General features: G+C 65.0%; 71 protein-coding genes (2 of these 71 only partly in view). 38 read left to right on the top strand and 33 right to left on the bottom strand.

Going from position 1 to position 51,447, the window contains the following annotated elements:
• Both ACFPFG_RS05895 and ACFPFG_RS05890 read left to right on the top strand, forming a co-directional pair.
• Positions 1–672: the 3' portion of a Rieske 2Fe-2S domain-containing protein gene (locus tag ACFPFG_RS05895; protein WP_380105572.1), read on the top strand. It extends 360 nt beyond the left edge of the window; 672 of the gene's 1,032 nt are visible here — the last part of the coding sequence; its start codon lies off the left edge, out of view; the stop codon is at positions 670–672.
• Between the two features lie 199 nt (positions 673–871).
• Positions 872–1,777 carry a SphA family protein gene (locus ACFPFG_RS05890; RefSeq protein WP_232245876.1) on the top strand — a complete coding sequence of 302 codons (906 nt, stop codon included), beginning with the start codon at positions 872–874 and terminating at the stop codon, positions 1,775–1,777.
• A gap of 576 nt (positions 1,778–2,353) precedes the next feature.
• Here ACFPFG_RS05890 and ACFPFG_RS05885 read toward each other — a convergent pair.
• The 28 genes from ACFPFG_RS05885 to ACFPFG_RS05750 form a co-directional block, all read right to left on the bottom strand.
• Positions 2,354–3,517, bottom strand: a complete 1,164-nt coding sequence (locus ACFPFG_RS05885) for a tyrosine-type recombinase/integrase (RefSeq protein ID WP_312374852.1) — start codon at positions 3,515–3,517, stop codon at positions 2,354–2,356.
• Positions 3,518–3,749: 232 nt separating this feature from the next.
• Entirely contained in the window at positions 3,750–3,923 is a 174-nt protein-coding gene (locus ACFPFG_RS05880) for a hypothetical protein (RefSeq protein WP_380105570.1), read from the bottom strand.
• Between the two features lie 91 nt (positions 3,924–4,014).
• Complete coding sequence (locus tag ACFPFG_RS05875; protein ID WP_380105568.1) at positions 4,015–4,677, bottom strand: hypothetical protein; 663 nt, start codon at positions 4,675–4,677, stop codon at positions 4,015–4,017.
• Complete coding sequence (locus ACFPFG_RS05870; RefSeq protein ID WP_380105566.1) at positions 4,674–4,898, bottom strand: hypothetical protein; 225 nt, start codon at positions 4,896–4,898, stop codon at positions 4,674–4,676. The genes ACFPFG_RS05875 and ACFPFG_RS05870 overlap by 4 nt, the downstream gene beginning before the upstream one ends.
• Entirely contained in the window at positions 4,895–5,143 is a 249-nt protein-coding gene (locus tag ACFPFG_RS05865) for a hypothetical protein (RefSeq protein ID WP_380105564.1), read from the bottom strand. Before ACFPFG_RS05865 ends, ACFPFG_RS05870 begins: the two co-directional genes overlap by 4 nt.
• Positions 5,144–5,377 (bottom strand): hypothetical protein, encoded by a 234-nt coding sequence (locus ACFPFG_RS05860; RefSeq protein WP_380105562.1) that lies wholly within the window; start codon positions 5,375–5,377, stop codon positions 5,144–5,146.
• Positions 5,378–5,415: 38 nt separating this feature from the next.
• Positions 5,416–5,829 carry a hypothetical protein gene (locus ACFPFG_RS05855; protein WP_380105560.1) on the bottom strand — a complete coding sequence of 138 codons (414 nt, stop codon included), beginning with the start codon at positions 5,827–5,829 and terminating at the stop codon, positions 5,416–5,418.
• A gap of 2 nt (positions 5,830–5,831) precedes the next feature.
• Positions 5,832–6,059, bottom strand: a complete 228-nt coding sequence (locus ACFPFG_RS05850) for a hypothetical protein (protein ID WP_380105558.1) — start codon at positions 6,057–6,059, stop codon at positions 5,832–5,834.
• The gene (locus ACFPFG_RS05845) at positions 6,056–7,717 is read right to left on the bottom strand and encodes a hypothetical protein (RefSeq protein WP_380105556.1); all 1,662 of its coding nucleotides are present in this window, start codon (positions 7,715–7,717) and stop codon (positions 6,056–6,058) included. The genes ACFPFG_RS05850 and ACFPFG_RS05845 overlap by 4 nt, the downstream gene beginning before the upstream one ends.
• Positions 7,714–8,316 (bottom strand): hypothetical protein, encoded by a 603-nt coding sequence (locus ACFPFG_RS05840; protein WP_380105554.1) that lies wholly within the window; start codon positions 8,314–8,316, stop codon positions 7,714–7,716. Before ACFPFG_RS05840 ends, ACFPFG_RS05845 begins: the two co-directional genes overlap by 4 nt.
• 160 nt (positions 8,317–8,476) lie before the next feature.
• Complete coding sequence (locus tag ACFPFG_RS05835) at positions 8,477–9,706, bottom strand: DNA-methyltransferase (RefSeq protein ID WP_312374877.1); 1,230 nt, start codon at positions 9,704–9,706, stop codon at positions 8,477–8,479.
• 109 nt (positions 9,707–9,815) lie between these two features.
• Complete coding sequence (locus ACFPFG_RS05830; RefSeq protein WP_312374878.1) at positions 9,816–10,100, bottom strand: H-NS histone family protein; 285 nt, start codon at positions 10,098–10,100, stop codon at positions 9,816–9,818.
• 52 nt (positions 10,101–10,152) lie between these two features.
• Positions 10,153–10,851 carry a hypothetical protein gene (locus tag ACFPFG_RS05825; protein ID WP_312374880.1) on the bottom strand — a complete coding sequence of 233 codons (699 nt, stop codon included), beginning with the start codon at positions 10,849–10,851 and terminating at the stop codon, positions 10,153–10,155.
• Between the two features lie 33 nt (positions 10,852–10,884).
• Positions 10,885–11,517, bottom strand: coding sequence for a 3'-5' exonuclease (locus ACFPFG_RS05820; RefSeq protein ID WP_380105551.1), 633 nt, complete (start codon positions 11,515–11,517; stop codon positions 10,885–10,887).
• A gap of 116 nt (positions 11,518–11,633) precedes the next feature.
• The gene (locus tag ACFPFG_RS05815; RefSeq protein WP_380105550.1) at positions 11,634–11,858 is read right to left on the bottom strand and encodes a hypothetical protein; all 225 of its coding nucleotides are present in this window, start codon (positions 11,856–11,858) and stop codon (positions 11,634–11,636) included.
• A complete protein-coding gene (locus ACFPFG_RS05810; protein ID WP_380105548.1) occupies positions 11,855–12,343 on the bottom strand; it encodes a single-stranded DNA-binding protein in 489 nt (162 codons plus the stop codon). Before ACFPFG_RS05810 ends, ACFPFG_RS05815 begins: the two co-directional genes overlap by 4 nt.
• 8 nt (positions 12,344–12,351) lie before the next feature.
• Entirely contained in the window at positions 12,352–12,972 is a 621-nt protein-coding gene (locus ACFPFG_RS05805) for a lambda exonuclease family protein (RefSeq protein WP_380105546.1), read from the bottom strand.
• The gene (locus ACFPFG_RS05800; RefSeq protein ID WP_380105544.1) at positions 12,969–13,718 is read right to left on the bottom strand and encodes an ERF family protein; all 750 of its coding nucleotides are present in this window, start codon (positions 13,716–13,718) and stop codon (positions 12,969–12,971) included. The genes ACFPFG_RS05805 and ACFPFG_RS05800 overlap by 4 nt, the downstream gene beginning before the upstream one ends.
• A 30-nt stretch (positions 13,719–13,748) precedes the next feature.
• Positions 13,749–14,816, bottom strand: a complete 1,068-nt coding sequence (locus ACFPFG_RS05795) for a coiled-coil domain-containing protein (protein ID WP_380105542.1) — start codon at positions 14,814–14,816, stop codon at positions 13,749–13,751.
• A gap of 100 nt (positions 14,817–14,916) precedes the next feature.
• Positions 14,917–15,078 carry a hypothetical protein gene (locus tag ACFPFG_RS05790; protein ID WP_380105540.1) on the bottom strand — a complete coding sequence of 54 codons (162 nt, stop codon included), beginning with the start codon at positions 15,076–15,078 and terminating at the stop codon, positions 14,917–14,919.
• Entirely contained in the window at positions 15,075–15,380 is a 306-nt protein-coding gene (locus tag ACFPFG_RS05785) for a hypothetical protein (protein WP_380105538.1), read from the bottom strand. Before ACFPFG_RS05785 ends, ACFPFG_RS05790 begins: the two co-directional genes overlap by 4 nt.
• A gap of 67 nt (positions 15,381–15,447) precedes the next feature.
• On the bottom strand, positions 15,448–16,509 hold the full coding sequence (locus ACFPFG_RS05780; protein WP_380105536.1) for a hypothetical protein: 1,062 nt from the start codon (positions 16,507–16,509) through the stop codon (positions 15,448–15,450).
• 14 nt (positions 16,510–16,523) lie between these two features.
• On the bottom strand, positions 16,524–16,721 hold the full coding sequence (locus ACFPFG_RS05775; protein WP_380105534.1) for a hypothetical protein: 198 nt from the start codon (positions 16,719–16,721) through the stop codon (positions 16,524–16,526).
• The gene (locus tag ACFPFG_RS05770) at positions 16,711–17,094 is read right to left on the bottom strand and encodes a hypothetical protein (protein ID WP_380105532.1); all 384 of its coding nucleotides are present in this window, start codon (positions 17,092–17,094) and stop codon (positions 16,711–16,713) included. The genes ACFPFG_RS05775 and ACFPFG_RS05770 overlap by 11 nt, the downstream gene beginning before the upstream one ends.
• Entirely contained in the window at positions 17,091–17,396 is a 306-nt protein-coding gene (locus ACFPFG_RS05765) for a hypothetical protein (protein WP_380105530.1), read from the bottom strand. The genes ACFPFG_RS05770 and ACFPFG_RS05765 overlap by 4 nt, the downstream gene beginning before the upstream one ends.
• A gap of 425 nt (positions 17,397–17,821) precedes the next feature.
• The gene (locus tag ACFPFG_RS05760; protein WP_380105529.1) at positions 17,822–18,106 is read right to left on the bottom strand and encodes an Arc family DNA-binding protein; all 285 of its coding nucleotides are present in this window, start codon (positions 18,104–18,106) and stop codon (positions 17,822–17,824) included.
• Between the two features lie 5 nt (positions 18,107–18,111).
• Positions 18,112–18,462, bottom strand: a complete 351-nt coding sequence (locus ACFPFG_RS05755; RefSeq protein WP_312374915.1) for a hypothetical protein — start codon at positions 18,460–18,462, stop codon at positions 18,112–18,114.
• Between the two features lie 99 nt (positions 18,463–18,561).
• The gene (locus ACFPFG_RS05750) at positions 18,562–18,708 is read right to left on the bottom strand and encodes a hypothetical protein (protein ID WP_170962013.1); all 147 of its coding nucleotides are present in this window, start codon (positions 18,706–18,708) and stop codon (positions 18,562–18,564) included.
• A 525-nt stretch (positions 18,709–19,233) separates the two neighbouring features.
• Here ACFPFG_RS05750 and ACFPFG_RS05745 point away from each other — a divergent pair.
• Positions 19,234–19,737, top strand: coding sequence for a hypothetical protein (locus tag ACFPFG_RS05745; protein WP_380105526.1), 504 nt, complete (start codon positions 19,234–19,236; stop codon positions 19,735–19,737).
• A gap of 408 nt (positions 19,738–20,145) precedes the next feature.
• On the opposite strand, the gene ACFPFG_RS05740 is transcribed toward ACFPFG_RS05745, so the two are convergent.
• On the bottom strand, positions 20,146–20,496 hold the full coding sequence (locus ACFPFG_RS05740; RefSeq protein WP_374623839.1) for a hypothetical protein: 351 nt from the start codon (positions 20,494–20,496) through the stop codon (positions 20,146–20,148).
• Positions 20,497–20,639: 143 nt separating this feature from the next.
• Positions 20,640–21,236 carry a helix-turn-helix domain-containing protein gene (locus ACFPFG_RS05735; RefSeq protein WP_380105524.1) on the bottom strand — a complete coding sequence of 199 codons (597 nt, stop codon included), beginning with the start codon at positions 21,234–21,236 and terminating at the stop codon, positions 20,640–20,642.
• Positions 21,237–21,289: 53 nt separating this feature from the next.
• Between ACFPFG_RS05735 and ACFPFG_RS05730 the strand changes: the two genes are divergently transcribed.
• The 29 genes from ACFPFG_RS05730 (at position 21,290) to ACFPFG_RS05590 (ending at position 39,387) form a co-directional block, all read left to right on the top strand.
• Positions 21,290–21,463, top strand: a complete 174-nt coding sequence (locus tag ACFPFG_RS05730) for a hypothetical protein (protein WP_380104904.1) — start codon at positions 21,290–21,292, stop codon at positions 21,461–21,463.
• A complete protein-coding gene (locus tag ACFPFG_RS05725; protein WP_380104902.1) occupies positions 21,456–21,773 on the top strand; it encodes a hypothetical protein in 318 nt (105 codons plus the stop codon). The genes ACFPFG_RS05730 and ACFPFG_RS05725 overlap by 8 nt, the downstream gene beginning before the upstream one ends.
• Before the next feature lie 128 nt (positions 21,774–21,901).
• Entirely contained in the window at positions 21,902–22,186 is a 285-nt protein-coding gene (locus tag ACFPFG_RS05720; RefSeq protein WP_380105522.1) for a hypothetical protein, read from the top strand.
• Positions 22,179–22,328 carry a hypothetical protein gene (locus ACFPFG_RS05715; RefSeq protein ID WP_380105521.1) on the top strand — a complete coding sequence of 50 codons (150 nt, stop codon included), beginning with the start codon at positions 22,179–22,181 and terminating at the stop codon, positions 22,326–22,328. Before ACFPFG_RS05720 ends, ACFPFG_RS05715 begins: the two co-directional genes overlap by 8 nt.
• A complete protein-coding gene (locus ACFPFG_RS05710; protein WP_312374952.1) occupies positions 22,325–23,197 on the top strand; it encodes a hypothetical protein in 873 nt (290 codons plus the stop codon). The genes ACFPFG_RS05715 and ACFPFG_RS05710 overlap by 4 nt, the downstream gene beginning before the upstream one ends.
• The gene (locus tag ACFPFG_RS05705) at positions 23,184–23,852 is read left to right on the top strand and encodes a DUF6475 domain-containing protein (protein ID WP_312374955.1); all 669 of its coding nucleotides are present in this window, start codon (positions 23,184–23,186) and stop codon (positions 23,850–23,852) included. The genes ACFPFG_RS05710 and ACFPFG_RS05705 overlap by 14 nt, the downstream gene beginning before the upstream one ends.
• Positions 23,849–24,052 (top strand): hypothetical protein, encoded by a 204-nt coding sequence (locus ACFPFG_RS05700; protein WP_380105518.1) that lies wholly within the window; start codon positions 23,849–23,851, stop codon positions 24,050–24,052. The genes ACFPFG_RS05705 and ACFPFG_RS05700 overlap by 4 nt, the downstream gene beginning before the upstream one ends.
• Positions 24,053–24,066: 14 nt before the next feature.
• The gene (locus ACFPFG_RS05695; protein ID WP_380105517.1) at positions 24,067–24,438 is read left to right on the top strand and encodes a hypothetical protein; all 372 of its coding nucleotides are present in this window, start codon (positions 24,067–24,069) and stop codon (positions 24,436–24,438) included.
• Complete coding sequence (locus tag ACFPFG_RS05690; RefSeq protein WP_380105515.1) at positions 24,429–24,635, top strand: hypothetical protein; 207 nt, start codon at positions 24,429–24,431, stop codon at positions 24,633–24,635. The genes ACFPFG_RS05695 and ACFPFG_RS05690 overlap by 10 nt, the downstream gene beginning before the upstream one ends.
• Positions 24,632–24,859 (top strand): LexA family protein, encoded by a 228-nt coding sequence (locus ACFPFG_RS05685; protein WP_088164602.1) that lies wholly within the window; start codon positions 24,632–24,634, stop codon positions 24,857–24,859. The genes ACFPFG_RS05690 and ACFPFG_RS05685 overlap by 4 nt, the downstream gene beginning before the upstream one ends.
• An 11-nt stretch (positions 24,860–24,870) precedes the next feature.
• Positions 24,871–25,470 carry a hypothetical protein gene (locus tag ACFPFG_RS05680; RefSeq protein WP_380105512.1) on the top strand — a complete coding sequence of 200 codons (600 nt, stop codon included), beginning with the start codon at positions 24,871–24,873 and terminating at the stop codon, positions 25,468–25,470.
• On the top strand, positions 25,467–25,952 hold the full coding sequence (locus ACFPFG_RS05675; protein ID WP_380105511.1) for a RusA family crossover junction endodeoxyribonuclease: 486 nt from the start codon (positions 25,467–25,469) through the stop codon (positions 25,950–25,952). The genes ACFPFG_RS05680 and ACFPFG_RS05675 overlap by 4 nt, the downstream gene beginning before the upstream one ends.
• Positions 25,949–26,608: a hypothetical protein gene (locus tag ACFPFG_RS05670; RefSeq protein ID WP_380105509.1), complete on the top strand. Its 660-nt coding sequence runs from the start codon at positions 25,949–25,951 to the stop codon at positions 26,606–26,608. Before ACFPFG_RS05675 ends, ACFPFG_RS05670 begins: the two co-directional genes overlap by 4 nt.
• Positions 26,605–26,796 carry a hypothetical protein gene (locus ACFPFG_RS05665; protein ID WP_380105507.1) on the top strand — a complete coding sequence of 64 codons (192 nt, stop codon included), beginning with the start codon at positions 26,605–26,607 and terminating at the stop codon, positions 26,794–26,796. The genes ACFPFG_RS05670 and ACFPFG_RS05665 overlap by 4 nt, the downstream gene beginning before the upstream one ends.
• Positions 26,793–27,266, top strand: a complete 474-nt coding sequence (locus ACFPFG_RS05660; RefSeq protein WP_380105505.1) for a hypothetical protein — start codon at positions 26,793–26,795, stop codon at positions 27,264–27,266. Before ACFPFG_RS05665 ends, ACFPFG_RS05660 begins: the two co-directional genes overlap by 4 nt.
• Positions 27,263–27,727 (top strand): hypothetical protein, encoded by a 465-nt coding sequence (locus tag ACFPFG_RS05655; protein ID WP_380105503.1) that lies wholly within the window; start codon positions 27,263–27,265, stop codon positions 27,725–27,727. Before ACFPFG_RS05660 ends, ACFPFG_RS05655 begins: the two co-directional genes overlap by 4 nt.
• Before the next feature lie 74 nt (positions 27,728–27,801).
• Positions 27,802–28,329: a hypothetical protein gene (locus tag ACFPFG_RS05650; protein ID WP_380105501.1), complete on the top strand. Its 528-nt coding sequence runs from the start codon at positions 27,802–27,804 to the stop codon at positions 28,327–28,329.
• A gap of 70 nt (positions 28,330–28,399) precedes the next feature.
• On the top strand, positions 28,400–28,666 hold the full coding sequence (locus tag ACFPFG_RS05645; RefSeq protein ID WP_380105499.1) for a hypothetical protein: 267 nt from the start codon (positions 28,400–28,402) through the stop codon (positions 28,664–28,666).
• 68 nt (positions 28,667–28,734) lie between these two features.
• The gene (locus ACFPFG_RS05640; RefSeq protein WP_380105498.1) at positions 28,735–29,436 is read left to right on the top strand and encodes a hypothetical protein; all 702 of its coding nucleotides are present in this window, start codon (positions 28,735–28,737) and stop codon (positions 29,434–29,436) included.
• Positions 29,433–30,878 carry a terminase large subunit domain-containing protein gene (locus ACFPFG_RS05635; protein WP_380105496.1) on the top strand — a complete coding sequence of 482 codons (1,446 nt, stop codon included), beginning with the start codon at positions 29,433–29,435 and terminating at the stop codon, positions 30,876–30,878. The genes ACFPFG_RS05640 and ACFPFG_RS05635 overlap by 4 nt, the downstream gene beginning before the upstream one ends.
• A gap of 1 nt (position 30,879) precedes the next feature.
• Positions 30,880–33,087, top strand: a complete 2,208-nt coding sequence (locus ACFPFG_RS05630) for a portal protein (RefSeq protein ID WP_380105494.1) — start codon at positions 30,880–30,882, stop codon at positions 33,085–33,087.
• 50 nt (positions 33,088–33,137) lie between these two features.
• A complete protein-coding gene (locus tag ACFPFG_RS05625; RefSeq protein ID WP_380105492.1) occupies positions 33,138–33,359 on the top strand; it encodes a hypothetical protein in 222 nt (73 codons plus the stop codon).
• 31 nt (positions 33,360–33,390) lie between these two features.
• The gene (locus tag ACFPFG_RS05620; protein WP_380105490.1) at positions 33,391–34,350 is read left to right on the top strand and encodes a hypothetical protein; all 960 of its coding nucleotides are present in this window, start codon (positions 33,391–33,393) and stop codon (positions 34,348–34,350) included.
• A gap of 26 nt (positions 34,351–34,376) precedes the next feature.
• On the top strand, positions 34,377–35,414 hold the full coding sequence (locus ACFPFG_RS05615) for a N4-gp56 family major capsid protein (RefSeq protein ID WP_250440054.1): 1,038 nt from the start codon (positions 34,377–34,379) through the stop codon (positions 35,412–35,414).
• 61 nt (positions 35,415–35,475) lie between these two features.
• The gene (locus tag ACFPFG_RS05610; RefSeq protein WP_380105488.1) at positions 35,476–35,835 is read left to right on the top strand and encodes a hypothetical protein; all 360 of its coding nucleotides are present in this window, start codon (positions 35,476–35,478) and stop codon (positions 35,833–35,835) included.
• Positions 35,836–35,901: 66 nt separating this feature from the next.
• Complete coding sequence (locus ACFPFG_RS05605; RefSeq protein WP_374623765.1) at positions 35,902–36,357, top strand: hypothetical protein; 456 nt, start codon at positions 35,902–35,904, stop codon at positions 36,355–36,357.
• A 14-nt stretch (positions 36,358–36,371) separates the two neighbouring features.
• Positions 36,372–37,049: a phage adaptor protein gene (locus ACFPFG_RS05600; RefSeq protein ID WP_380105486.1), complete on the top strand. Its 678-nt coding sequence runs from the start codon at positions 36,372–36,374 to the stop codon at positions 37,047–37,049.
• A 548-nt stretch (positions 37,050–37,597) separates the two neighbouring features.
• Positions 37,598–38,920 (top strand): hypothetical protein, encoded by a 1,323-nt coding sequence (locus ACFPFG_RS05595; protein WP_380105485.1) that lies wholly within the window; start codon positions 37,598–37,600, stop codon positions 38,918–38,920.
• A 164-nt stretch (positions 38,921–39,084) separates the two neighbouring features.
• The gene (locus ACFPFG_RS05590) at positions 39,085–39,387 is read left to right on the top strand and encodes a hypothetical protein (protein ID WP_380105483.1); all 303 of its coding nucleotides are present in this window, start codon (positions 39,085–39,087) and stop codon (positions 39,385–39,387) included.
• A gap of 47 nt (positions 39,388–39,434) precedes the next feature.
• On the opposite strand, the gene ACFPFG_RS05585 is transcribed toward ACFPFG_RS05590, so the two are convergent.
• Both ACFPFG_RS05585 and ACFPFG_RS05580 read right to left on the bottom strand, forming a co-directional pair.
• Positions 39,435–40,019 (bottom strand): hypothetical protein, encoded by a 585-nt coding sequence (locus tag ACFPFG_RS05585; RefSeq protein ID WP_380105481.1) that lies wholly within the window; start codon positions 40,017–40,019, stop codon positions 39,435–39,437.
• A gap of 104 nt (positions 40,020–40,123) precedes the next feature.
• A complete protein-coding gene (locus ACFPFG_RS05580; RefSeq protein ID WP_380105479.1) occupies positions 40,124–40,771 on the bottom strand; it encodes a DUF4124 domain-containing protein in 648 nt (215 codons plus the stop codon).
• Between the two features lie 100 nt (positions 40,772–40,871).
• Here ACFPFG_RS05580 and ACFPFG_RS05575 point away from each other — a divergent pair, with 100 nt between their 5' ends.
• Complete coding sequence (locus ACFPFG_RS05575) at positions 40,872–47,405, top strand: LPD38 domain-containing protein (protein ID WP_380105477.1); 6,534 nt, start codon at positions 40,872–40,874, stop codon at positions 47,403–47,405.
• Here the strand turns inward: ACFPFG_RS05575 and ACFPFG_RS05570 are convergent.
• A complete protein-coding gene (locus ACFPFG_RS05570; protein WP_170962017.1) occupies positions 47,395–47,565 on the bottom strand; it encodes a hypothetical protein in 171 nt (56 codons plus the stop codon). The genes ACFPFG_RS05575 and ACFPFG_RS05570 overlap by 11 nt on opposite strands.
• A gap of 103 nt (positions 47,566–47,668) precedes the next feature.
• Between ACFPFG_RS05570 and ACFPFG_RS05565 the strand changes: the two genes are divergently transcribed.
• The 5 genes in view from ACFPFG_RS05565 to ACFPFG_RS05545 are tightly spaced (at most 11 nt apart) and all read left to right on the top strand, a layout consistent with a single transcriptional unit that may run on beyond the window.
• Entirely contained in the window at positions 47,669–48,343 is a 675-nt protein-coding gene (locus ACFPFG_RS05565; protein WP_380105475.1) for a hypothetical protein, read from the top strand.
• The gene (locus ACFPFG_RS05560) at positions 48,340–49,572 is read left to right on the top strand and encodes a hypothetical protein (RefSeq protein ID WP_380105473.1); all 1,233 of its coding nucleotides are present in this window, start codon (positions 48,340–48,342) and stop codon (positions 49,570–49,572) included. Before ACFPFG_RS05565 ends, ACFPFG_RS05560 begins: the two co-directional genes overlap by 4 nt.
• Positions 49,569–50,078: a hypothetical protein gene (locus ACFPFG_RS05555; RefSeq protein ID WP_380105471.1), complete on the top strand. Its 510-nt coding sequence runs from the start codon at positions 49,569–49,571 to the stop codon at positions 50,076–50,078. Before ACFPFG_RS05560 ends, ACFPFG_RS05555 begins: the two co-directional genes overlap by 4 nt.
• A gap of 11 nt (positions 50,079–50,089) precedes the next feature.
• Positions 50,090–50,530, top strand: a complete 441-nt coding sequence (locus ACFPFG_RS05550; RefSeq protein WP_380105469.1) for a hypothetical protein — start codon at positions 50,090–50,092, stop codon at positions 50,528–50,530.
• 7 nt (positions 50,531–50,537) lie between these two features.
• Positions 50,538–51,447: the beginning of a hypothetical protein gene (locus ACFPFG_RS05545; RefSeq protein ID WP_380105467.1), read on the top strand. 1,016 nt of this gene lie beyond the right edge of the window; 910 of the gene's 1,926 nt are visible here — the first part of the coding sequence; the start codon lies at positions 50,538–50,540; the stop codon falls past the right edge of the window.

Here is a 51,447-nt window from a genome sequence, read left to right as displayed (position 1 = left end):
ATTCCTGATTTTTCTCGACTGACGGAAGATGACGCCGACTGGCTCAGCGGCTATCTTTATGTCCGTGGCAACTACCAATTGGCGGTGGACAATCTATTGGACCTGAGTCATATCGAATTCCTGCATCCCATGCTGGCGTCGCCCATCGCGCGGGCCCACAGCCAGCTTGAGCAAGAGGGCGATACCGTCCATTTCACCAGCACACTTCCGGACGACAAGCCATTGGCGCTTGCTTTGACAATGAACCCCCGGCTGGCGCCTCATGGCAAGACCGTCATGAGAGAACGCTGGGAAGTGCCTTCGCTGGTCTTCCTGTCTGTTGAGTATTACAGCGCAACGGGTGATTGGTACATACCAAGTGGGCATTTTTTGACGCCGGAAACAGCGACAACCACTCACTATTTCCTGCGTTCAGGCCAGACAGTAGACAAATACAACGCGCAAATGACCGAGGCCTTCAAGAGCGGATCACTTCATATCTTCGCAACAGAGGACATCCCCATGATAGAGGCGCAGCAAAAAAATATCGGTGCCATCGACCTCATGGATCATCACCCTGCCATTCTCCGCACGGATGCCGCAGCGGTTCGTGCTCGCCGCGTGCTGTCACGCAGAATAAAGGAGGAGAATTCTCCAGTGTATACGGCCGTGGAGGCCCAGCAGGGGCAGTGAAGATCTGAATCTTCTTCCGGGTATAGCGAAATCCGAGGACCGTCCTGTCCATTTAGCCGATGTTTATGTTGGCGAGATGATTCTGCGCCATTTCAAGATAAATATTTCCTGAACGTCTTTGCATATTGAAAGCGTTGCCCTGTGTCTATGTATTTCTCGGGGACGATTTTCATTCCGTGCATGAAAAGGAGACATTGCAATGATATTCCACATGATCACGCAGTGCACGCGCCTTGCACTGACAGTGGCAGGTATATTTTCGATGGCGACCGGCGCGCATGCGCAGGGGCACTATGTGCCTGGCGTGGAGGGCATGGAGTCGGGCACCGTTCCTCCGCCTGGTTTTTACTATGCAGGATATTGGGTCAACTATCGCATTGGATCCATGCGCGCACCAGGCACCGATACGAATCTGCCGGGCAGCAACAAAGCCACGATCACCGCTTTGACAAACCGCTTTATCTGGGTGCAGAAGGTCGATTTTCTGGGGGCCGACTGGGGCATGGATCTGATAGTTCCCGTGGCCCGGTCATCGTTCAGGATGGACACGCTCGGCCTTCGCGAAAACCACTCCGGTGTCGGCGATGTCTATGTGTCACCGTTGGGGCTGGCCTGGCATGGTGATCGATGGGACGCCGGTGTGCAACTGGGGCTGTGGCTGGACAGTGCCAGCGCCGACGGCCCCGCCGATATTGGCAAGGGCTTCAAAACCTGGATGTTGTCGGCAGGGGCCACCTACTACTTTGACACCGCCAAGACCTGGTCAGTCGCCGCCATGACGCGGACTGAGCGCAATGGCAGGAACGATCAGGGGTTTCGCAATGGCAACCAGTTCACGGTGGAGTGGGCCCTGGGCAAGCGCTTCGGCGTCATGCAGGCCGGGTTGGTTGGCTATAGCCAGGTGCAGGTCAGCCATGACAGTGGTTTGGGTGCCAGTCAGAAGAAGAGTTCGCGTCATGGATTGGGCGTGGAATTCAACTACGCATTTCCGGCACAGAAAATCAATCTGAAAACTGCTGTGTACAAAGATTATGGTGTGGAGGCTGGGACAGGACCGCAACCCAGTGGAAGCACGCTGCGCCTTGCGCTGTACAAGGCATTTTGAGGGTTGGGCGCGGCGCTGCTGCAGCCAGTCCAGCAGCCGTGCCTTGTCCATGGGCCTGGCGATGTGGTAGCCCATGACCCTCAGGCCCAGCGGCAGGCGTTCCAGATAGCTCAGCGATGAATAGCGGGTGCCGAAGTCGCCGATGGCTGGCTGCGCGCGGCTCGCGGTGATGCCACGCTGGCGGATGCGCGTGCCCGCGTGACGGCCTGAGCTCCCAACGCAAAAAAGCCCCCTCGGCTGCGACCATGGCGCCGAGGGGGCTATGTGTTTCAGTGACCTGATTTGTCAGGCGCAAGGGTTAGGGAGGAATCTTGGGGTGATGGCCGGCTGCGCCTCTTGGCGAGGGCATCGTGTCAGCAGTTCGTGACACTGCGGCAAAGAAGAAAAACGAGAAATGTTCCCTGTGTTCCCCAGGATTTTTCTGGAGAGCCGTTTCCAGAGGGGAAAGGCTGGCCCCGGAGGGACTCGAACCGCCGACATGGCATAACCAAGCACAACGCAGCATAGATTCCCCTTTGAAAGCTTGTGCTGCAGATGGCTGGGTTTGGCTAATTCTTCCCAGAATTCTTCCCAAAATTACCCATTGGCTGCATGCGGTGAACGGGGGGAAAGCAGGTCTTCCAACTTGCCCATTTCCAGGGCGTTATGGCCGCCGTCGATCCACTTCGCATAGGTGCGCAGGAACATCTCGATGGTGTGCCCCATCTGCTTGGCAGCATAGGCCGGCGTGACCCCGGCCATCAGCAGCATCGTCGCATAGGTGTGCCGGGTCTGGTACGGGCTTCTGTACCGGATGCCCAGGCGCTTGAGCATCGGCCGCCAGTAGAGCTCCCTCGGCGGCTCATCGTCCGTCCAGCGCTCACCGGTGCGCGGGTCGGGGAAGATCCAGCCGTGGTCCTGCATGAACGTGTGCGGCTTTTGGGCCTTCAAGCACGCCATGGCCCGCGAGTTCAGCTGCACGATGCGCGAGGCATTCGTCTTGGTGCTGGTCTTGAAGACCCCAAGCACCACAGCGTCTGCCACCAGCAGCTGCTTGCGACGCCAGTCCACATTTTCCCAGCGCATTGCCAGGCTTTCGGAGGTCCTCAGCCCGGTGAAGAACTTGGCCGCGAAGTACGATTCGATCTGTGGGCCGTAATGCTTTGCCATGCTGTCCAGGATTAGATCGACCTCCTCGATGGAGAAGGGGTCGGGCTGGGGGGCTTGATGCTCCGCCGGCTCCAGCCCGTTGATGGGGTTGGCGGCCAGGTCGCCGTCGCGCACGGCCAGCTGCAGCGCCAGGCGCAGCACGCTGGACTTGTTGTTGCGGGTCTTGCCGCTCCACGTGGGCTCCGAGGCCAGAGCCAGCAGGATATCGCTGTGCTTCAGCGTCTTCAGCGGCAGGTCCGGCACCAGCTTCTCCTTCCACCAATCCACTGCCACCCGGTAGCCCTTGAGGGTGCTGTTGGCCTTGTGCGCCTGCGTCATGAGCCACTTGTCCAGATGCTCACCCCGGGTGATGCTCTGACCAGATGTGGCCCGTTGGCTGTCAGGGAAGTAGTCGGCATGCACATAGGTGCCGAAGCGGATCTTCTGCTTTATCTCGCTGGCCAACCGGTGCGCATACTTGATGTTGGCCGGGGTTGGCGCGAGCGCCTTGCCATCCGTCTTGAGCATCTCCTTTACAGGCGCCCCATCCAGAACGAAGTTCAGGCGGATGGAGCTGGCCCTTACCTCTACGCCGCTCCCTGTGCGACCCATAGTTCATATCCTTTCATATCCACCAGGACGCTGCCGTCCCGCTTTATCCACTGCCGACCTTCAATCCACTTCCCGCGCGCGATCTTCGTTCGGATTGCGCTGCATGTGAATCCCGTCATCGCGGCAGCCAGTTCGATGGTCACGAAGCGCGCGCTCACAACCTGGACTGTGGGCGCCGCTGCTGTTTGCGGCTGTGCATTCATTTGCCTGGGCTCCAATAAAAAAGCCCCGACTAGCGGGGCTGGGATTGTTGCTGTGTGCGCTCGGCTATTCGCTCTGCCTTGCGCTGGTGGTCCGGTGGCTGGCTGCTGGTGCCTATGGCTTGCCAGTTGATGGGGCAGGCGTTTTCGGCCCATTTCTTCTGCCAGTCGCGTTTGTCGCCATGGTCGCGGGCTCGTTTGCTCATCAAATCACTCCATATCTGCCAAGCAACACCAGCACGTCGATAAGCGAAATGACTGCGAAATAGACGGCAATGCCGATGAGTAGTGCGTAGATCATGACGATCCTCCGGTGATGCCGTGGGAGCGCTCAGCGTCCCGGAAGGCCTTGAAGTACTCTTCGCGGCCGATGTCAAACCCGCGATTTGCCTCGCCATGCAGGTCGTCGATCTGCTCATCGCTCAGCGGCAGCGGCTTGCGCGCCTCCAGCTCTGCCAATTGCTGGGTGGCCTGAGCATGCATCTGGGCCTGCATGCGGTGCTGCTGGGCCAGCTGGTCAGCGCGCAGCTTGTGCTCGGCCGTGGCGCGTGCTTCTGCTGCAAGCTTCTCTTCCATCTCTGCCATGCCGACCTCTCGGCCCTGGCGAAATCCTGCCCAGTCTGGCTTGAACTCCTCTTTGGCCTCCAGCTCTGCGATGCGGGCGTATGGGTCGAAGGCGTCCGGCCTCTTGCTGTCTGCATAGCGCTCGGTGATGGCGCGGATTTCGGGGTGGTGCTGGATGCTGCCCAGGGCCAGTTCCGCTGTCATGTGCGGCTTGCTGGCGTGATGCACGGCCCAGCGCTCCACGAACTCCAGCGTCTCGCGCATGGCCTCGTTGTCGGCCTGCAGGCGGCGCAGCTCCGCGGCGGCTGGCTGGAGCCATGCCGCGTAGCCGCAGAAGCCTTCCTCAAGGCCTCGGGCCAGGCGCTCCGCTTCGGAGGGTGTTGGTGCTGTGGTCACGGGGTCTGTCCTTTCTCGGCTGCCAGCAACTGTTCGCTGGCCTCGTGCATCCGCTTCCAGGCTCGCTGCCGTTCTGCGGCGCAGAGCTTGATGATTCGCTGCGTGGCGTCGAAGTGCTCCATGCTGGGCGCGCTGGCACCTTCGAGCATGCTGATCACGGCGTTGAACACGTAGAGATCAGCATTGGCGCGCGTGGCCTCTTCCAGTGTTGCCCGCTTCATGCACGTCCTTTCTGCTGCGCCTGGGCGCGCTTCAGGCGCCACTTGATCTGACGGGCATAGATGTTGTCGGGGGCATGCTCCACCGCGCCATCTCGCATCATCTTTTCCAGCTCACGGCGCACGGGAGCGGCGTTGCCACGGAAGCCGACGCAGTTTGCGATGTGGTATGTCATGGCCCCATCGGAATGAATGTTCAGCATCTTGAGGATCTCTTCGCGCGAAACGCGCTTTGCTTTTTCGGCCATTCAGCTCTCCTTGTGCGCCTGGGCGCGCTGCTTGTCGATGATTGCGTCCCACTCGTCGGCACGGCCACGAATGTCGATGCGCTCGCCGCCGCTGGTGACGTGGTTGGTGGTGGCCTTGAGCCAGCGGTAGCGCTCGGCATCCATGCCGTCCGGTGAGCGCATCCAGAGGACGAGCACGGCCAGGCCGCCGCCGAGGACCCCCAGGCCCAAGGCGAACAGGTAGTTGAGGTCCATGTCAGCTCTCCTTGTGCCCAGTGGGGCGCGCGGGTTCGTTACCAGACACGGAAGCCTCCAGACTTCTCGGCCCAGTCAGCAAATGCGCGCGTTTCCTCAACGAAGTCGCGGCGCACGGGCAGGGTGTAAAGGCGGGTGCGGTCGTCACGCATGCGCTGCTGTTCGCTGGCCGGCATCTTTTCCCACTCGGCATACAGGCTGTCCTGCAGGTCGGCCACCCAGCGAGCGATCTGCGCCATCTGCTTCGCCTCGGAGGCCGAGACCCGGGCGCCATCGTTTGTGGAAACGCACAGTCCATCCTTGCGATTCCGCGCGACGTACTGCCCAGGCACGAAGGCCTTGCCATAGCCCAGGGGCAGGCCAACGCCGGCATCCAACATCCACGGCCACGAGAATCCGCCGGCGTTGAAGTCGCCTGCCGCCTTGTTTCGCGGGTTCAGGGTGTATCCCATGCTCACGTCCCCTTGGCTGCTGCCTGGGCTGCGGCCTTGCGGTTCTTGGGCTGCCGTGCTTCAGCGGCCGCACGGCGCCACCCTTTCGCGCGAGCGTGGTCTTTCCCGTGATCGCCGTTGTCGGGTGGACAGGGCAGGCCGTCTGCGAACATCTTCCTGCCCTCGGCGTCCAGGCCGCCCTCCTTCTGGACCTTCTTGTGCAGGGCCTTGTGTCCGAGGCTGCGGCTCATTGGTCACCGCCTTCCTTGGCCTGGGCTGCGGCTGCGCATGCTGCGGCGGCCGTGTCGCCCTGGCCGCGCGCCAGCACCTTGCGGTCGGGGTTGATGAGCTGAGCGCCGTACATCGGCTTGTCCGTGATCCACGCCATCCAGCCTGTCTGCCGCGTGTACGCCAGCTCGAAGTAGGCGTAGGGGTTGGCATCCAGCAATGCGGCGTGCACGTCCAGCAGGGCCTGCACGGGCGCCAGTGCATCCACTGCAGGCGCAGCAGGTGCTGCCAGAAGGGCGCTCTCTACAGTGCTCAAGGCATCGCTGTAGTAGCGCATTGCGCGTGCGTTAACGCGAGGGCTGCCTGACTTATGCAGGTCATCCCACATTTCCTGCAAAGCCTGCACGGCCTGCGCGGCTGAGCGCCCCAACGCGGGCGCAGCAGGTGCTGCCAGAGCGCCCTTGAGCTGATCGCACAGTGGCACAACGATGTGTGCGATACGCTCGCGCAGTTGCCCGGCGCCGTGGTACTTGATCGCGCAGTCGCGCAGGTCGTTGACCAGGCGCGCGGTCTGGTGGTCCTTCCAGGGCGCAGCAGGTGCTGCCATCGGGGCCTTGGATGCAAGGTTGGTCAAAACCATTGCCAAGGTCCCCATGCTGTATCGAATGTTGGGCAGGTCGCTGTATCCCTTGGCCGTGTCTGCAAACCTTGCCCAGTCCAGCAGTTCCTCGCGCGCAACGGGCCAAGCCATGGGTGTGGGCGCAGCAGGTGCCTGGGGCGCTGCTGCCGCGAGGTGAGCCTCAAATTCCAGCAGCGCGCCTTCTGCTGTGGTCGGCTCGCGGTCCTCTGGCTGGGAGTACATCCATTCGATGAATTGGCGAGCCGAGCCGACGGGGGCTGCAGGCGCTTCCAGGGCGGGCGCTGCGGCGTGATTCAGTGGAACAAAGTAGCCTTCGACGTAGCGTTCCCCGGTGCTCAGAATCGTGTCCTTGTGCCACAAGGCGTAGTGCAGGAACTCTTTTCCATCGTTCTCGTCTTCGCGCTGCCGGAATACCGCCCACAGTTTGTGCCCTTCTGTTGGCACTGAAACAGCCGAAGACTGATCGGCGCGCATCTCGTGCGCAACGCCCTCGGTCGGCTGATCTGCCGCGATGGTGGCTGCATCGATCAGCCCGATCCCTTGAGCCCAGGCCGGGCCATTGTCGATGGCGAACTGCTGCAGAACGAAGCTGCTGCCATCCAGCCAACTCGAAAGCACCAGGTCGTCAGGGCGCCGTCCATGGCACAGCAGAGCGATAGCGTCACCGAATCGCTGGAGGTAGGTCGTGGGCTTGCGCCAACCCTCGCCCTGAGGCGCCACAGCGGGAGGCGCTTCCAGGGCGGGCGCTGCCAGTGCTTTGATGCGATCTGCCACGGAGCGCGCGCAATCCTGCATTTCAGAATGGCTGTCGTAGATAGCGCTGTGCTGCAGGTCGGACGCGCAGAGCAGTAGGGAATCATCCTTGTCGCCCTGGGGCGCCACAGCGGCAGGAGCTGCCCCGGCGAGGCCTGCGGCAAACACGTCCCGGCCATACGCCAGCAGTGCTGCGCGGTCTGCGCCGGTGACGAAGTTCAGGGAGTGGGGCGCCATCAGCGACGTCAGGTGCAGGTCGTCGCCGGGCTGGATCTTTGTTGCTGTCATGCTGCTTGCTCCGTGGTGTCGGCGGGGTTGAGGAAGTCGGCGGGGAGCAGGACGCCCAGCTCGTTTGCGGGCCGCCAGCAGAGCGGCTTGCACGTCGCAATCACTGCGTTCAGGACATCGAATGCCTCGCGCAGCTCATCCGGGACCTCGCCGTCTTCTGGCAGGTCGTCCATGAAGTGCTCATTGGGGTCGATGGGCTGCGCGTGCACTGGCTTGCATTGCACGAGGCGAACGTCTGCTGGATTTAGTTCGTGCTCCTCCAGCCAGTCGCTCAGGTCATCGAGGTCGAAGAAGTAGCGATCGCTGTCGAAGACGCACAGCGGCAACAGCTCCTCAGAAAGAGGCGCCTTCGGCATGGCCTGCCACTTGGTCTCGTTCTTTTCAGCGTGGCACGCCTCGCAGTAGGAGCGGTTTTCGACCGGGCCGTGCTCGGGGTTGGCTTCGCAAAGCCTGTGGGTCGATCCACAGTAGCGCGCCATGTGCTCGTCGTTGCCCCAGAACCTACCGCCGCGCGAAACCCAGCCGGTGACGGTCTGAATGCTTGCGGCTTCGGGGGAGCTGGCCAGGATCATTTCGGGCTGTTGCTTCGTTGCTGTCATGAGGCTTCCTTGTTGAGCAGCCGCCAATGCGCTGCAGTGGTTTGGATGACGTGGCCTGCGCGCTGCAGCAACTGCTGGCAGGCCGGGGGTGGGGTCGGGGTCATGGGGCAATGAGAAAAGCCACTCGCGGCACGGGGCCGGGTGGCTTCGGGGGAGGGGATCAAAAAAGCCCGCGTTGTGCGGGCTCTGGTTCGGGTCGTGGCGCGTGGCGCTCGGGCGGCGCTGGCGCTGCCGCGATGGTTTCTGGCGGCAGTGGTTCGGCTGCCAGTGCTCCGTGCCGGCGCGCCTCGTGCTCGATGCGTGCGCGGGCGATGGCCAAGTACTCGGCCTCGCGCTCGATGCCCAGGAAGCGGAATCCCTCGCGCATGCAGGCTTTGCCGGTGCTGCCCGAGCCCATGAAGGGGTCCAGCACCAGGCCGCCCGGCGGCGTCACCAGCCTGCACAGGTAGGCCATCAGGTCCGTCGGCTTCACCGTGGGGTGGTGGTTGCCGTTGCGCGCCGGCCAGTCGGCATCCTCGCGCTCGCGCATGGTGGCGCCGGTACCGACTGCCGGATTGGAGCCGCTGGCAAGGCCTGCATTGCGGTCGGCGCGGCTGGCCTTGGCGCAGTAGAAGAAGCGGGCAGCGCTACCGGAGCTGGCCGGCACGTCTACGCTGCTCACCGCGCCACCGAGCGTTCCATAGCAGACGCTGCCGGGCTCGTCCTGAGCTGCGCGTTGGGTGCTTGACTTCATTGCGCCGCTGGTGCTTTGCGGAAACCCCGCCAACACCTCTTTGCTGCCATCGTGGATCAGGTTGGCTGGCCAGCGGCCTTTGGTGGCGTCGTAGGACGCGGCTCGGTCCATTGTCTCGCCTCCGCTGTACGCTCCGTTGCCGCCAATGCTCTTGGTGGCGTTGAATCCGACTATGCGCTCGCCGATGTACGCGGCGTCTTCTGCGCTCATGCCGACACGGCACCCATCAATATTCAGCCCTCCCGTGCCATGCGCCGATACATTGGCCGCCACGGTGCCGGCCAGAGGTTTTCGCGCCACACTGATGGGCTCAAGTGCGGGCTTCAGCGCAGTGCCACCCCACGGGCCGTTGTGAGACTTCGGGAAGCCGCTGCCGTAAACCCACGCGATCATGTCCCGGATCTCGAATCCAGCGTCTTCGATGCGGACTGCCATGCGGTGCTGGGTGCGGGTGCCAGCGAATGCCAGGAGGTGGCCGCCCGGCTTGAGCACGCGCAGGCACTCTGTCCAGACTTCCACGTCAGGCACGTCGTAGTCCCAGCGCTTGCCCATGAATGAGAGGCCGTAGGGCGGATCGGTGACGATGGCGTCGACGCTGCTGTCTGCGAGCGTGCGCAGCACTTCCAGGCAGTCGCCGTGCTCCAATTGGTATTGCATCGGGGCTCCAGAAACGAAAAAAGCCTGGCGGCATTACCCGGGCAGGCTTTGGAAGGGGGAGGGGAGAAATCAGGGAAGGAGCCGCGCGGCCCCTTCGCTCATGCCTCGTTCAGGCGGTGGCGATCAGGAACGGCGCGCGGTCCTTGCCATTGATCCAGTTCGGAGGCTTGCCCCGGCCGGTCCAGGTGGCGCCGGTGGCGGGGTCGCGGTACTTCGGGGCGCCCACGCTGCCCTTGGCCTTCGCGGCGGGGAAGACATCGGCAGCGGTCAGGCCGTGCTCTGCGATCAGCGCGCGGGCCTGGGCGACGGCTTGTGCCTTGGCTTCGGCCTGGGCCTGGGCGATCTGGGCGTCGAGGGTGGCCTTCTGGGCCAGCAGGGTCTGCATTTCGGTCATAGATGGTGCTTTCAGGCGCCGCGCGGGCGCCGTGGGTGGTTCAGTGGATGGTTCAGGCTGGTTCGCCGGTCACGGCCGCCGCGAAGGCGTCTTCGGGCGTCTGGTTCACAGGGTGGTTCGGGTCGGTCGGCGGCTCGTCCTCGCCATCCACCTGCAGCTCCTGCTGGTCCTCGTTGTCCGGCTGGCTGGCGGGCGTGTCTGGCCTGCCGGCGCGGTAGCCCTTCTTGGCCTGCAACAGTTCGGCCGGGGCCAGCAGCTTGATGTAGATCTCGCCCTCGGCTGCCAGGCCGGACAGCTCGCCGAAGAGGTCGTTATCCAGCAACTCGTCGCCGTTGTACTGGACCTTGCCCTTGATGGTGACGCTGCCACCCTCGAACAGGTCGTAGTGCAGGCCGGTCAGCACTGCGTCCGAGAAGTCCACGCGCGCGCCTTCAATGCCCCAGTCCCAGATGAAGCGGTAGCCGCGCCACCGCTGCTTGCGCGCGTATTCGAAGCTGGTGGGCAGCAGGGGGTGGCGCAGGTTCGGCAACGGGATAAGCACGCCCGGTAGTGCGACCTGACCGTCCTTCACCGCCTTGTTGAAGTAGTGGTGCTCGCGCAGGCCGGGCTCCAGCAGGTCCAGAAGAATGTTCTCCCCGGTCAGCTGGAACGAGATATCGATTGCGCGCACCTTCTCATCGCCGTGCAGCTCTCGGCGCGGGTTGGCGTTTGTGACGGTGACGGCCGTGGATTCAGCCAATTCGAAGGCCATGGTTTTCCTTTGTGGTGGTGGTGGAAACAGGGTTCAGGCTGCCTTGGCCGTCTTCAGGTCCTGGACAGCGAAATAGACAGCGATGCAGGCGGCGACGTCAGCACCAGCGGTGTGTGCGCCCTCGAAGTTGTGGCCGAAGAAGTGGTGGTAGGCCTCGGCCAGCTTCGGCGTCTTGAACTTGCCTATGCCGGCGGCGCGCATCTTTTCGGTGGGCGGCAGCTTGCAGAGCGGCGTGGTCAGCAGCGCCGTGCATGCGCTGGGGCCGGCCTTCCAGATGTCGGATTGGGGCAGGGCAGCAGCCGGCTCGCGCGCATCGATGTGACGCTTGATGGCGATGCGCAGGATGCGGGCATCGAAGCTCTCGTTGTGCCCCACGCGCATGCGACCACCCCACATCGACAGCAGCATGCTCACGGCCACATCCTCGGGCACGCCCAGGTCCAGCGCCTTCTCGGTGGTGATGCCGTGGATCTTGGCCACGTCGTCGGGGATGGTCCAGCCGTCCGGCTTGACGATGACATCGATGCTGGAAAGCACCGTGCGGGTGTCGAGGTCCACCAGGCTGGCGGCCAGCTGCACCAGGTGGGGCTGGTCGGGGTGTTCGCTGGGCTCCTTGAAGAGCGGCAGGCCAGTGGTTTCCGTGTCGAAGAAGAGGGCGGGGTTCATGAGCGGGCTTTCATGGCCGGGCGGCCGTTGAGAAAAAAAGCAATGCCCGCACGAAGGCGGGCATCAGGGCGGCGGGCAGAGCCCGGGATCAGGCTGGCGCGGTGAGCGTGCCGATTTCAAAGGCCATGGTGTTCCTTGAGGGTGGCGATGGAAACAGGAGTGGGTTGGCCCAGGGCCAGGGCGGCGTACTCGCGCGCCAGCTTCTCGGCACCCAGGGAGACCCGGTAGAAAGCGCTGGCGGCCTGCTCATGCGTCAGCACATCGGTGCCGATGGGCAGGCCCGTGATGAGGCCAGCCAGCCGAGCGGCGAACTCGGAGGACGTCACGGTGCCGACGGTCACATCGCCAGCCACAGCCCCAGGCTGCGGCGCATGGGGTCGATGTAGGGGATGTCGTCGTCCATGTCGTCGAAGCCGGACGAGGCGCGCGGCGCGGGCGCCGGGGCGGCGCGCGGGGCAGGCGCTGCAGCTTCGCGTGGCGCCTGTGCCGGGGCGGCTGCTTGGCCCTCCGGCCGGCTGCCCAGCTCAACATCCAGCACGCGCGCCACGAGCTTGTGGCCCTGCGTCCCGTCCTGGCGGCTGAACATCTGGATATGCATCTCGTCCAGCGTGAAGCAGTGCAAGGAGCCTTTGAGCAGGAAGGGTGCCAGCTTCTCGGCGCGCTGGCCCCACATGGTGGCGTCGATCCACTGAGTGGGGCGCTTGCCGTCCTGGCCGGCCTTGCCGTAGTTGTAGGCCAGCGAGATGTTGGCGACAGGCGTACCGTCTTGAAGAGTGCGCAGCTCTGCGTCGCGGCCGACGCGATAGTTTCCGATTTGCTTGGGCATGTGGTTCCTTATGCGGCCAGAGCGGCGCGCAGAGTCTTTTCGTAGTTCTGGACGAGACGAGCGAAAGCCATCAGGTCGGTCTCCAGTTTCTCTATCGCGTCCTCGTCACGCGTGATGCGCTTGATGGTCATGTGGCCGAGGTCGGGAGCCCAGAGCACGAGATCCACCCACTGGCGGCCCAGCAGCCAGAGATAGCCAAGGCACTGGTCCATGTAGGCGGAAACATCGCCATCAGCGACGGCCGAAAAGAGGGTGTCGCTGCTGACCATGGTCTTGATCTCCAGCACGCCGTCGTCATCGATCAGGCCGTCAGGGCTGAGCCCATAGAGGCCGTCTTCCGTGGTGAAGAACCCCACTTCCTCCACCAGATTGCCGGTGCGGCGCTCATATGCTTGGCGCGCCAGCGGTTCCTGCTCAGTGCCGGTGCGCATCGCGGCGTTCTGGAACTTCGCTGGGGCGCGGCCGCCGACCCGCTCGCGTGCGGTGTCCATCGCATAAGCCACGCAGGCCTTGGAGGGCTGGCCTCCTTTCAGCTTGTCCCGGCAGTCCTTGAAGCGTGAGCCGGTGATGCAGCCCTTGCGAGCCGCCAACCAAGCCTCGCTGCCTTGTTCATGGTCGTGATGGATCATGCTGTCCTTCCTTTCGCGTCAGCGTCCTTGGCTGCCTTCTTCAGGGCGTAGCTCTCCGGCTCCAGTGCGGCGCGCGCTTCCGGCGAGAGAGACTTGATGTGCGCGCTCAGTGCTGCCCAGCCGTTCATTGCGGCCTCGCGCGCTGGCGCCAGGATTTCGAGTGGCACAGCGGCCGGCTTCTCGTTGCCGTCCGTGTCGTCGCCACCCTCGGCCACGCCGCATATGGCCTTGAGCGTGTAGCGCTCCAGATAGGACTTCGTGCTGGCCCTGGCCTGGAGCTGGTTCTTTGCGCCGCCAGCGTCCGGCGGGCCGCCCATGCTGACCGTCTCGCTGTGGCCGCCCACGTGCTTCAGGGTGCAAGTGACCTCCAGCCAGTCCTTCTCGTCGCGCGTCAGCTTCCATGAGGTGCTGAGCCCGTGCTTGGACAGGGCCGGCGTGACCGCATCCACAACGTCGTGCAGCTCGGCGTACTCCTTGCCACGCAGCGGGCCATCGGTGACCTTGCGGCCCTTCACGATGCGAACGGCCTCTGCCTTGAACGCGGCGAACGCCACGTTGTAGGCCTTCTCAGCCTCGCGCTGCTCCCAGCGGTCATGCAGGTCCATCATCTTGCCGATCTCGTCGGTGCTGATGCCCTGAGCGCGAGCGGCCAGCCACACGCCGGCGGGCGAGTTGGCGGCCAGCATTCCGCCCTGCTGGACCGCCGGCAATGCCTGCTGCTGCACCGGCACATCGACGAGCGTCATTTCTTCAGTTGCTGTTTGCATATCGATTTCTCAGTAGGTGATGGAGACGGCCGGGATGGCCTTCTTTGCGATCAGCGTGATGGCCTGTTTCGCGCATTCCTCGGTCATGCCGCCGGCAACGAAAGCGGCCAGCGCGGCGCGGTTGACGGCAGTCTTGTGGGCCTTGTCGGCTTCGCGGCGCTTTGCCTCGGCGGCTTCTGCGGCCTGCTGCTGGGCGACGCGTCGCTGCTCAGCTGCTACGGCCTCGGCAGCGCGGCGCTCGGCGTCCGCCTTGGCCTGCTGCTCGCGTTGCACGGCTTCTGCCTTTTCGCGCTCGGCACGCTCTGCCGACAGCTTCAGCTCCAGTTCGCGCTTGTCGGCTGCGGCCTTTGCTTCAGCCTCGCGCCGGATCACCGCTTCGCGCTCTGCCTGGGCGCGGGACTCGGCCTCACGCTGGGCGCGCTCTGCGGCCTCGCGGGCGATGCGTTCTTCGCGCTCCTTCTGCTCGCGGGCGGCAGCCTCGGCGCGCAGTCGGGCCAGTTCAGCCTGCTCCGCCTCATACTTCTCGCGCGTCTCCAGCGCAGCAGACAGGCTCTCCAGCGCCTTGGCCTTCGCGCGATGTGCCTCTGCCTCGTATTCCTCGAAGGCCGCATCAATTACCTTGACATTCAAGGCCGCGATTTGCTCCCGCAGAGTCCCGGAGGTCAGGTTCTCGGCGCCCTGGACCACCTGCTGCATAAGCTCAATCGCTAGACGGTGCTTTTGCTGCCGAGCCTCTTCCGCTTCTTCCCACTCGGTCAGCGGCCGGCGAACCTCATCCGCCAAGCTGTCCAGCGCGTCCCGCATACGTTTGCGCTCGGCGTCGATCTTCTTGGGGACTTCCTTCATGTCATCGACCAGCTGTTTGCCCAGGCCGTCCAGCGCCGTTTTGGACTTGCGCACCTTGAATGCAATGCTTGCGATGTGATCGCGGCCTTTCTTCGTTGACGTGTCAGGAGCGTGGCTCAAAGCCTCCTTGCGGATCAGCTCAATGTACGGATCAAGCCCTGACGGGGCGCTGTAGACCTGCAGGGCGGTTTCTTTGGGCGGCAGCAGTGCCAAGTCTGTATTTGTGCTCATATTGATCTCGGTTGCGCTCAGAAGGCGCCTGAAGTGAGGGCGGCCAGGCCAGCGCACGTGGCGCTCAGGCCGAGCCAGAGGAAGAGGTGGAGTAGGGCGTTCATTCGGGGTCCAGAGGTTCGCCGCGCATTTCCCTGACGAATTTCAGGTAGCGGTTGCCGCCGGCGGGCCAGGCCCTGTCCAGCTTCTGTGCGGCTTCTTCAAGCCATTCGAGAAGGAGCGGGACTTTCTCTGTGTCGGTGAGTTCGGCCAGATTGATCACGGGCGCTCCTTGAGGCAGGTGTGTGAGCCGTTGTCTTGCCAGACGGGGGTGAGGCCCTCGCATGCCCGGGCCGCGCCGCGCGCAATGCGCTGCTCCTGCGCCGTGGGCTGGGGCTCCTGGGCTTCGGCCTGGCTGCAGCCGACTGTGGCCAGCGCAACGAGCACAACCAGCACAGCGAGCAGCCAGCCGCCGGGCACGCCATCGGCGTCTGGCTCATGCACCGGGCCGGGCCGCGAGCACTCGCGCAGGTAGCGGGCGTCGGGATCGGGGTTGAAGGGCTCGGAAGGGGTCACTCGTTGCATTGCGGTGGCTCCTGAAAAGCGAAACCCGCCGGGAGGTGCGGGTTCTGGGGGAGTTGGATGGGCGGGGTCATGGGGACTCCTCGGGTTGCAGCAGACCGTGCTCAACGATGCGTAGCGCGCCGATGGCGGCCGCGAGCGGGATCTGGCCCACGTATTCGTTGATGCAGTTGTTGAGGTCTTGCACCAGCTCGCCAATTTCTGGGTATGGCCTGCCACCAAAATTCGGTCTGGCTACCTTCGCTTCGGCGTTTTCTGCGGCCAAAGATCGGCGCGCCAGGAGCCATACGCACTGCACGTCACTCAGGCCAGCGTTCGATGGGTGGGGGTCATGCACCAGGCGCCCGTCATTCATCACGACCATGTGTGGCGTACCGCGCGGGGAAGTGCCGGACACAAGGTAGTCGGCCTCAAATGAGCGGTTGCCTGGGATCATCACTGCGCTGTAGCCCTGAGACGCGGCGAACGACTCGAACAGCTCCCAGCACTGCTGTGGGCTGCCGCTGGCCGCGAAATCCGGCACCTGGTCGATGCGCAGGCCCAGCATGAAAGCCATAGAACACTGCATGCAGTTGCCAGACCCCGCCACCTGCTTATATCGAATGTTTTCAGGAATATCGGAGCTACGGAATGGGATTCCAGCGTGGTGCAGGCCATCTCTTGCATGGACAGGAGCGGAGCAGCGACGACAGTTGTACGGGTCGGTGCAGCCGTCCAAAGAAGCTGTTCTAGATTCCATCGTCATCTCCTCAGATTGCATCGGCGCAGTGCTGGAGCGCCTGGAGTCCATTGCCAAGATGGCCGCCTGCAATTCCTCCCAGGGCTCCATAAGGTCAGAACAGCGCTCAAGATGTCCTTTGTCCTCGCAGCGCCCCAGCCAAAATGCCATTGCGTTCCACTCTTTTGCCGGGAGTGAAACTGTTTCTACGTCCCCCTCCGATATTGCCGATGCCTCGGGATACTTTTCGAGAGCCGCCCTTGCTGCATCCACGCGAGGCTGTATTGCTTCTGCACAGCCCTCCCATGCCGGATCGCGCTTCGCAGCATCGCGCATATTTCCTTGGGCTATGAACATGTCCGTGAGCAACTGCCTCAAGGCCTCGCGCAGTTCTGCAACTTCAGGGTTCTTCATGGGTATCTCCAAAATCAGATAGCGTCAGCGCTGAACTCCAGCGCCTGGGGTTGTTGGGCGAGCGCGGCGCGCAGGGCATCGGGTGCCAGCGGCTCGGCGGGTGTGAGGCTGGCCACCAAGGCGAGCAGCCGGGCGATCTCGGCCTGCTGCTCGCCGATCAGGTACTCGGCAATGGCCGGGTTCGCCGCAGCGCGGGCGGGGTCAACCTGCATTGCGGGCCTCCTGCTGGGCCTGGCGCTCCAGCGCGGCCGCGATGGCCTCGCCGCGCGACTCCAGCCAGAAGTCGATCAGCACGCGCAGCAGCGGGTACGCGGCCGGGCTGGCCATCAGCTCCGAGAACGCGGTGCGCACCGGGGTGTGATCGCTGTCCAGCGCCGTGGCCAGGATCTCGTCTGCCGACCAGCGGTATTCCGGGCCGGGAACGTTGCAGGCGAACCAGTCGTCGGCACGGGCCGGCACCAGGGTGTCGCGGATCTGGCGCGCTGCCTGGGCCGACCAGAAGTCACTGGCGGACTCGTCGTCGCCCAGGCGCTTGGCGTGGGCTGCCTCGGCGATGGAGGCAAGGCATTGGGGGCGGGCGTTCATTGCGTGCTCCCGGTGGCCTTGGCGATGGCGGCGCGGGCTGCCGTCAGCTCAGGGCGAATCACCACCAGGCCAGCGAGGTCGCGTTCCATAACAGCCACGACATCGCGCAGGGCGGCGAGCATGTCCGGCGCGGCGGCGATCAGGCGGGCGTTGGCCTTTGCTTCTTCCGTGTGCGGCAGAAAATAGCCATCCCGACACTCGACAATTTGCACGCCACGCGGCAAACCTTCTGGCTGATGCATGGGGGAACGAACAAAGTTTCCAGTCGCCTCCCATGGCCCCGGGGTGTGCTTGTCTTGCATGAAGCCTCCTTGCGGCCCGCAGGCCAATGAAAAAGGCCCGGAGCGGTGAAGCTGCGGGCCAATGAAAAAAGCCGGCGCCCGGATGGGCACGCCTGGGGAGTCGGAAGGGGAGGGAGGAGATAGTCCCCCAGGACCCGGCTGGAAAAAGGAGCCGCGTATTGCGCGCAAATCGCTTGCATCCATCTCCGGTGCGCGCGCGGCTGAAAACTGGTGCCCGTGGCGGGTATCGATCCGAGCCCCCGTCGGGGCCGCGCATCCGGCTTAAGAAGCCGGTGCACTCCTTGTGCTACACGGGTGAAGGTCGATGGAGCCGGGTCAGAACCCACTCCTAGGTTGATTTGCCAAATGGCTCCAGCTCCATCGCGGCGGCGTCCTGGGGGAAGGGCGCCTGCGTGATGGCCCTCGGCGCGAAGCCGAGGGGTGTATCAATCGAGCGCTGTCAATGCGCTCTGTCGGGATTGCTCGGCCTGCGCCCGCGCCATGTCGCGCAGCTCTCGCAGGTAGCCAGTCTGCTCGCGCATCAGGGCCAGCGCCGGCTGCTCTGCGGCGAAGTCCTCGCCCAGGGTCTGTGCCAGGCGGTGGACTATCTCGGCGTTGAGGCTGCGGCCGCTTTCCCGCGCCGCCTGTTCAATTCGCTCCCGCATCTGCGGCAGCATGCGCAGGCCGAGCGGGGCAATCTGCCCGGTGGGCGCGGTGGTTGTCCTGGCCATCCCCATCACAGCGCGAGGCGCCGCTCCAGGTCCTGGAGGTTCGCGCAGTGCAGGCGCAGCAGGTCGGCCTGTTCCTCGATGAGGTTGACCAGTGGCGCCGGTGCGGCTGGCACAGGCGCTGTGCCCGCACCTTCCGCCCTGTCGCAGGCCGGAGCAAGCACGGGGCCGAGGCGCTGGGTCAGGCGCTGGATGACGGCAGCGAGTTCGCGCATACCGCCGTCGATGTGGCCCACGGCCATTTCGACCGGGCTGATGGGCTGAGCCTGGGCGGCGCCGTATTGCGCCTGTGCGCTGTCCGAGGCCTGGGCTGCTTGGCCGTGGCGAATGCCGCTGTAGAAATGGTCACGTTGGTTCACGGTGGTCTCTCCTGTGGTGGTGGCGGAAACAGAAAAGGCCTCCCGCATCGAGAAGCCTCTTTTGTTTGCCCCGATGACGCTCGGGGCGGGCGGTGATGCTCAGGCGGGGAAAAAGACGTGGCAGTAAGGGCCATCGTCGCCATCGGTCACGACAGGCTCATTCGAGTTGCCGTAGCTGTCGGGCACGCCGGCCTCATATGCCCAGCCCAACAGGTTTCCGAATCGTGTGTGCAGCAGAACTTGCATGTGCTTCTCCTTGTGATCAAACCTCAGCACCCTCTCGGAAGACGCTGAGGTTTGGACCCTGTTGACGTACAGGGTGGACGTTGATCTGGGCTTTTCTTTTCTTGGCATCCCAGTCCATGCCTCACCCCCGTTTTCTTGACCCAGGGGCTGGTTCGCAGTGCAGTGGTAGCTCGCCTGCTGCCGGCTCAAGTCCGGCATACATGCGGCGCCATATCTCGTTCGCGTTGCCTGATCCCATCCAGGGGCAGAGCGCTACTAGCCTTCGCACCGGCAGGTTTTGAATCCGCGCCTACCCGCGGAGGGGCTGGTCCGATCACCGTTCCCCAGAACTGCCCTGGCGCTGATGCGCTGTGTGGGCTGTTGGGATGAATTAAAGCATGCTTTCGAATCTAGATGCAAGCATTCTTTCATCTCGGGTGAAAAAAGACGAGAATCCACAGCAGAGACCGGGCGTAGGCACGCCGGCAGCAGGCGCCTGGCAGGTGGACGCAAAAAAGCCCGCTCAGGGCGGGCTCAGGAGGATGTATGGAAGATCAGAAGGAAGTCGCAGCGAGCGAGAGTTCGGCTCGTCTCAGTCCGGTATTTCTGGCCAAGATGAAGGGGCAACTCCAGGGCGCTCTAGGAGACCAGGAGCGATGCCTGCAAGATTTGCTGCTTGCGAATGTGCTGCCTCCAGAGGCCCTGGAGTCCATGCGGCTCTGCAATGTGCAGCTGGAGTCACTGATTGGCACCGTCGATCAGATGCAATGCGATGTGCGTCGTGAAATAGACGCAGAGGCCGAAAATCTGCCCGCCTGGCTGATTGAGGCAATCGATGAGGTAGTGTGCGAGATGATGCCGCCGGATGCAGTTCTTTTTGAGCTGATTGGTCCAGGTGGACGCATAACGCTACGGCGCAATGGAATTCATTCGGGAATTCCGAAAGGACTCTCTCCAGTCAATTTTGCTGCAGCCTATCTTCCAGTCTTAATTTTAAAAGTGGCTGCCGCCGCCCTTGTCATGACCCGCGATGCGACTAAGGCGAGATGATGCCTGCGGCTTCTCGCATGGAGTTGCTTCAAAAGCGTTCGCCAACTGACTAGCCTCCGGAGAGAAGTAGATGGTTACGGAATTAGAAGCAAGGTCTGAATATGAATATATTGCAGCGCCGGTCTGATCGCCATGAACAACTGCATAGTTCATAAATGCTTTCAGAATCTCCATGGATTGAGGCAGGGAGTTGGCAGTCTTGCCAATGTTCTTCTGATACCAAATTTGGCTTTCCATATTAACCCCTTCGGACTTGAATAATGCTAGATAATATTCTTGATAAACTGGATCAACTGTGGTGCAGGGTAAGGTATGCAGAGTGTTGGAAATATTTCGACCCTTGGTGGTTTGGTTGGTTTCTGTTTGTGCTTCTTATTTCCTTCGCAATGGGAAAAATTCAGAAACAGGTTACCTCCCAAAAAATCCAAGAGCCCAGCCAACAACAACAGAAGCAAGAGTGCTCGCCGCCGTCACCCACATTGCCTTCCTCGTCGCGCGAATAGATTTATCCGCCAGGCGGCGCTCCCATTCCTTTTCGGCAAGGATGTGCGCCCCTGACCCTATATCTCTAAGGCTCTGCCAGTGTGCTAGTTCCTCGTCAGACATTAAGGCCAACTCGCGCATGTTGGTGTCAATGCTTGTTTCGGCAAAACCCTGGCGGAAATTCTTTTCTTCTATTGCGCGTGCTTGGGCTTGTTTCCTTGCGCGTGAACGAAAGACGCGCGGCTTTGTTGTGGCTCTATTGGGTTTTGCATCCATAGCTGGCTTAGAGAGTCGCTGATTCGAATTGCTTTGGATCTAATGCCGCACCGTCCGCCACGCCATGAATTTGCCGGTGGAGTTGCCGTGGCTATTGCGCATCTCTTGGCCGAGGCGTGAATTGATAAATCTTCGCAGAAAGCCTAGGCTTGCTTTGAGTGCTGAATTGGAATTGCTAGGGGTTGCATTCCAAGGAATCCCCTCACACTATTTTCAACTCTTATTATTTCTGTCTGATCCAGATTTGAAAGCTCTTTTAGCAAATCGTCGGATAGAGGAAATTTTGATTTAGGGCGTGGCTCACCCTCTCCAGTTGCAAGCCAGAAGTGATCGACGCGCAGTGCCTCGGCTGCCCTCGCACTGTTTTCCGCAGTGAGCGCAACCGTGTCGCCACGGATCACCTGTCCTATGGCCTGGACCGATGCGCCAACAGCTTCTGCAACTGCTGCGCGGGATGAGCCCGCAAGTTGGATGGCTTGGTTGAGTCGTTCGCCGTATGTCACAAAAGTCAGCTTACATGGCGGTTGCCCATGGGTGAGAAAGCATGCTTGCTTGTTGCTTTGAAAGCATGCTTTAATCTCGGCTATGAACTCTGAACAGATCATCGCCGCCTTGGGCGGCACATCCGAAGTGGCAAAGCTCTGCGAGTGCTCCCCGCAGGCTGTGTCCCAGTGGTTTGGCGTCGATCCAGCAACTGGCGCGCCACGGACCATCCCCAAGCCCCGGTTGCTTTTTCTCAAGGCGGTGCGTCCAGAGATCTTTGCCGCGCCGACCCCCGCCCAGGAGCCCGGCCATGCGTAGCCGCACCGCCAAGAGGCCGGGCCCGCTGCTGCACCAGCAGCGCCTGCACAGCGCACGTCTCCACCGCAGTGAGCTGGCCCAGAAAAAGGCCAGCCAGGACTTCTACGCTGCCATGCAGACGCTGACGGCGCACCAGGCCGCAATCAAGGGGTTGAGCCATGCATAGCCGCACGATCACCCTGCGCCCTGGCGAGTCCTTCGTCACGGCCGACGGCGTCACGGTCGAGGCGCGCACCGAAGAGCAGGAGTGCCGCGAGCAGGCCTCGCTGGGCGCGATCGAGAAGGCCCGCGCCGACACGGCGGCCGAGCTGGTTCGCAGCGCTGGCCTTACGCGCCTCTCGCGTGCCGTCTCCATAACCGACCTTGACGACCGTCTCGTAATCGAGGTGGGCGCGGCCGAGCTGCGCCTGACCAAGGAGGAGGCGGCCTGCCTGTTCTCCCTCGGATCGGTCTATGCCCGCAAGCCGCAGGCGTAGGGGACAGCTGTGCCATCCCGCTACGCCCGCCGCCGCGCCAGCCCATACAGCAACGCATCCAGCTCCCTGCGGCTGACGTCCCATTCGTCCGCTTCGCAGTCCTCCACCACCACAGCCAGGACCGAGAAATGAACCAACAGCAGCCTGCCTTCGCGCGCAGTCGCAACCCTGAACTGGACCGCACGGACCTGCGCGCCACGGTCCGCAAATTCACGATGGACGTCATTGACGCCGAGGTGAACCACCGCATCCGCCACACCGACGCGAGCGCGAGCCGGAACATGGTCATCAACGAGATCCTGGAGGCGTGGGCTTCTGAGCAATGGCATAGGGCAACTATGACCGTAGCCCTGGCGCCTATCAATCCGTTGCTGCAGGAATCGGAGCAGGGCGGGGAGGGCGGCAATGTCTGAAGTCGTCAGCCTCGACCGCATCAAGGCCCTGGCGGCTGCCGCGCGCGCCGCTGGCCAGCCCATTGAACAGGCATGCCCTTGGCCCGTGGAATCGCCCGCTGGCCAGGTCTTCGCTGCCGCCTATGAAGGGCGTTCGCAGTGACTGAAGCCACCGAGAAAACCAAGCGTCCGGCGTTCCAGTTCTACCCGGCGGACTGGCGCAAGGATGTCGAGCTGCAGTCGTGCTCCATGGCCGCCCAGGGCCTGTGGATCAACGCCATGTGCATCGCACACGAATGCGAGCCATACGGCCACCTGATGGTCAACGGCCGCCCCATGAACACCGCGCAGCTGGGACGCCAGGTTGGCCTTTCCGTGAAGGAATGCGAGGGCCTGGTCTCCGAACTGCTGGACGCTGGAGTGGCCCGCCGGACTGAGGAAGGGGCGTTGTTCTCCAAGCGCATGGTGCAGGACGAGGTCACCCGAAACGCCCGTGCTGGCGGCGGGAAGAGTGGCGCTGAGCACGGCGCGAAGGGGGCTTCCCATGGGAAGAAGGGGGGGCGTCCTGCTAAACCGAAGGGGGGTTCTGAAACCCCCCTTACTGGAAACGGAAATACCCCCCTTCCAGGCTTCGAAGAACCCCCCCCTTCTTCTTCATCTTCTTCTTCAACTTCTCTTAATTCCGTTCCTGACGGAACGGGCGGACAAGCCGCCACCTCGCCAGGCGACATGGCCCGGGATGAGCTGTGGAAGGCCGGCAAGTCGCTGCTGGCACAGGCCGGAATGCCTGCTGCGCAGTGCGGCTCCTTCGTCGGAAAGCTGGTCAAGGACTACGGCGACGCCGTGGTGGTGGAGGCCGTCCGCGCCGCCGTGGTGACTCGCCCAGCCGACCCCGTTTCGTACCTCAAAGCCGCGTGCCAGGGCACTGCCGGCGAACGCCGCCAGCCCAACCGCCAGGAGGCGCTGGAGACCCGCAACCGCAACGTGGCCGACGCCTGGGCGGCCGGAGGAGATGACCATGCAGGAGCCTGATCGCCCGGCCTTCGGGAAACTCGTCACCGACGTGCTGGCGTACTACCGCCAGGACGCCAGCCGCTTCGTGCTGGACCTGTGGTGGAACGCTTGCCAGGGCTTCGACCTGGAGCAGATCCGCACTGCCATGCAGCGGCACTGCACCGACCCGGAACGCGGCCAATTCGCCCCGAAGGTGGCCGACCTGGCGCGCATCCTGCAGGGCACTGCGACCGACCGTGCCGCGTTGGCGTGGGGCAAGGTGCACGAGGCCATGAGCTCCGTCGGCGCGTACACCGACGTCGTGTTCGATGACCCGGCAATCCATGCCGTGATCGAGGACCTGGGCGGCTGGCCCAAGGTCTGCCGGATGGACCTCAAGGAGCTGTCCTACCTGCAGCACCGCTTCACCGAGTCGCACCGGGCCTACACCGGCCGTGGCCAGTTCGAGTTCCCGCGCCGGCTCATGGGCGACCGCAGCCCCGACAGCGAGTACGAGAAGCACGGCCTGCGCCTGCCGGCGCCTGCGCTGGTGGGCGATGCCGCCCGCGCCAAGCGCGTGTACCTGCAGGGCAACGCGGCAGGCAAGACGGCGATCAGCTACCAGCCGCTGGAGGCCATCGAGGCCGCTCCCGCCGGCCTGCTGCCCGCAGGAAGGCCACAGGCAGTGGCATGAGCAACACCCCGAACCCCAGCGGCCGCCACGTCGCCATGTTGCAGAACCTGCGCGAAGCGCTGTCCGCCAGCGCGGCGCGCGACCCGAAGCAGTGGGCGCGCGACATCTTGGCCGAAGCACAGCGCGGCCGGAAGGTCTCCGCGATCCGCCTGCGCTTCGCCCGCGAGGCGCTGGGTCGGGACGCAAACGAGCAATTTTGAGAGGACCCACCGAGATGATCATCCCCATTCACAGTCCCGAGCTGCGCGCCCTGGGCGCCGTGCTCCTGGCCAACGCCACATCCGGCCCCGTGATGGACGCGCTGCACTGCGCCCACATGGAGACCGAGCTGGGCCATTGCATCCGCTTCGCGATCCGTGTGCTGGAGAGCAAGGATCTGGCCGTCGATGTGCTCACCGTCTACGAGTTCATCCAGCAGCGCACCTGCACCATCCGCTTTCCCGTGGGCAGCAAGCAGGCCACCGTGCAGCTGCTGGCCGAGCTGGTGCAGTACTCGGCCACACCCGACGCCGCCCTGGCGTACTTCCTGAGCCGCGCCAATGCCGGCGAGGACGAGCTGGACGTCGAGGAGCAGCCATGGGCCTGATCCAGATGCTCAAGAACGGCGCCGCTCTGCGCTACCGCGAGGGCTTCGGCTTCTACGCCGTGCGCCAGGGCCAGCAGATTTCCGTCGACCAGATCGAAGCCGAGGCCGCCGTGCGTGCCGGCCGAGCCCGGCCCGAAGGCCGTGGCCCGGACAAGTTCGGAGTCTTCCACTTCGCCCTGTCGCGTGGTGCTGCATGAGGGCGCCGTCCGAACGCAGCCTGCAGGTGCTGGCCTTCATGCGCGAGTTCCTCGCCGAGAACGACCAGCTGCCGCCGGCGTGCGTCATCGCCAAGCACTTCGGCTGGGCCTCGGCCAACGCCGCACAGGAACACATCAACTCGCTGCGCGGGCACGGCCTGGTTGAGACCAATGCCTGCGGAAAGCTGCGCTTCGTCCGCGCCACCCCCAACGCCACCGAGTGAAAGCCCCACCCATGATCACCCTCACTCTCCCGTACCCCATCAGCGCCAAGTTCGGCCAGCTGACCATCCTGTCCCGTGCGGAGAACGACCGTTTCGGGCGGACCCAGTGGCACTGCCGCTGCGACTGCGGCAAGGAGCACATTGCGGCGCTTTTCCGGTTGACCAGTGGTCACACGAAATCGTGCGGCTGCATCAGGAAGAAGGGCCAGCCCATTCACCGAATGAAGGGCACGCCAACCTACAACAGCTGGTGCGCAATGAAGCAGCGCTGCAACTATCCCAGTAGCGACGAATACCAGAACTATGGCGGTCGCGGCATCCGTGTCTGTGAGCGATGGAACAAGAGCTTTGAGGATTTCTTCGCCGACATGGGAGAGAGGCCTCTGGGAATGTCCATTGAGCGGATCGATTCAAGCAAAGGCTACGAGCCGGGTAATTGCAAGTGGGCTACTGATCACGAACAGGCCCGCAATCGCCGAAGCACCATCTGGGCGACGCGGGAAGGGCAAACGAAATGCGTGAAAGATTGGTGCGATGCACTGGGTCTTTCTGTGGACCGTGTGTATGGGCGGATTCGTCGCGGCGCAACTCCCGAGGAGGCGCTGCAATGACCGCTGCAATCACGCTCATCCTTCCTTATCCTGTTTCTAGTAATCGCTACTGGCAGACCCGCGTGATCCGCAAGGGCTCGGCCAGCATGGCCATGACCTACGTTTCGACCGAGGCCAAGGCGTTCAAGGAAAAGGTGGGCTGGTTGGCCAAGGCCGCGGGTGTGCGCAGCCCCATTGCCGGCCGCGTTGCCATCGCCTACACCCTGCACCCGCACCGGCCCCAGGACTGGGCGCGCCGGGCGAAGCGCGACCCCATGGCATGGGACGACACCGTGCAGTGCATCGACCTGGACAACGCCCAGAAGGTGCTGTTGGACGCGCTCAAGGGCGTGGCCATCGAGGACGACCGCTGGGTGCGCAGCATCAATGCCCAGCGCGGCGAGCCCGTGGATGGCGGCAAGCTGGTGGTGACCATCACGCCCCTGGCTCTGGCCACCGCGCCCGTGCCGGAGCAGGGCGACCTGCTGGGAGCGCTGGCATGACGGTGCTGGCCAAATGCTCCAAATGTGGCGCCCTCAAGGACCAGGACGAGTTCCCGCATCGCCTGGGCGCGTCGCGCCCGGGGAGCGTGTGCAACGCGTGCAACAGGTCCAGCTCGGCAGAAAGAAACCGCGAGTACCGGCGCAGGAATCGTGAAGCCATCAATGCCCGCCTGAAGGAAAAGCGTGCCGCCGCGCCAGCGCAGGACCGTGACGAGCGCCTGGCACAGCGTGCCGCGCGCGCCATGGCCAGCGCCCGCGCCACGGCCGGCATGGCCTGCTCCAGCACCGTGGCCATGGGCTCGGCCACCGGCCAGGCCCAGCCCAAGGCCGAGATCCTGACCTGCGAGGCCTACCGCCGCGCCGTGGCCGGCCTGCCGTGCATCTCCTGCGGCATTCACGGGCACAGCCAGCACGCCCACCTGAACCTGGGCAAGGGCTTCGCGCTCAAGACCGACGACCGCACCGGCTTCCCGCTGTGCTGCGCGCGCCAGGGCATCGAGGGATGTCATGCAGCCTATGACCAGTACCGCCTGGTTGAAGGCGGCAGGGAAGGGCACCGCGCCTACGGCCTCGAATGGGGCCGCATCACCCGCCACACCATCCAACAGCGCGGACTCTGGCCCGCGCGCCTGCCTCTCTGGAGCGAAGAAGCATGACCAATCCCACCGACAACCTAGTGCGCGCCACCTTTGGCGGCCGGCCCTATCCCCAGATAGAGGAGCTGGTCCAGGACCTGAACGACTGCCTGCGCGAGTACGCCGGCCAGATCCCGCTCGCGGCCGCCATCGGCGCGCTGCGCATCGTCGAGCACGGGCTGCTGGAGCAGCACAGGGAGGCACCATGACGAAACTCGTTCTCACGAAAGACCAGCAGGGCAAGCTCTGCGGCATGGACCCGGCGGGCCAGCGGGCCTACGGCCGGTTCAAGGCGGCGGTGGCTGCCCTGGAGCCGGGCCAGACCATGGCCTTCAACTACCGGCTGCCGCGCAGCCCGAAGCACCACGCCTTCTTCTTCGCCAAGCTGCAGCGCCTGCTGGACAGGACGGAGGCCTTCACCGATCTGGACAAGCTGCGGGCCTGGCTCACGCTCGGCGCCGGCTACGCCTACTTCGTGCCCGGCCTGGATGGCAAGCCCAACGCCATTCCGCAGAGCCTGGACTTCGACTGCATGGACGAGAACGAGTTCTGCGAGCTGCACCGGGCCGTGGATGCCTTCCTCTGGACCGGCCATGCCCAGGCAGTCCTCTGGCCCGCCCTGGACGTGCACCAGCGCTGGGCCTGCATGGAGAGCTTCATGGGAGGGTTCGAGCGATGAAGCACATCCCCAACAAGCCGCGCCGCGTGCCCGACGTGGTGCCGAAATTCTGGCGCGCCAAGCTGGCCCCGACCACGAAGCTGAGCGCCAAGGTGGCCCATCACGACCTGGTGCAGCGGCTGGAGACCGGCACGGCCACCGTGGCGGATCTTTGGGACTGGATCGAGACCGGCTTCACCTACAGCCAGATGATGCGCATGCTCCACGAGGACGGCGAACGCTTCACGGACGAGGCCATCAAGGCCGTGGACGACCAGCTCAACACCTACCCGGCCGTGTGCCAGCGCCTGAAGAAGACGAAGAGGGTGGGCCTGTCTGGGCCAGAACTGCAGATCGCGCGCCAGGCCGCCCAGGTCTTCGACGGCCTCATCGACCTGGACCGCAACGGCATCGCAGTGGCCGCCGTGCAGTGGTCCGATCAGCAGATGCGCCAGATCAGGGGAGCGCTGCACATGCCCTGAAAAAAGGAAAGCCCGCGCGAGGCGGGCGATCCCGGTCTGTGACCTGAGCAATCGCAGTTTACCGGGAGAAGCCATTGACCACCAGCACCACCACGCCGCAAATCGACGACCGCACCAGCGCCGACATCATCTGGGCCACTATCCAGGACCTGCATAGCCAAGAGCAGGTGTGCACGCGCGAGCTTCTGCACGAACTCACTGGCCTGAAGATGCCGATCATCGACGACCATGTGTCGCGGCTGATTGACGATGGGCGTCTGCGCCGCCTGCGTGCTGGCGTGTTCGCGATGCTGATCACGCGCCCTGAACCTGAGGCCTTCTCGATCACTGAACTGCCCGAGGGCCTTGTGATCATTGAAGTTGGTGATCAACAGCTCCGCACCAATGAGGCTATGGCGCGCCGGATTGCCCGCAGCCTGATGGGTTATGCAGTGCAGTTCTCGAACCTCCAGAATCAGCATGATATGGGCGCGATCCTCACGGATTACACCGTGCGTCATCGATCGCAGGCCAATGAAATTCAGGAGTTGCGCAAGGTGGTACAGCAGTTGCAGAAGAGGTTGCAGGATGGGGATGCGGGGCAGATGTCGTTAATTGGGTAAGGTTCCTTTTTCATATGTGTGAGAATTGGTGTTGCTGGCCTCTAAACGCATTGATAGAAAGGTGTATGCCATGGGAATCGAGTCTGAAGAGAAATATGAGATTGAATATTTCGTGAAACCTCCAGATGGCCATTCACTGAAACGACTGGAGTCAGAGTATTACGGCGCAAGCAAGGGCCAAGATGTGGATCGGTATCTTTATGCGTTGCTTGACGCCGATGGCAAAGAAGTGAAGCGCTATGTGCTTAAAGATTCAATGGGAACTTTTCCGCCATTCGCCCGGCATGCCGAGGTGGAAGAGGTCTCGCTCACATATGAGCTTCCGAAGCGGCGTTAGTCGCTGATGTACCAGCCCGCCCCCGGGTAGGGTTCGCCTAAAAGACACGCGCCCGGGAGACTCCGGGCATGCCTTCCACTCCCGCAGTTCCCGATCAAGCCCCCAGCGCAGGTGGCGCAGCCCCCGGTCCCCGCTCCCCTGACTGGGAGCGCATAGAGCTGGACTACCGGGCCGGCATCAAAAGCCTGCGCGAAATCGCCGAAGGCTCCGGCACCAGCCACGTCAACATCTCCAAGCGCGCCAAGAAGCTGGGATGGACGCGAGACCTCACCGCCAAGATCCAATCCAAGGCCGACGCGCTGGTTAACGCGGCCCTGGTTAACACCCCGGTTAACAATGCGTCTCCAGCGGTAGAGCGGGAGACGGTGGACGCCGCTGCCACGACTCAGGCGACTGTGCGTCTGGCAGAGCGCGGCGACATCGTGCGGTGCCGGCGCATCTGCATGGGCCTCATGGATGAGCTGGAGCAGCAGAGCGCGAGCCCGAAGCTGCTGACCGACGTGGCAGCCATCCTGCGCAGTGCCCCGGCCGAGGAACTGACCAAGGAGCAGCGCGGCAAGCTGGCCGAGGCGGCGGGCAAGGCCTCCAGCCTGGCGAACCGCAGTAGCACCATGCGGTCGCTGTCCGAATCCCTGCGCGTGCTCATCGGGCTGGAGCGCCAGGCCTACGGCATCCGCGATGAAATGCCCGAGCCACCGGCCAAGGGCATGGAGAGCGTGACCACGGCCGAGCTGCTGGCCATGCGCGATGCGGTGAGGGCGCGCGCATGAACCTCTCCCCTGAGAAGCAGGCCGCCATGCTGGCCATGATCGAGCGGGAACTGGCGGCGCGGCAGCTGGACCAGTACGGCCCCTACGGCAAGCAGCGAGAGTTTCACCGTGCTGGCGCGTCGTTCAGCGAGCGCCTGTTCATGGCCGGCAACCAGCTCGGCAAGACCAAGGCCGGCGGCGCCGAATGGGCCATGCACCTGACGGGCCGGTATCCAGACTGGTGGGACGGTGCCACCTTCAACAAGCCCGTGACCTTCTGGGCCGGCTCCGTGACCAGCGAAGCCACGCGCGACAACCCGCAGCGCATGCTGCTGGGCCCGCCGGCCACGGTGGATGCCTGGGGCACGGGCATGGTGCCGCGCGATGCCATCAAGGCCACCACGCGCGCCATGGGCGTTGCCAACCTGCTGGACAGCGCCGTGATCCGCTGGGGTGGTGGTGGCGATGTGCAGGCCGGCGAATCCATCATCGCCTTCAAGTCCTACGAGAAGGGCCGCGAGAAGTGGCAGGGCCCAACCGTGGATGGCGTCTGGTTCGACGAGGAGCCGCCGCAGGACATCTACGCCGAGGGCCTGACCCGCACCAACAACGGCCAGCGCGGCCAGTTCGCGCAGACCACCTTCACCCCGCTGCTGGGCATGTCGGACGTGGTGATGCGCTTCTTGATGCCCGAGGCAGACGACCCTGGCGCCAAGGCCCGGCACGTCACCAGCATGACCATCTGGGACGTGGACCACTACTCGCTGGAGCAGAAGCAGTCCATCGTCGCTAGCTACCCGGCGCACGAGCGTGAGGCGCGCTCCAAGGGCATCCCGACGCTGGGCAGCGGCCGGATCTTCCCCGTGGAAGAGGACAGTATCAAGGTGCAGCCTTTCCCAATCCCTGCTCACTGGGTGCGCATCAACGGCCTGGACTTCGGCTGGGACCATCCCACGGCCGCCGTGCAGCTGGCCTGGGACCGAGACAGCGACTGCCTCTATGTGATCCAGGGGCATCGCCAGAAGGAGGCCACGCCCATCCTGCACGCCGCGACGATCAAGGCTTGGGGCGACTGGGTGCCTACGGCCTGGCCCCACGACGGCCTGCAGCACGACAAGGGCAGCGGCGAGCAGCTGGCCGTCCAGTATGCGAAGACCGGGCTGAAGATGCTCAAGGATCGCGCCACCTTCGAGGACGGCAGCAATGGTGTCGAGGCCGGCCTGATGGAGATGCTGCAGCGCATGCAGACCGGACGGCTCAAGGTGTTCGCCCACCTGGAGGACTGGTTCAGCGAGTTCCGCCTGTACCACCGCGAGGACGGCAAGGTCGTGAAGAAGCAGGACGACCTGATGAGCGCCACCCGCTACGCCGTGATGATGAAGCGCAAGGCCATCGTGCGACCGGCCCCGGCCAGCGCCGCAGCCTCGGCCTGGCAGCCACTGGACAACGAGATAGGGTACTGACATGCAAGCCACCGCCAACCATGGGGGCCTGCTGGCCCAGCAGCACGACGACAGCGGCGAGCCCCAGCGCGACCTGCGCGCCGAGTTCGTCCTGACGCTCCTGTCCAAGCGCCGCGAAGCCATTGCCGGCCGCGCTGGCTCCGGCATCGAGGAGGAGTGGACTGAGGACGAGGAGCACTACCAGGGCATCGACGACGCCAACCGCAACTTCCAGAACGCCAACCAGCTGTACCGCAGCAGGAAGGCGGCCATCATCGGCGGCCAGCCCAAGCAGCAGGGCCCGGCCCGGTCGGTTGTGTTCCTCAACATCACGCGCCCCTACACCGATGCAGCCAGCGCCCGCGTGGCGGACATGCTGCTGCCCACGGATGATCGGGCCTGGGAGATCAAGCCGACGCCGCTGCCGCGCCTGAGCGGGCCACAGCTGACCATGCTGGCCCAGGCCATGGGCGCCACGGACCCCGCAGCCGTGCATGAGCAGATGGCCGCCCAGGCGGACCAGGCCAAGGAGGCCGCCGAGCGCATGCAGCAGGCCATCGAGGACCCGCTGGTGGAAAGCAACTGGCATGGCGAGGTGCGCCAGGTCATCGAGGACTCCGCGCGCATTGGTTCGGGCGTGCTCAAGGGGCCGTTCCCCATCACCCGCACGGCGCGCATGACCCGGAAAGACCCGGCCACGGGCATGACCGAGTTCATCAAGGTGGACGAGATCAAGCCAGGCTCCAAGCGCATCGACGTCTGGAACTTCTTCCCGGACCCGTCCTGCGGAGAGAACATCCACAACGGCAGCTACACCTGGGAGCGCGAGCACATCGGCCGGCGCCAGATCAAGGAGATGGCGGCCGATCCCAGCTACGAGACTGCCGAACTGCTGGCCGTGCTGCGCGAAGGCCCGGCCCGCACCCGCGAGGGCACGGAGGCCGTCTACCGTCCGGGTGAGGACGAGTTCGAGATGTGGATCTTCTACGGCCACTGCGCCCGCGAGCACCTGGCGCGCCTGGGCGTGGAGATGGAAGAGGGCGACGAGGACCGCGTGCCCACCATGGCCGTGATGATCAACGACCGCCTGGTCAAGGTCGTGCTCAGCCCCCAGGATGACGGCGAGTTCCCCTACGACGTGCTGGCCTGGCAGCGCCGCCCCGGCATGCCCTGGGGTGTTGGCATCAGCCGCCAGATCCGCACGGCACAGCGCATGCTCAACGGCTCGGCCCGCGCCATGATGGACAACGCCGGCCTCTCGGCCTCGCCCCAGGTGATCATCGGCAACGGAATCACACCCCAGGACGGCAACTATGCGCTGCGCCCGGGCAAGGTCTGGCGGGCCGAGGCGGATGCAGATGCCTCCGACGTGCGCGCCGCCTTCAATGCTTTCGTGGTGCCCAGCGTGCAGGCACCGCTGATGAACATCATCAACTTCGCCCTGAAGATGGCTGAGGACACCACGGGCATGCCGGCCATGCTGCAGGGCATCCGCGGCGATGCGCCCAACACCCTGGGCGGCATGCAGATGCAGAACAACAACGCTACCAGCGTGCTGCGGCGCCTGGCCAAGCGTTTCGACGACTACATGACCCGGCCGCACATCCAGCGGTACTTCGACTGGATGATGACCTACTCGGACGACGAGTCCATCAAGGGCGACTTCCAGATCGACGTGCGCGCCTCCTCTGCGCTGGTCGAGCGCGACGCCCAACAGCAGTTCCTGATGACGCTGCTTCAGGTGTCGGCCAATCCCATCTACGAGCTGGACCCGGCCAAGCTGGCGGCCGAGCTGTGCAAGGGCCAGCGCCTGGACCCCACCAACTTCCAGTACACGGATGAGCAGAAGGCTCAGCGCGCCCAGCAGGGCCAGGACCCGACGGTGCAGGCCAAGGCCCAACTGCTGGCCGCCCAGGCTCGCAAGGCCGATGCCGACGCCACCAACACCGGCATGGAGACGTTGTACAGCGGCGTGCAGACCGGCCAGCTCATTTCGATGAACCCGGCCGTGGCCACGCTCGCCGACGGCTTGGCCAGGTCGGTGGGCTTCCAGGACCAGGATGCCGCGCCCATCGTGCCGCAGGGAGGCTGGATCACGCCCCAGCAGCAGCCCGACCCCGGCGCTATGCCCAACAACACCGACCCGCTGACGCCGCTGCGCCCGGACAGCCCTCTGCTGGGCGTGCGCCAGGGCATCGAGACGCCGGCCGCTGACGGCGCGCGGGGCTGACCCCCGGCCAGGGTTCGCTCCAGCGGGCGTTCCTCCGGACACTGCAAGCCATGACGAACCAGGGTATCGACTTCACCTCACCGACGTGGCGCGCCATCGAGCGCCATGCCAACGCGCAGATCGACACCCTGCGCAAGAAGAACGACAGCCCAACCATGGACGCGCTGCGCACCGCTGAACTGCGTGGGCGCATCGCGGCCTGGAAAGAACTGCTGGCACTGGACAAACCAGACCCGGCACATACCGCTGACATCGGTGGCCCCGGCTACTGACCTCAGCACGACATACAGGAGTGCATGACGCATGGACGAGCAACAACAGCAGGAACAGCAGGCTCAACAGCAGGCCGAGGCCCGTGCTCAAGAGGAGGCCGATTTCCATCGCGCCTTCGCTGAGACGTCCGGCACCGAGCCGCCCGCATCCACTGCAGCGCCGGTAGGTGCTGCGGCCGAACAGGGCGGCAAGGAAGCTGTGACGCAAGAAGCCAGCGAGCAACAGCAGGAGGAGGCCACGGCCGCCGCCGGCACTGAGGGGCAGCCCGCCCAGCAGCAGCCGGCCACGACCGAGGACGACGATCCTGTCGAGTTCGCCGGCTTCAAGCGCAGCGAGTTGCGCCGCCTGCTGGGCAACGCCGCCGAGGTGGACACGCTCAAACGCCAGTTGGACAAAGCACACGGGAGCATCGGTGATCTGCTGCGCAAGTCGCAGCAACCCGCTCCCGCGGCCCCAGCAGCCCCGGCGCCCGCAGCGGCGCCCGAGCTGCCACCCCAACTCAAGCAGTTCGAGCAGGACTATCCCGACGTTGCCGAGTACGCCCGGGCGTTGATCGGTCTCCACAACCAGCAACCTCGCCAGGAAGCCCCACCAGCCGAAGCGCAGCAACCCGTGGCCACGGGCGAAGCGCCGCAGGTCCAGGCCGGGCACGACCCCATGGCGCTGGAGCTGGCCGTGATGGACCGCATGCACACAGGCTGGCGCGACAAGGTGGGCTCGCAGGAGTTCAACCTGTGGCTCACCGCTCAAGGGGAGCAGGTGCAGCAGGAGTTTGCTGACGCGGTCACGGCCGACAGCATGGGCTCCGTACTGGGTAAATACGACGCATGGACCACCGCCCGCACCGCCGCCGCCGACAAGGCCGCGAAGGGGCAGGCACGGCTCAAGGCGGCCGTCACGCCCAGCGGCAACGCGCCGCGCCCCCAGGCCGCGCCCACTGAAGAGGAAGAATTCTTGGCCGCCTTCCAGGCCACCATGGGCCAGCGCTGAGATAGCCAGGCCCGAAGGAGAACATCATGGCTCAATACGAAAGCGGCAACCCGGCGCCGCGGATCGGCAAGATCAAGGGCGACATCCTCGCCCACGCTGTGGCGAGCGAAGTGCTGGGCATCACCGGCCAGCAGCGCGCGCTTCCCAAGAACCAGGGCAAGACCATCGTGCACCGCCGCTACCTCCCCTGGGGCGCAGCGAACACGGACTGGAACACCCGCAACCGGCCCAAGGCGGACCCGGTGGCCCACGAGCTGACCGAAGGCGTCACGCCCGGCGCAGACACGCTGGTGCCGCAGGACATCCAGGTCACCATCAAGCAATACGGCTGCCTCTACCAGCTCACCGACCAGACGGTGGACACGTACGAGGACGACGTGCCGGCTGAGATGAAGAAGCAGTGCGGCGAGCGCATTGCCCTGGTGCGCGAGATGATCCGCTACGGCGTGCTCAAGGCCTGCACCAACGTGTTCTATGCCGGTGGCGGTGCCAGCCGCGCTGCTGTGAACGCGAAGATCAGCCTGAACCTGCTGCGCAAGATCAGCCGCAACCTGCAGGCCAACCACGCCAAGCGCATCACGGGCATCCTGTCGCCCTCGGCGATGATCGCCACCAAGCCCGTGGAGGCCAGCTACCTGGTCTTCGTGCACACGGACGCCGAGGCTGATATCCGCGACCTGCAGGGCTTCGTGCACGTCAGCGCCTACGGCAGCCGCAAGCCGGTTCACACCCAGGAAATCGGCTCCTGCGAGAACTTCCGCTTCATCACCAGCGCAGAACTGGCGCCCTATGCCGGCGCTGGTGCAGCCATCGGCAGCACCGGCCTGACGGGTGCGACCAACGTGGACGTCTACCCGTTCATCATGGTCGGCGAAGACGCCTGGGGCCAGCTGGCACTGCGTGGTTCCGACTCCATCGACCCGACCTACATCCCGCCCGGGGTGAAGGACAAGAGCGATCCGCTGGGCCAGCGCGGCTACGTGGGCGCCAAGTTCTACATGGCCTGCACCATGCTCAACGAGGGCTGGATGGCGGTGGCCGAAGCCGGGGTGACCGCGCTGTAAGGCCGGGGAGGGCTTCGGTCCTCCCTCCACTCTGAACCTCAACTCCCACGGAGAACGCATCATGGCCGACAACACCGCGGGCCAGACCCGCACCAAGACCGACAAGCAGGACTCCCAGAGTTCCGCCCAGGGCAAGGTGGTCTACGACGCCACCGCCATCGTCGCGGGGGACACCACCCGCATCGAGACCGGCTTCAAGCCCAGCCAAGTCCGCTGGATCAACGTCACCGACCGCGTGCAGATCGAGTGGTTCGAGGGCATGGCCGCTGGCTCTTGCCTCAAGACCGGCGCCGATGGCGTCCGCACCCTGGACGCTGCCAACGGCATTACGGTCGATGAACGCGGCTTCCGCGTGTCGCAGAACGCCACCCTGGCGGCCGTCCTGGCTTCCAAGACCTGCGTCTACGAAGCGCGCAGCTGAAGCCCCCCCCCCGTGGTCCTGGGGCACTCGCCCCGGGCCACCTCACATCCCCGCAAGGACATCAACATGGCCACCACCCCCCGCAAGAACGAAACGGACGCCACCAACGAGTACCTGGGCGCCACGCCTCCCATGGAGTTCGGCATCGTGCCCGACTTCTCGGCTGAGATCATCGACACCCCGGTGACCCTCAAGGACGCCGAGCTGGAAGCCTTCATGAACGAGCCCGTGATGGTCACCGTGTTGTCCGGCGGCCGCGACAACGAGGCACCGTTCGTGCAGGTCTCGGTGAACGGCGTCATCCAGATGTTCCGCCGCAACTTCCCCATCGTGGTCAAGCGCAAGTTCGTCGAGCGCCTGGCCCGTGCCAAGGAGACCGGCTACGACCAGGAGCTGGACGACCGCCTGGGCGAGCGCATGAACGCGGTGCAGCCCATCAACAGCCTGCGCTACCCGTTCCAGGTGAACCGCGACGACAACCGTCTGGGCCAGGCCTGGCTGCGTTCGATCCTCGCCTCCTGACCTGAAGGCCCGCCATGACCCTCGAAGACCTGATCAAGCAGTACCGGGCCGACTCCATGGACGAGGCCAGGGCTACTGGCGGCGGCGATACCGATGTGTTCTGCAGCGATGAGCTGCTGACCATCTACGCCAACGAGGCCCAGGTCGAAGCCTGCCGCCGTGGCCAGCTCCTGCGCGATTCGGTCTCTCCCATGTGCCGCATCCCCTTCCTGGCCGGCGCCGAGACGGTGGACCTGGACAGCAGGGTGGTGCGCATCCTGCGCGCCTTCATCAACGGGCAGGAGGTCGGGGAGATCTCGGTGGACGAGATGGACTGCCACCACCCTGGCTGGCAGTTCCAGGAGCGCCAGGACGTGCCGCAGCGCCTGGTGGCCGGCATGACCACGGGCAAGCTGCACCTGTGGCCCAGGCCTGCAGCAGACGGTGAGCTGCGGCTGACCGTGCAGCGCCTGTCGCTCAAGCCAATGCGCACCTGCATGGACAAGCCCGAGATCCGGCCCGAGCTGCACTTCGCCCTCGTGCACTGGATGCTGTACCGGGCCTATGGCCGCGAGGACACCGACATGCACAACGACGCCAAGGCTGCCGTGGCACTGGCCAAGTTCGAAGCAGAGTTCGGGCGCAAGGTCAGCGGACGCAATGAAGAGTGGGTGCGCTCGCGCGAGGTGGGTGTGCCTGGGCCGCTGGCTTGAGCGCCTTATGGCGGGTTTGTCGTCCCCATGGCCTGCCGGATCAGGCAGTATGAATTCTTCAGGCCTTCAAGTTGAAATTTCGACGGTGTCGGAGTTCCTCGCCTGAACGCCGCGTGCCAAGAAGAATTCTCCTCAGCGACGAAGCCAACTGGTGCGTCGGGAAACTGGTCTGCCGTCAAATCCACAATTAGGTTGCCACGTTGCAGCCACGCGTGGCTTCCCTCTGTATGTTCATGGACATTTCCTCTGTATCCGATGACATAAGAAAACCCCTCAATTCCAACTTCTTTGAGATAAGCCCCGAATAGCCGAGAGGTGTCGCCACATGCACCATGAGGAAACCTCTGCAAATTGAGAGCTAGGAGGTGTGGAGGTACTCGCAAAATTGCGTTCTTAAAGTCTCTGCCGAGAGCACGGATTTTTTCAGTCTCCAAGGTTCGTCCCTTATTCGTTGAGATCAGGCGGCGCCGATGTTGTGCCCCCACTGGGGTTCGACGGGCCGACAGCATATCCGCACACTGCCATGAGCAACTCCGCAAGGAACACTCATGGCCACGAATCCCCTTCTCGAAGCAGCCCAGCGGCGTGACGCGCTGATCAACCAGATCCCGGTGGGAGGCAATCCGCAGGCACCCACGCCCGACGGCTCCCAGAGCAATCCCCTGAACAACGACTTCGGCCGCAACCTGGCCGCGCTGCCCAGTGCGGGCGGCATCCCGGGCGCTGCGCTGCGTGGTACTGGTCTGGTTGCGCGGGCCTTCGGCGCATCGCAGCCGGCCATGTCGGGGCTGGGCCAGGCCGCCCAGGCTGCTGCACCCTATGCGCCCGTGGTGGGCGGTGGTGCTGCGCTGGCGACTGCTGCTGGTGCCCAGAGCCCAGCACCCGCCAGCCCGATCACGCGCCAGTCCAATCCGCTCGTGGCCGCCGCGATGGAGCAGCAGGCGGGCGCGCCCGGAACTCCAGGCTCCCCTGGCGTCGCAGCTGCGCCCATGCCTGGCGCCACGCCATCTCCTGGCCCGGCCAACATCACGCGCCAGGGCAACAGCTACAGCGGCCCCGCCAACATCAGCGGCGACATCACCATCAACAGCAAGCCCCCTGGCGGCACCATGAACTCGCTGCCCAGCGGAGCGACGCCTGGATCGCAGATGCAGGACATCGCCCCGGGCCTGTCGTCGTCGCTGGGCAATCCCCTCGTGCAGGCCGCGAACATTGCCCACAGCGGCAACGACTGGGCCTCGCGCAACGCGCTGCGCAACGCGGAGGTGTCGGCCAGCTCCATCAAGAACACTCAGCAGTGGGGCGGGCCAGGGGCCGAGAACAACCCCGCCGTGCAGAAGTACCAGTCCATGCTGGCGACAGACCAGGTGCTGCAGCAGGCCGACCCAGGCCTACAGGCAGAAGGCATGCGCCAGGGCAATTCGCTCGTGCGCGCGATGTTGGAGCAGCAAGGCCAGAACCAGCGCGCCGGCCTGCATGCCGGGCTGACGCAGCAGCGCCTGGACATGGACCGCGAGACTCAGGGCTACAGCAACCGCACGAACCGGCTGGTGGAGGCGGCACGCAGCCAAGTGGCGCAGGAACAAGACCCGACCAAGCGCCGCAGCCTGGTGCAGTACATGCGGGACATCGAGGGCGCGACGCAGCAGTCTGATCCGTATCTGGTGGTGCCCGGTGGGCAGCAAGTGGACCCGACCAGCGGCCGGGCCTACAACACGCCGTCCACGGTGTTCAATCGCCAGAGCGGGCAGTTTGTGCAGCAGCCGGGGCAGGGTGGGCCTATCTCTGTGACGAGTCAGGCGCAGCTCAGTGCATTGCCCCCTGGCACGTTGTACACGGCACCTGACGGACAGCAGTATAGGAAGAACTAGTTGACGGGGGGGAGTTCTTCTTCCACCAGCCGTCTTCGTCATACAGCCGACTGCACCCCAACCAAGCCCGCACCGCGCGGGCTTCGTCGTTTCTGGGCAACAGTGGTCCGAGAAACCCCGATTAGGGTGTTCGCGCACGGACGCGAGCCCCGTACCGTACGGGCATGAGCAACACCAACGCATTCCCATCCCCATGCCCGCTGTGCGGCCAGACCGCGACCACGTTCTCGGAGCATTACGACAGCCGTCACCACTACTTCTGCCCGGGCTGCCGCGAGATCAAGGTGAACAAGCTGGTACGCGATAGCCTGCGAGAAGCCCCTGCAGAGGTTCGTGAGGCCCTATCGGCACAGGCGCGAGCATTGCGCGAGGGCGAGTACTTGAACTTCACCCGGGATTTCGACCAGCCGATGCAGGGAGAGCACCGGTCGCCCTGGAGCGCGGAGGTGCGCACGCGGCCCGTGTGAGCAGCGCCCAAGGGAAAGGCCCGCTGGGCGGGCCCATGGGAGGGCCTCTAGCGCGCCGCTGGCGGCTTACCGGTCAGTTCGTTGACGCATGCCGTGACCTGCTGTACGACGGCCGCATCTTTTTTCATCCGCCCGGAAAAGATGCGAGAGGATGCCCCCTTCTCAGTAAAGCCGACCCAGATGGTTTTACCTGCCAGGATTGATGCGATTGCTGTGATGGCGGATGCGGCATCCACCGAAAACAGGTGATAGGGCGGCGCGTCACCGGGAACAATTTTCCCGTTCAATGGTGCTAGAGGTGTGCCGCCTTCAATGCGTATCCATGCGACTTGATCACCAACCATTCTGGTCACCATCTTGCCGCTTTCCATGCTTGTGATCTGGTGACCGGCCTTCACCATGCTTGGCGCGTCGACATGAATGGCCACTGAGCCTGCGATTTGATCCGCCTCCAGCGTCGTGCCTGGTTTGATTGCAGCGCCGTTGAAGCTGACGCCACATGAGGTGACCACGCCTTTAGGTGCAAGCATCGTCGCTTGCATCTCAAACTCCATTGGCGAGACTGCCTGTGCATGGGCGCTCGATCCCAGTAGGCATGAGGCAGCTGTCAAAAGGGTGATGGCGTAGTTCATTGGTGTCCTCCTGCCGGGACTCTAACAGCGCAAGCCGGGGCTTTTTCACGCCCCCGCCCAGGGTTCGCGCGATCACGCCCCGGTGCGAGCGTCGGGGCGGGAGTTCAGTTGCAGTTCCAACTCGATCCAGAGCCAATGCAGGTCTTGCCCTGGGGGCTTGTCAGAGTTTTGCCATTCGGGCTCATGCGGTAGCTGTTCCCCTCGGTGTCGAAGCAGTTGCGCCCTTTGCACCGGCCTATGGTTGTTGGGTGCGGGCCATCATCGTCGTATCCGTGCGGAGAAACGACGACCTTGGGCGGCTCCTGCATCAGCGGCGTACTCGTTCCGCATGAGGCGTTCACGCTGGAGATTGCCGCGTTTGTGCGCATCCGCTTTTCGTCTTGCGAGATGGTCCGAATGCTCGAAACGAACTCCAACTCCTTTCGAGCCTCCTTGCAGGCTTGCGTGGTCGAAGGATTGGCCGGCGCCTGCTGCACTGCACGTGCTTGCTGATTTATCAGGCGCTGCTGCATTTCCATCTGCTGTTGCTGTGCCTCAGCGGCGCGCTGTTGGTACTTGCGCTCATTGGCTTCTGCGGCTTGCATACGTTCCCGGTAAATCTCAGCGTCCGTTCTGCGCCGCTCTTTCAGGCCACCGCTCTGATTACTTGCGCACGGGCGATCAGAGAAATTCACATGCCCGGATGCATCCTTGCACTGATAGACCTGTGCCAGAACTGGAATTGAAAAGCTAAAAAGAATGAGTGCCGCCATTGCGCCGCGCATGTGTGTCTCCCAAAGGAATTGGCACGATGGTAGCTGATGCCCCCGTGTAGGGTTCGCGCCCCAGCCCCTGCGTGGGAACACTGGGGGCATGGCACAAAGCAATGAATGGTGGAAGCAAGGATCCACGCCCGTTGAATCCGCTGCATCCGGTGGCGACTGGTGGAAGCAGGGTTCGACGCCTGTTGGCGATGGCGCGCCCAAGCCCAAATCCCGCAGCCCTCTAACCGTCCTGAACGACACGGCCATCGAGGCAGCGAACGCGGCGGCCGGCGGCGTATCGGCGGCGGCCAACTTCGTGAAGCCCGGCAACGACGTCTCTGGCTGGATCGACAAGAGCATCATTCAGGCCGGCGAGGCTGCCCAGAGCGACGTGGTCAAGGCCTCGAAGCAGCAGTTCCGCCAGGAGGTGCAGGACGCTAATGGTGTCGGCGGCGAGCTGGCGGCCGTGGGCAAGTACGTGGCACAGAACCCGCTGCTGGCTGCGGCGCAGGCGGCGGGCTCGTTCGCTGGGCCGGGCCTGGCGGTCAAGGGCGCTGGGCTGGCGGCGCGTGCCGGCGGCCTAGCCGGCAAGGCAGTGGAGACGGCCGGGCGCGCGGGCGGCGTTGCTGCTGGTGCTGCGATGGCTGGTGGTGATGCTGCTGGCACGGCCTACGACCTGGCCAAGCAGGGTGGCGCCACAGAGGACCAGGCCGTGTCTGCGGCGCGCGGTGCCAGCGTACTGCCGGCCGTGATCGGTGGTGCTGGCGGTGCCTTCGGCGCTGAGCGGCTGCTGGCCGGCGGCAAGGGCTTTGCCGGTGGTGCTGCTGCGCGCGCCCTGAAGACGGGTGCCAGCGAGGCGGCGCAGGAAGGCTTGGAAGAGGGCGTCACCCAGTACGAGGGCCAGCGGGCGGCCATGCCGTTCGACCCGAGCATCGATCCCTCGAAGGGCGTGGCGGCGGCTGCCGGCATGGGCGCGGCCCTGGGCGGCGTCACGGGCGCCAGCACGTCGCTGCTGACGGGCGGGCACTTGCGCAACAGGCCGACGCAGGCGGGCGAACAGGCGCCCGACACGCTGCCCGATGTGCGCAGCTACGCCGCCACCATCGACCAGATGGTGCTGCCCGAGAGCCAGCAGGAGTACCGCGACATGCTGGCGCGCGCCACGGATGAGAGCCTGTCCGCGACCGAGCGGGAGGCTGCTGCCAATGCGCTGCACCGGGCCTTCAATCCCGACCTCTACCAGCGCACCAGGCCTGAGCCGCTGCAGTTGGGCAACCAACCGCCTGAGCGCCTGATCTCCTTCCCTGATGGCAGTGTCGGCCGGGTGGGCGAGGTGGAGAGCTACCTGGCCAACCTGCCCGAGGACCAGCGCGAGGAAGCCCGGGCCAGGATCATGGGCCAGTCCATCCGCGAGGTGAACGACCCGGCCGCGCAGCAGGCCCGCCGCTGGTGGGAGAACTACGGCGACGGCGCCCCCCAGGCGCCAGGCCCCGACTACCTGGCCGAAGTCCAAGCCGCCGTGCGCAGCGGCACGCAGTTCTCCACCCAGCAGACGGTGGACACGGTGCGCGATGCCATGGAAGACGCCTGGCTGGCCCAGAACGTGGGTGCTGATCCTGCTGGTGCGCCAGCCCCTGGTGCCGGGCTGCAGGCGGCCGATGCCATGGCCGCGCAGCTGCAGGGCCAGTTCCAGCAGGCCAGCGAGGATGCCGGCATTGCCGCCGTGGACGCCCGAGTGCGCACCGGCCGCATCTTGTCCGGGCTGCAGAACCTGCTGGATGGCGGCGCCGAGAACTCGGCCCAGGTGCTGGGCGGCCTGAACGAGGGCCTGGCCCGCATCAACGAGCAGCCGCTGGACACCGCAGAGACGCAGCGTGTGCGCCGCATGGTGGACGCCTACATGGGCTTCCGGGGGGTGGGTGAGCCTGCGCCGCTGCCGGCCGACCGCGCGCCAGCGGTGGACCCCTTCGCAGACAACGCCGCCATGGAGGCGCTGATCCCACAGCGTCCGCTGCAGCGCCCGTCCGAGCGCATGGGCATCAACCCCGCAGACGGCCCGCTGTCGCGCGGCGCAGCCATGGCTGTGGATGCCGGCTTTGACGCCACCCAGCAGGCCGCCCTGCAGGCCCAGGAGATCGCAAATGCCCAAGGTGCCCAGGCACAGGCTGCCGCCGTGGCCGCCCCAGCAGCCAATCCCCCAGCCGGACCCGGCGCCCTGGAAGCCGCTGGGCCTGGCCCCCTGACCCAAGCCACAGGAGCCCCCTTTGCCCCGCAAGCCGATCAAGCCCAGCAAGCTGGCGCGCAACCTCCGCAAGCAACTGGAGCGCCAGGCGCGCCGGCTGCTGGTGCTGCTGCAGCGCAGGAAGGTCTGACGAATGCCAGCACCACGACTTTCAACGATGGCGCGCAAGGCGGCCCGGCGCCAGGCGCGCAAGGACAAGCGCAGGCGGCAGCAGCCCGCCCGGCCAACTGGCGATCCAGCGCGCTACCTGCCGGCCGCGTGGCCCGGAGTCTGGGAATAGATCCCAAGGGCAAGAGGCTGGCGCAGATCCTGCAGGAGGTGGATGCTGCTGATGCGGCGCGTGCCGGCCAGCAGCAGGCCAGCCTGCAGTTCAGCCGTGGCCCTGGTCCTGACAGCGAAGGAACGGCGCCGGCTGCAGCGCAGCCGCCGGCCATGCGCCGGGCCACTACGTTCGCCGAGGCGCGCCTGGCGGCCAAGGCGTTTCAGGGCAAGCAGCTGACGAACGGGCAGACGGGTCTGCAGGCGGTGGTCTCGCGCAACAGCCTGGACAAGATGCTCAGCAGCAAGGCTGTCGGCAAGTCCTCGGGCGCGCCTGCGCACTCCACGGCCGTGGCCAGCGTGGATCGTCTGTTCGAGGGGGCAATACTGGGCTGGTCGAAGGAGGACCGGGACAGCAATTCGAACTTGGCCGCCGTGCATCGATTCTTCGCGCCCATGGTGTTCGACGGGCGCCAGATGCTGGCCAAGATCACGGTGAAGGAGACGGTGGACCCGAACCACTCGAATCCGGTCTACACCGTGGAAGCCGTGGACTTCAACGAAAAATCCCCCGCAGCTCAATGGGTGGACGCATCTGCCAGGGCCGATGGCCTTGACCTGACTTCCATCCGCTCTGCGGGGGACGTGGTCAGTTTAGCGCAGGCCATCGAGCAGCGCAACGCAGGGGGTCCTCAGCAGCGGGAGTGGGCCGTCGAGATTGCCGGCGGAGCCGACCCTAAAACAGCCCTCGCGCAGCCCCGCGACGTGAATCCGGGCCGCTCTACCGAGGACGGCGCCAGTGTAGGCCAGACCGGCGCGGACCCTGAATTCAGCCGCAACATGCCAGAGGAGTTGGCCCAGGCCATCCGCAAACTGCGCCCGCCAGTCTCCGCCGCTACGAACGCCTCTGTGCGCCAGGCTGTGAACCAGCTGGTGGGTGGCATGGGCGTGCTGCCCAACAGCCTGGGCCGCATCGTGGTTACCACCTCGGACGACATCCGTGCCAACTGGGAGCCGCTGATCGGCCCTGTGGCCATGGGCGCCGAGGGTGGCGGCAAGGCCCAGGGCTTCTACGACCCCAACACCAAGACCGTGTTCATCATCTCGGACCACATCGTGGCCGGCGACGAGCTGGGCGTGGTGGCGCACGAGCTGATGCACAAGCACGGGCCTGCGGTGCTGGGTGAGGAGGGCTGGAACCAGCTGCATAGCGCCATCGGCAGATGGGCCAGTGCGCCCGAGGGCAGCCTGGAGCGGCAGGTCTACAACGAGGCCGCCGCCCGCGTGCAGGCCTCCGGCCCCGAGTTGTCCACCCAGGAACTGTTCCCCTACGCCGTGCAGGTGGCGCTGGAGATGGGCGTGCGTCCGAATGCCCTGGCCAAGCCCGGCACCGTGGCGCGTTGGCTGGACCAGGTGCGCAAGGTGTTGCGCCAGGTCTGGGCCAAGATCGCTGGCAGCCGCAGCGACTTCGCCAGCCAGGACCTGGTGAACCTTGCCTTCGGCATCGCGCAGCGGGAGAACCCCGCCTTTGCTGGCGAGCTGGACGGCGCGGCGACTGCCCAGGATACCTCCCGCCCAGCCGCGCCCCCGGCTGCATCGGCGGCCGCGCCAGCCCATGCCGCCCAGGGTGTGCAGTTCAGCCGCGCCGCCCCGGCCGCGCCCGCCACCAGCGACTACAGCCCCAAGCAGGCTCGCGCTGCCGAGCGAGTGTTTGGTGCCCAGGTCAAGCAGACGCTGGCCGAGAAAGCCTTGGCCATGCGCCACAACCTGGGCACGAAACTGCGACAGGGCCTTGTTGATCAGTTTGCCCCCCTCAAGGAGATCAGCGAGAAGGCCTACATCCTGGCCCGCATGTCCAAGGGGACCGACGGCGCCGTGGAGGCAACGCTGCTCTACGGCAAGATCTTCCTGCGCGATGGTGTCTACGACGTGGACATCAAGGACGGCGGCTTCGCCAAGGTGCTGGCGAGTCTCAAGGGTGAGCACGACCGCTTCTTCCATTGGGTGGCGGCGATCCGTGGTGAAAGGCTGAAGGCCGAGGGCAAGGAGAATCTGATGTCCAGCGAAGACATCTCAGACCTCAAGACGCTCAACGCAGGACGCATGGCTGACGGCACGCCTCGAATGCCGCTGTACGCCGCAGCCCTGCGGGAACTCAACGCCTACAACGAGGCGGCTTTGAAGGTCGCCCAGGAATCGGGCCTGATTGATCCTGCAGCGCTGGAGATCATGAAGGGCCAGCCCTATGTTCCGTTCTACCGCCTCATGGAGGAGGACGGCGGAATGCGTGGCCCGCGCTTCAGCTCCGGGCTGGTGAACCAGCAGGCCTGGAAGAAGCTCAAGGGCGGGACACAGCAGCTCAACGCTGACCTGCTGCAGAACACGCTCATGAACTGGAGCCACCTGTACGCCGCCGCCGCGCGCAACCGCGCCTCGCTGGAGACCATGGACGCGGCCGAGAAGCTGGGCGTGGCCTACCAAGTGCCTGCCGACACCAAGGGCGCCGTGAAGGTGATGCGCGAGGGTGTGGCGGAGCACTGGGCTGTCGAGGACCCTTACCTGGTCGATGCCATCTCGGCGATGAGCTACACGCCCAGTGGTGCGGCCAAGGCCATGGCACCGTTCAAGCGCCTGCTGACCTTCGGTGTGACTGTGAACCCCACCTTCAAGATCCGCAACCTGATCCGCGACAGCCTCTCGGCCATCGCCCAGAGCGACCTGAGCTACAACCCGCTGGAGAACGTCGCCAAGGGCTGGAAGGCCACGGACAAGAACAGCCAGACCTACGCCTCCATGCTGGCCAGCGGCGGCATCATCAAGTTCGGCACGCAGGAGAACACCAACCAGCTGCGCGGGAAGATCGAGCGCCTGGGTGGCACCATGCTGGACAAGCAGGGCTTCGACAAGCTCAAGGACCAGATGCGCTCCCTGTGGGAGGTGTACGAGGAATTCGGCGACCGCACCGAGAACGTCAACCGCACGGCGCTGTACGAGCGCCTGCGCGCCAAGGGCCTGAGCCATGCCGAGGCCAGCTTCCAGGCCCGGGACCTGATGGACTTCAGCATGTCCGGCAAATGGGAGACGGTGCGTTTCCTGGCCCAGACCGTGCCATTCCTGAACGCGCGCCTGCAGGGCCTGTACAAGCTGGGCCGCGCCGCCGGTGAGGACCCGCGCCGCTTCGCCGCCATGGCCGGCGCCGTGTCGCTGGCCAGCCTGGGCCTGCTGGCCGCCTATGCCGATGACGACGACTGGAAGAAGCGCGAGGACTTCGACCGGGACAATTTCTGGTGGTTCAAGATCGGCGACAAGGCCTTCCGCATCCCCAAGCCCTTCGAGGTGGGCGCCATCGGCACGGTGGCCGAGCGCACGGCCGAGCTGATGATGAGCGAGGAGATGACCGGCAAACGCTTCGGCCAGCGCATCAGCGACATGGTGTTCAACACCTTCGCCATGGACCCGACGCCCCAGGCCATCAAGCCTTTCTTGGACGTCTACGCCAACAAGGACAGCTTCAGCGGCCGGGCCATCGAGGGCATGGCCGACGAGCGCCTGCGCCCGCAGGACCGCTACAACGAGCGCACCTCCGAAGTGGCGCGGCTGCTGGGCTCCTGGGGTCTGCCGGACCCGGTGCGCCTGGCCAAGGGCGAGTACTCGGGCTTGAGCCCGAAACAGGTGGACTTCCTGCTGCGCGGGTACTTCGGCTGGCTGGCCACGGTGAGCACCACGGCCACGGACACCATCGCGCGCCCGTTGCTTGATCGTGGCGAGCGCCCGGCAGCACGCCTGCGAGACACCTTCGTAGCAGGCAACTTTGTCGAGGAGCTGCCCACGGGCTCCAGCCGCTACGTGACCACGATGTACGAGCAGGCCAAAGACGTGGAGCAGGCCTGGGCCAGCCATCAGGCTGCGATCAAGTCCGGCGACGTGGAGCTGGCGCGCAGCATCCAGGAAGAGGAGGGGCCGAAGCTGCGCAACCGTATGGCCATCAACGCCGCCAAGCAGCAGATGGCCGAGCTGGGCCAGCGCGCCAAGAAGATCGAGGGGGACCGCCTGATGAGCGGCGAGATCAAGCGAGAGCGCCTCACGCAGATCGAGCAGCAGCGCAACGCCATCGCGCAGCGCGTGGCGGGGCTCACAGACTGATCGCGCCGCGCCGGATGAACTGCCAGATGAAGCCCACGGCGCCGAGCCCGATGATGATCAGCCAGTAGGTCTCAATCATCGAGCGGCGCTCGGCGGGCGTGGTCAGCTTGAAGAAGAGGATGGCTGCGATCACGAGCAGCCAGAAGATGATGCCGGGCATGGAGACATGGTAGAGGCCGGCGCGTGCCGTCGCAATCCTAACTGCGTGGCACACCCCCGCCCAAGGTTCGACCCAAACGCGCGCACCCGGGAGACTGCGGTGCATGGACCAAATCCTCCTCGACACCTGGCAAGGCTCCGGCAGCATCCACGGCCACGTCCCTGACCAGGGCGGCGGCAACTGGGTGCACCAGGACCTGACCACCTACCCGGCGAACACGACCATCGTGGCCGGCGGGAAGGGTTCGCTTGTGAGCCCTGATGGGCTGGTGTACGTGGACTATTTCATGCCCATGCCGGCGGGGGTGGACATCTTCACCGCCGAGTTCGAGTTCCTGAGCGAGCCCGACTCCGACTCCTCTGGCACTGAGTTCGGCGCGACGCTGGGACTGGCCGAAGCCGACAATTTCGTGTCGCTGCGTGTGGGCGGGTACTACTACTCCTATCCCGGCAATGCGAACTACGACCCACCGAAGTTCAACGCCTTGGTGCTGGGCGAGGAATACACGGGTCAGGAGGTCGAGGTCTCGCGCCCGGTTCCGGGTGGCACACGCGTCGTCAAGCTGATGCTGAGCGCGGCCAGCCAGACGGTGACGTTTGATGGCGAGGTGGTGGTGTCTGCGACAGAGGCCGTGCCAGCAGATGTGCAGCAGCTGTACCTGTCGTTCAAGCTGCTGGGCCGGCATTCGCTCCAAAAGGTGACGGTCACGGGTGGGGGCGAGCGGCCGTTCTGGACGGGCTTTCGGCGCACTGCCGAGGTGTCGGAGGTGACGCCATGACGGGGCAGAACAAGGCGCTCGGCCCCTGGCCTCTGGGCGTCGACAACCGCAAGGCCGACCACGCGCTGACGCAGGCCCAGGGCAATGTCGTCATCGATCTTCTGCGCAGCGCGACGAACGTGGACATCACGGACGAGGGTCGGCTGAGGCGGCGGGGTGGCTTCGCGCTGGCATTGGCTGGGCAGAACGTGCATTCGCTGTGGTCGGATGGCGGCCCGGTGGGCTTCTGCGCCTCTGGCCAGCGGCTGCTGCAGCTCGACGAGCAGCTGGTGGCCACCGAGATCCGCGCCGATCTGATCCCCGGCCAGCCGCTGTCCTTCTGCGAAGCCGGCGGCACCTACTTCTACACCGGCGGCGGCCAGCTCGGCATGGTGCGCGACGGCGCGCGCCTGGACTTCACGCCAGCGCCGCGCGTCGTTCCAGCCCTGGACATCGTCGCTGGCGCGCTGCCTGCTGGCCGCTACCAGCTGTGCTTCACGCACCTTGGCCCTGGCGGCGAGTCGGCGGCCACACCCATCCAGGAGATCGTCCTGGCCGAGCCGGGCGGAATCTCCATCAGCACGATCCCGGCTGCCGAGACGCTGCTGGCCTACATGACCGGGCCGGACGGCGAGGTCCTGGGCAGGGTAGGGCGCGTGGACGGCACGCTGGACATCGTGGCGCCGCCGGCCCTGGGCGCGCGCTGCCAGACCGTGAACCTGGCGCCCATGCCGGCCGGCTCCATCGTGCGCTTCAGCAATGGTCGGCTGCTGGTGGCTGCCGGCAACCTGCTGGTCTACAGCGAGCCCTTCGGCCTGGGCCTGACCAACCCCAGCAAGAACTACATCCCGTTCCCGGCCCCGATCACCGTAGTGGAGCCGTGCGGCACCGGCGTGTTCGTCGCGGCAGACAAGACCTACTGGATCGAGGGCGAGATCACCCAGGCCTCGCTGGTGGTGCGGCTGCCCTATGGCGGCGTGGCCGGTTCCGGCACGCGCGATCCGCTCTCGCCTGAGACCGCCTTGTGGATCTCGGATCGTGGCCTGGTGGTGGGCACGGCGGACGGCACGGCCACGGCGGTGCAGGAGCCGCGCCTGGTGCTGGGCGGCGGAGCGGCGGGCGCAACACTGCGCCGGGAGCATGAAGGCATGCAGCACGTTGTGACCGCGGTGCGCGACCCGATGGGCGTGACCGGGGCCTGCAGCAGCTATTTCGAGGCAGAGATCATCAGAAAGGGATCACGCAAATGAAACAAGTCCATAGCGCTGGTGGCGACGCCGGCATCGTCTACACCCTGGAGATCCTCCGGCGCGGCCAGGTCATAGACCGCGAGGTGGTGCACAACCTGATGCCCGAGGAGGGTCGCAACCACGGCGTCTCCGTGATGCTCAAGGGCGCCACACAGGCGGCGACCTGGTACATCGGCCTGTTCGAGGGCAACTATGTCCCGGTGGACTCGGACAAGGCGGCGACCTTCCCTACGCTGGCCACCGAGTGCACGGCCTACGCCCCGGCCACCCGTGTCGCCTTCACCAGCGGCGCAGTGGCTGCCGGCACGACCGACAACACGGCCAGCCGCGCAGAGTTCACCTTCACCTCGGCCAAGACCGTGTACGGCGCCTTCCTCACCTCGGCCCAGGCCAAGGGCGCGGTCACGGGCGTGTTGCTGTCGGCTGCCCGCTTCACGCAGCCCAAGGCGCTGCAGGTCGATGACGTGCTGCGCGTCACGGCCTCGTTCTCCCTGCAGTCGGCATAAGGACCAGCACCATGACCACTTACGTTTCCACGGGCCTGCAACGCCAGATGCTCAATGCCGGCGGCTTCAAGGAAGTGATGGACGGCAGTGAGGTTCGCCTCTACGCCGGCCTGCGCCCCGATAGCGCCGACGCCAGCATCGGCGGCGCCACGCTGTTGTGCACGATCAAGAACGGGTCCTCTGGCATCACCTTCGATGCCGACACCACGCCCGGCGTGCTGCTCAAGCCTTCGGGCGAGACCTGGCAGGGCACCAACGTGGCCAGCGGCGCGCCCAGCTTCTACCGGCTGGTCAAGTCCGACGACACGGGCGCTGCCTCCACTACGGCCGCACGCGTGCAGGGCGATGTCGGCGTGGTCGGCTCAGATCTCAACATCTCGTCTGGCGCCCTTACTGCAGGTGCTCCGCAGTCCATCGAGTACTACGCCGTCTCTGTGCTGCCGGCGGCCTGAGCGCGCCATGGAGTTTCCGTCCCGCACCGGCGGCGCCCAGGGCGGGCTGATCAAGGGCAACCTGTTCGCCCAGTCCGGCATGCCCGCATTCAGCCACACCCGGCACGGCGACGCCGTGATCCACACGGTCAACGGCCGCATTGCGATCACGCGCGACCAGGTGGGTGGCCTGCCTCCCTACCTGATGTGCCAGCTGTACTTCGACGAGGTGCTGGGCACGAAGCGCGCGGGCATCGAGGCCGATGTGCAGACGCTGGAGACCTTCGGGGATACGCCGGCAGCAGGGCAGGACTGGCGCAGCGGCAACGGCGTGTTCGTTGGAGACGGCTATTTCCTGTGCCTGCGCCGCAATGCGGAAAGCACGGCGGCCCGCCCGGCGCTGATCAGCATCGATGACCCCGAGGCGCCGGCCGTGGATTCGCGGTCGGCCGACAACGTGGCCGGGGCCAATGTGTTCTTCGATGTGCCGTACCTGATGGAGCGCACCACGGGTGCGGGCTGCCTGTTCCCTTCGGTGATGGCCTGCGGCTGGCGCGACAGCGCGCGGCGCTACGGCTTCGCGGTCTTCGGGATCCTGGTGGATGGCACCTCGATCCTGCAGTCGCGCTATGTCTGCTTCGTCGGCGACACCGGCACGCGCTCCGTACGAATGATCGACCTCCCAACGCTGCCGGACTCGCCGTACCCCGTTCTGGTCTACGGCGACCCCGACCGCAAGGTCTACAAGACCAGTTGGTGGGGCGTGGAGACCTGCGACTACCGTACCTATTACAGCGAGGCGGAAGGCACGACGCTGGACCCTGGGCCGGCCCGCTGCTACTGCATCGCGCCCGGCCACCTGGTCACGGTGCTGATGCCCCAGGAGCGCCTGGACGTGCCACCAAATGCGCAGGGCGGGTATGCAATCCACCCCAATC

The organism is Delftia deserti (assembly GCF_042653485.1).
GTDB classification, from domain to species: Bacteria; Pseudomonadota; Gammaproteobacteria; order Burkholderiales; family Burkholderiaceae_C; genus Comamonas; species Comamonas acidovorans.
The sequence above is the reverse complement of the archived record's forward strand: the minus strand, read 5'-3'. Positions and strand labels throughout refer to the sequence as shown.

Bases quoted from the DNA above. Each gene is read 5' to 3' on its own strand.
- ACFPFG_RS05835 (WP_312374877.1), bottom strand. From the start codon at position 9,706: ATGCAATACCAATTGGAGCACGGCGACTGCCTGGAAGTGCTGCGCACG.
- ACFPFG_RS05890 (WP_232245876.1), top strand. From the start codon at position 872: ATGATATTCCACATGATCACGCAGTGCACGCGCCTTGCACTGACAGTG.
- ACFPFG_RS05625 (WP_380105492.1), top strand. From the start codon at position 33,138: ATGACGAACCAGGGTATCGACTTCACCTCACCGACGTGGCGCGCCATC.
- ACFPFG_RS05865 (WP_380105564.1), bottom strand. From the start codon at position 5,143: ATGGCCGAAAAAGCAAAGCGCGTTTCGCGCGAAGAGATCCTCAAGATG.
- ACFPFG_RS05860 (WP_380105562.1), bottom strand. From the start codon at position 5,377: ATGGACCTCAACTACCTGTTCGCCTTGGGCCTGGGGGTCCTCGGCGGC.
- ACFPFG_RS05870 (WP_380105566.1), bottom strand. From the start codon at position 4,898: ATGAAGCGGGCAACACTGGAAGAGGCCACGCGCGCCAATGCTGATCTC.
- ACFPFG_RS05640 (WP_380105498.1), top strand. From the start codon at position 28,735: ATGCCTTCCACTCCCGCAGTTCCCGATCAAGCCCCCAGCGCAGGTGGC.
- ACFPFG_RS05820 (WP_380105551.1), bottom strand. From the start codon at position 11,517: ATGAACCCCGCCCTCTTCTTCGACACGGAAACCACTGGCCTGCCGCTC.
- ACFPFG_RS05855 (WP_380105560.1), bottom strand. From the start codon at position 5,829: ATGGGATACACCCTGAACCCGCGAAACAAGGCGGCAGGCGACTTCAAC.
- ACFPFG_RS05715 (WP_380105521.1), top strand. From the start codon at position 22,179: ATGTCTGAAGTCGTCAGCCTCGACCGCATCAAGGCCCTGGCGGCTGCC.
- ACFPFG_RS05680 (WP_380105512.1), top strand. From the start codon at position 24,871: ATGATCACCCTCACTCTCCCGTACCCCATCAGCGCCAAGTTCGGCCAG.
- ACFPFG_RS05560 (WP_380105473.1), top strand. From the start codon at position 48,340: ATGACGGGGCAGAACAAGGCGCTCGGCCCCTGGCCTCTGGGCGTCGAC.
- ACFPFG_RS05850 (WP_380105558.1), bottom strand. From the start codon at position 6,059: ATGAGCCGCAGCCTCGGACACAAGGCCCTGCACAAGAAGGTCCAGAAG.
- ACFPFG_RS05830 (WP_312374878.1), bottom strand. From the start codon at position 10,100: ATGACCGAAATGCAGACCCTGCTGGCCCAGAAGGCCACCCTCGACGCC.
- ACFPFG_RS05580 (WP_380105479.1), bottom strand. From the start codon at position 40,771: ATGGCGGCACTCATTCTTTTTAGCTTTTCAATTCCAGTTCTGGCACAG.
- ACFPFG_RS05725 (WP_380104902.1), top strand. From the start codon at position 21,456: ATGCATAGCCGCACGATCACCCTGCGCCCTGGCGAGTCCTTCGTCACG.
- ACFPFG_RS05610 (WP_380105488.1), top strand. From the start codon at position 35,476: ATGGCCGACAACACCGCGGGCCAGACCCGCACCAAGACCGACAAGCAG.
- ACFPFG_RS05770 (WP_380105532.1), bottom strand. From the start codon at position 17,094: ATGAACGCCCGCCCCCAATGCCTTGCCTCCATCGCCGAGGCAGCCCAC.
- ACFPFG_RS05845 (WP_380105556.1), bottom strand. From the start codon at position 7,717: ATGACAGCAACAAAGATCCAGCCCGGCGACGACCTGCACCTGACGTCG.
- ACFPFG_RS05655 (WP_380105503.1), top strand. From the start codon at position 27,263: ATGAAGCACATCCCCAACAAGCCGCGCCGCGTGCCCGACGTGGTGCCG.
- ACFPFG_RS05645 (WP_380105499.1), top strand. From the start codon at position 28,400: ATGGGAATCGAGTCTGAAGAGAAATATGAGATTGAATATTTCGTGAAA.
- ACFPFG_RS05585 (WP_380105481.1), bottom strand. From the start codon at position 40,019: ATGAACTACGCCATCACCCTTTTGACAGCTGCCTCATGCCTACTGGGA.
- ACFPFG_RS05720 (WP_380105522.1), top strand. From the start codon at position 21,902: ATGAACCAACAGCAGCCTGCCTTCGCGCGCAGTCGCAACCCTGAACTG.
- ACFPFG_RS05700 (WP_380105518.1), top strand. From the start codon at position 23,849: ATGAGCAACACCCCGAACCCCAGCGGCCGCCACGTCGCCATGTTGCAG.
- ACFPFG_RS05885 (WP_312374852.1), bottom strand. From the start codon at position 3,517: ATGGGTCGCACAGGGAGCGGCGTAGAGGTAAGGGCCAGCTCCATCCGC.
- ACFPFG_RS05800 (WP_380105544.1), bottom strand. From the start codon at position 13,718: ATGACGCTCGTCGATGTGCCGGTGCAGCAGCAGGCATTGCCGGCGGTC.
- ACFPFG_RS05615 (WP_250440054.1), top strand. From the start codon at position 34,377: ATGGCTCAATACGAAAGCGGCAACCCGGCGCCGCGGATCGGCAAGATC.
- ACFPFG_RS05730 (WP_380104904.1), top strand. From the start codon at position 21,290: ATGCGTAGCCGCACCGCCAAGAGGCCGGGCCCGCTGCTGCACCAGCAG.
- ACFPFG_RS05665 (WP_380105507.1), top strand. From the start codon at position 26,605: ATGACCAATCCCACCGACAACCTAGTGCGCGCCACCTTTGGCGGCCGG.
- ACFPFG_RS05825 (WP_312374880.1), bottom strand. From the start codon at position 10,851: ATGGCCTTCGAATTGGCTGAATCCACGGCCGTCACCGTCACAAACGCC.
- ACFPFG_RS05760 (WP_380105529.1), bottom strand. From the start codon at position 18,106: ATGGCCAGGACAACCACCGCGCCCACCGGGCAGATTGCCCCGCTCGGC.
- ACFPFG_RS05785 (WP_380105538.1), bottom strand. From the start codon at position 15,380: ATGCAACGAGTGACCCCTTCCGAGCCCTTCAACCCCGATCCCGACGCC.
- ACFPFG_RS05690 (WP_380105515.1), top strand. From the start codon at position 24,429: ATGGGCCTGATCCAGATGCTCAAGAACGGCGCCGCTCTGCGCTACCGC.
- ACFPFG_RS05840 (WP_380105554.1), bottom strand. From the start codon at position 8,316: ATGACAGCAACGAAGCAACAGCCCGAAATGATCCTGGCCAGCTCCCCC.
- ACFPFG_RS05695 (WP_380105517.1), top strand. From the start codon at position 24,067: ATGATCATCCCCATTCACAGTCCCGAGCTGCGCGCCCTGGGCGCCGTG.
- ACFPFG_RS05590 (WP_380105483.1), top strand. From the start codon at position 39,085: ATGAGCAACACCAACGCATTCCCATCCCCATGCCCGCTGTGCGGCCAG.
- ACFPFG_RS05555 (WP_380105471.1), top strand. From the start codon at position 49,569: ATGAAACAAGTCCATAGCGCTGGTGGCGACGCCGGCATCGTCTACACC.
- ACFPFG_RS05670 (WP_380105509.1), top strand. From the start codon at position 25,949: ATGACGGTGCTGGCCAAATGCTCCAAATGTGGCGCCCTCAAGGACCAG.
- ACFPFG_RS05775 (WP_380105534.1), bottom strand. From the start codon at position 16,721: ATGCAGGTTGACCCCGCCCGCGCTGCGGCGAACCCGGCCATTGCCGAG.
- ACFPFG_RS05750 (WP_170962013.1), bottom strand. From the start codon at position 18,708: ATGCAAGTTCTGCTGCACACACGATTCGGAAACCTGTTGGGCTGGGCA.
- ACFPFG_RS05765 (WP_380105530.1), bottom strand. From the start codon at position 17,396: ATGCAAGACAAGCACACCCCGGGGCCATGGGAGGCGACTGGAAACTTT.
- ACFPFG_RS05605 (WP_374623765.1), top strand. From the start codon at position 35,902: ATGGCCACCACCCCCCGCAAGAACGAAACGGACGCCACCAACGAGTAC.
- ACFPFG_RS05795 (WP_380105542.1), bottom strand. From the start codon at position 14,816: ATGAGCACAAATACAGACTTGGCACTGCTGCCGCCCAAAGAAACCGCC.
- ACFPFG_RS05565 (WP_380105475.1), top strand. From the start codon at position 47,669: ATGGACCAAATCCTCCTCGACACCTGGCAAGGCTCCGGCAGCATCCAC.
- ACFPFG_RS05595 (WP_380105485.1), top strand. From the start codon at position 37,598: ATGGCCACGAATCCCCTTCTCGAAGCAGCCCAGCGGCGTGACGCGCTG.
- ACFPFG_RS05810 (WP_380105548.1), bottom strand. From the start codon at position 12,343: ATGCCCAAGCAAATCGGAAACTATCGCGTCGGCCGCGACGCAGAGCTG.
- ACFPFG_RS05740 (WP_374623839.1), bottom strand. From the start codon at position 20,496: ATGGATGCAAAACCCAATAGAGCCACAACAAAGCCGCGCGTCTTTCGT.
- ACFPFG_RS05685 (WP_088164602.1), top strand. From the start codon at position 24,632: ATGAGGGCGCCGTCCGAACGCAGCCTGCAGGTGCTGGCCTTCATGCGC.
- ACFPFG_RS05675 (WP_380105511.1), top strand. From the start codon at position 25,467: ATGACCGCTGCAATCACGCTCATCCTTCCTTATCCTGTTTCTAGTAAT.
- ACFPFG_RS05570 (WP_170962017.1), bottom strand. From the start codon at position 47,565: ATGCCCGGCATCATCTTCTGGCTGCTCGTGATCGCAGCCATCCTCTTC.
- ACFPFG_RS05745 (WP_380105526.1), top strand. From the start codon at position 19,234: ATGGAAGATCAGAAGGAAGTCGCAGCGAGCGAGAGTTCGGCTCGTCTC.
- ACFPFG_RS05630 (WP_380105494.1), top strand. From the start codon at position 30,880: ATGCAAGCCACCGCCAACCATGGGGGCCTGCTGGCCCAGCAGCACGAC.
- ACFPFG_RS05880 (WP_380105570.1), bottom strand. From the start codon at position 3,923: ATGAGCAAACGAGCCCGCGACCATGGCGACAAACGCGACTGGCAGAAG.
- ACFPFG_RS05600 (WP_380105486.1), top strand. From the start codon at position 36,372: ATGACCCTCGAAGACCTGATCAAGCAGTACCGGGCCGACTCCATGGAC.
- ACFPFG_RS05780 (WP_380105536.1), bottom strand. From the start codon at position 16,509: ATGAAGAACCCTGAAGTTGCAGAACTGCGCGAGGCCTTGAGGCAGTTG.
- ACFPFG_RS05635 (WP_380105496.1), top strand. From the start codon at position 29,433: ATGAACCTCTCCCCTGAGAAGCAGGCCGCCATGCTGGCCATGATCGAG.
- ACFPFG_RS05660 (WP_380105505.1), top strand. From the start codon at position 26,793: ATGACGAAACTCGTTCTCACGAAAGACCAGCAGGGCAAGCTCTGCGGC.
- ACFPFG_RS05575 (WP_380105477.1), top strand. From the start codon at position 40,872: ATGGCACAAAGCAATGAATGGTGGAAGCAAGGATCCACGCCCGTTGAA.
- ACFPFG_RS05805 (WP_380105546.1), bottom strand. From the start codon at position 12,972: ATGATCCATCACGACCATGAACAAGGCAGCGAGGCTTGGTTGGCGGCT.
- ACFPFG_RS05550 (WP_380105469.1), top strand. From the start codon at position 50,090: ATGACCACTTACGTTTCCACGGGCCTGCAACGCCAGATGCTCAATGCC.
- ACFPFG_RS05705 (WP_312374955.1), top strand. From the start codon at position 23,184: ATGCAGGAGCCTGATCGCCCGGCCTTCGGGAAACTCGTCACCGACGTG.
- ACFPFG_RS05620 (WP_380105490.1), top strand. From the start codon at position 33,391: ATGGACGAGCAACAACAGCAGGAACAGCAGGCTCAACAGCAGGCCGAG.